This window comes from Tepidimonas fonticaldi (assembly GCF_001675355.1).
GTDB classification, from domain to species: Bacteria; Pseudomonadota; Gammaproteobacteria; order Burkholderiales; family Burkholderiaceae_C; genus Tepidimonas; species Tepidimonas fonticaldi.
On the sequence record NZ_LZDH01000065.1, the window covers coordinates 167,880 to 224,853 of the forward strand.

At 69.8% G+C, this 56,974-nt stretch carries 45 protein-coding genes, 5 pseudogenes and 1 riboswitch (2 of these 51 only partly in view); of the genes and pseudogenes, 19 read left to right on the forward strand and 31 right to left on the reverse strand.

What is annotated here, in order from left to right:
- Nucleotides 1-305: pseudogene (gene thiC, locus A9O67_RS11020) on the reverse strand (phosphomethylpyrimidine synthase ThiC) (its annotated part extends 1,522 nt beyond the left edge of the window); the annotation flags it as partial.
- Between the two features lie 107 nt (nt 306-412).
- Nucleotides 413-517: riboswitch (TPP riboswitch) on the reverse strand.
- Nucleotides 518-555: 38 nt separating this feature from the next.
- Entirely contained in the window at nt 556-1,359 is an 804-nt protein-coding gene (locus A9O67_RS13220; protein ID WP_197484479.1) for a TonB-dependent receptor plug domain-containing protein, read from the reverse strand.
- Nucleotides 1,360-1,932: 573 nt separating this feature from the next.
- Here A9O67_RS13220 and A9O67_RS11030 point away from each other — a divergent pair.
- The gene (locus tag A9O67_RS11030; protein WP_068610273.1) at nt 1,933-2,286 is read left to right on the forward strand and encodes an acyl-CoA thioesterase; all 354 of its coding nucleotides are present in this window, start codon (nt 1,933-1,935) and stop codon (nt 2,284-2,286) included.
- 32 nt (nt 2,287-2,318) lie between these two features.
- Here A9O67_RS11030 and katG read toward each other — a convergent pair whose 3' ends face one another.
- On the reverse strand, nt 2,319-4,496 hold the full coding sequence (katG, locus tag A9O67_RS11035) for a catalase/peroxidase HPI (protein ID WP_068610650.1): 2,178 nt from the start codon (nt 4,494-4,496) through the stop codon (nt 2,319-2,321).
- 270 nt (nt 4,497-4,766) lie between these two features.
- Here katG and A9O67_RS11040 point away from each other — a divergent pair, with 270 nt between their 5' ends.
- On the forward strand, nt 4,767-5,378 hold the full coding sequence (locus tag A9O67_RS11040; protein ID WP_068610275.1) for an NnrU family protein: 612 nt from the start codon (nt 4,767-4,769) through the stop codon (nt 5,376-5,378).
- A 49-nt stretch (nt 5,379-5,427) separates the two neighbouring features.
- On the opposite strand, the gene A9O67_RS11045 is transcribed toward A9O67_RS11040, so the two are convergent.
- The 4 genes from A9O67_RS11045 to A9O67_RS11060 are packed head-to-tail and all read right to left on the reverse strand — an operon-like array spanning nt 5,428 to nt 9,919.
- Nucleotides 5,428-6,615, reverse strand: a complete 1,188-nt coding sequence (locus A9O67_RS11045; protein WP_068610277.1) for an MFS transporter — start codon at nt 6,613-6,615, stop codon at nt 5,428-5,430.
- Complete coding sequence (gene aroC, locus A9O67_RS11050) at nt 6,612-7,727, reverse strand: chorismate synthase (protein WP_068610279.1); 1,116 nt, start codon at nt 7,725-7,727, stop codon at nt 6,612-6,614. The genes A9O67_RS11045 and aroC overlap by 4 nt, the downstream gene beginning before the upstream one ends.
- 8 nt (nt 7,728-7,735) lie before the next feature.
- Entirely contained in the window at nt 7,736-9,433 is a 1,698-nt protein-coding gene (locus A9O67_RS11055; protein WP_231960331.1) for a Na/Pi cotransporter family protein, read from the reverse strand.
- A 3-nt stretch (nt 9,434-9,436) separates the two neighbouring features.
- A complete protein-coding gene (locus A9O67_RS11060; RefSeq protein ID WP_068610280.1) occupies nt 9,437-9,919 on the reverse strand; it encodes a CBS domain-containing protein in 483 nt (160 codons plus the stop codon).
- 79 nt (nt 9,920-9,998) lie between these two features.
- On the opposite strand from A9O67_RS11060, the gene A9O67_RS11065 reads away from it, so the two are divergent.
- From A9O67_RS11065 to amt, 4 genes are all read left to right on the forward strand, one after another.
- The gene (locus A9O67_RS11065; RefSeq protein ID WP_068610282.1) at nt 9,999-11,309 is read left to right on the forward strand and encodes an O-acetylhomoserine aminocarboxypropyltransferase; all 1,311 of its coding nucleotides are present in this window, start codon (nt 9,999-10,001) and stop codon (nt 11,307-11,309) included.
- A 16-nt stretch (nt 11,310-11,325) separates the two neighbouring features.
- Nucleotides 11,326-12,162 carry an alpha/beta fold hydrolase gene (locus tag A9O67_RS11070; protein ID WP_068610283.1) on the forward strand — a complete coding sequence of 279 codons (837 nt, stop codon included), beginning with the start codon at nt 11,326-11,328 and terminating at the stop codon, nt 12,160-12,162.
- Between the two features lie 82 nt (nt 12,163-12,244).
- Nucleotides 12,245-13,507 carry a cytochrome P450 gene (locus tag A9O67_RS11075; protein ID WP_068610285.1) on the forward strand — a complete coding sequence of 421 codons (1,263 nt, stop codon included), beginning with the start codon at nt 12,245-12,247 and terminating at the stop codon, nt 13,505-13,507.
- A gap of 180 nt (nt 13,508-13,687) precedes the next feature.
- Nucleotides 13,688-17,071: an ammonium transporter gene (gene amt / locus A9O67_RS11080; protein WP_068610287.1), complete on the forward strand. Its 3,384-nt coding sequence runs from the start codon at nt 13,688-13,690 to the stop codon at nt 17,069-17,071.
- Here the strand turns inward: amt and A9O67_RS13965 are convergent.
- On the reverse strand, nt 17,068-18,363 hold the full coding sequence (locus A9O67_RS13965) for a YihY family inner membrane protein (protein WP_082955542.1): 1,296 nt from the start codon (nt 18,361-18,363) through the stop codon (nt 17,068-17,070). The genes amt and A9O67_RS13965 overlap by 4 nt on opposite strands.
- A gap of 19 nt (nt 18,364-18,382) precedes the next feature.
- Between A9O67_RS13965 and A9O67_RS11090 the strand changes: the two genes are divergently transcribed.
- From A9O67_RS11090 to A9O67_RS11105, 4 genes are read left to right on the forward strand one after another with little or no spacing between them, the layout of a single operon-like run.
- A complete protein-coding gene (locus A9O67_RS11090) occupies nt 18,383-18,844 on the forward strand; it encodes a DUF2069 domain-containing protein (RefSeq protein WP_082955543.1) in 462 nt (153 codons plus the stop codon).
- Nucleotides 18,841-20,295 (forward strand): FAD-binding oxidoreductase, encoded by a 1,455-nt coding sequence (locus A9O67_RS11095; RefSeq protein ID WP_231960332.1) that lies wholly within the window; start codon nt 18,841-18,843, stop codon nt 20,293-20,295. Before A9O67_RS11090 ends, A9O67_RS11095 begins: the two co-directional genes overlap by 4 nt.
- A 19-nt stretch (nt 20,296-20,314) precedes the next feature.
- Nucleotides 20,315-21,127 carry a thymidylate synthase gene (locus tag A9O67_RS11100; RefSeq protein WP_068610292.1) on the forward strand — a complete coding sequence of 271 codons (813 nt, stop codon included), beginning with the start codon at nt 20,315-20,317 and terminating at the stop codon, nt 21,125-21,127.
- A 16-nt stretch (nt 21,128-21,143) separates the two neighbouring features.
- The gene (locus A9O67_RS11105) at nt 21,144-21,542 is read left to right on the forward strand and encodes a DMT family transporter (RefSeq protein ID WP_068610294.1); all 399 of its coding nucleotides are present in this window, start codon (nt 21,144-21,146) and stop codon (nt 21,540-21,542) included.
- Nucleotides 21,543-21,683: 141 nt separating this feature from the next.
- On the opposite strand, the pseudogene A9O67_RS13845 reads toward A9O67_RS11105, so the two are convergent.
- Nucleotides 21,684-21,797 (reverse strand): annotated as a pseudogene (locus tag A9O67_RS13845) (calcium/sodium antiporter); the annotation flags it as partial.
- 282 nt (nt 21,798-22,079) lie between these two features.
- Between A9O67_RS13845 and A9O67_RS11115 the strand changes: the two are divergent.
- From A9O67_RS11115 to A9O67_RS13855, 5 genes and pseudogenes are all read left to right on the forward strand, one after another.
- Complete coding sequence (locus A9O67_RS11115; protein WP_082955544.1) at nt 22,080-24,083, forward strand: helix-turn-helix domain-containing protein; 2,004 nt, start codon at nt 22,080-22,082, stop codon at nt 24,081-24,083.
- Nucleotides 24,080-24,787 (forward strand): AzlC family ABC transporter permease, encoded by a 708-nt coding sequence (locus tag A9O67_RS11120; RefSeq protein ID WP_043701320.1) that lies wholly within the window; start codon nt 24,080-24,082, stop codon nt 24,785-24,787. Before A9O67_RS11115 ends, A9O67_RS11120 begins: the two co-directional genes overlap by 4 nt.
- Nucleotides 24,780-25,121, forward strand: a complete 342-nt coding sequence (locus A9O67_RS11125; protein ID WP_068610301.1) for an AzlD domain-containing protein — start codon at nt 24,780-24,782, stop codon at nt 25,119-25,121. The genes A9O67_RS11120 and A9O67_RS11125 overlap by 8 nt, the downstream gene beginning before the upstream one ends.
- A 291-nt stretch (nt 25,122-25,412) precedes the next feature.
- Nucleotides 25,413-25,664 (forward strand): transposase, encoded by a 252-nt coding sequence (locus tag A9O67_RS14055; protein ID WP_268807361.1) that lies wholly within the window; start codon nt 25,413-25,415, stop codon nt 25,662-25,664.
- Nucleotides 25,580-25,801 (forward strand): annotated as a pseudogene (locus A9O67_RS13855) (IS5/IS1182 family transposase); the annotation flags it as partial. The gene A9O67_RS14055 and the pseudogene A9O67_RS13855, both read left to right, overlap by 85 nt.
- A gap of 397 nt (nt 25,802-26,198) precedes the next feature.
- Here A9O67_RS13855 and dcd read toward each other — a convergent pair.
- From dcd to A9O67_RS11165, 8 genes are all read right to left on the reverse strand, one after another.
- The gene (gene dcd / locus A9O67_RS11130) at nt 26,199-26,765 is read right to left on the reverse strand and encodes a dCTP deaminase (RefSeq protein WP_068610303.1); all 567 of its coding nucleotides are present in this window, start codon (nt 26,763-26,765) and stop codon (nt 26,199-26,201) included.
- Nucleotides 26,766-26,899: 134 nt separating this feature from the next.
- Complete coding sequence (locus tag A9O67_RS11135; protein WP_068610305.1) at nt 26,900-27,964, reverse strand: adenosine deaminase; 1,065 nt, start codon at nt 27,962-27,964, stop codon at nt 26,900-26,902.
- 13 nt (nt 27,965-27,977) lie between these two features.
- Complete coding sequence (locus A9O67_RS11140; protein ID WP_058616445.1) at nt 27,978-28,934, reverse strand: aromatic ring-hydroxylating oxygenase subunit alpha; 957 nt, start codon at nt 28,932-28,934, stop codon at nt 27,978-27,980.
- Nucleotides 28,934-30,094, reverse strand: a complete 1,161-nt coding sequence (locus tag A9O67_RS11145; RefSeq protein WP_068610306.1) for a BMP family ABC transporter substrate-binding protein — start codon at nt 30,092-30,094, stop codon at nt 28,934-28,936. The genes A9O67_RS11140 and A9O67_RS11145 overlap by 1 nt, the downstream gene beginning before the upstream one ends.
- Before the next feature lie 30 nt (nt 30,095-30,124).
- Nucleotides 30,125-31,045 (reverse strand): ABC transporter permease, encoded by a 921-nt coding sequence (locus tag A9O67_RS11150; RefSeq protein ID WP_068610308.1) that lies wholly within the window; start codon nt 31,043-31,045, stop codon nt 30,125-30,127.
- Nucleotides 31,045-32,100, reverse strand: coding sequence for an ABC transporter permease (locus A9O67_RS11155; protein ID WP_068610310.1), 1,056 nt, complete (start codon nt 32,098-32,100; stop codon nt 31,045-31,047). The genes A9O67_RS11150 and A9O67_RS11155 overlap by 1 nt, the downstream gene beginning before the upstream one ends.
- A complete protein-coding gene (locus tag A9O67_RS11160; RefSeq protein WP_068610312.1) occupies nt 32,087-33,616 on the reverse strand; it encodes an ABC transporter ATP-binding protein in 1,530 nt (509 codons plus the stop codon). The genes A9O67_RS11155 and A9O67_RS11160 overlap by 14 nt, the downstream gene beginning before the upstream one ends.
- Entirely contained in the window at nt 33,613-34,635 is a 1,023-nt protein-coding gene (locus A9O67_RS11165; RefSeq protein ID WP_068610314.1) for a LysR family transcriptional regulator, read from the reverse strand. The genes A9O67_RS11160 and A9O67_RS11165 overlap by 4 nt, the downstream gene beginning before the upstream one ends.
- Nucleotides 34,636-34,706: 71 nt before the next feature.
- On the opposite strand from A9O67_RS11165, the gene xdhA reads away from it, so the two are divergent.
- Both xdhA and xdhB read left to right on the forward strand, forming a co-directional pair.
- A complete protein-coding gene (gene xdhA / locus A9O67_RS11170) occupies nt 34,707-36,317 on the forward strand; it encodes a xanthine dehydrogenase small subunit (protein ID WP_068610315.1) in 1,611 nt (536 codons plus the stop codon).
- The gene (gene xdhB, locus A9O67_RS11175; RefSeq protein ID WP_068610317.1) at nt 36,314-38,692 is read left to right on the forward strand and encodes a xanthine dehydrogenase molybdopterin binding subunit; all 2,379 of its coding nucleotides are present in this window, start codon (nt 36,314-36,316) and stop codon (nt 38,690-38,692) included. The genes xdhA and xdhB overlap by 4 nt, the downstream gene beginning before the upstream one ends.
- A 49-nt stretch (nt 38,693-38,741) precedes the next feature.
- Here xdhB and A9O67_RS11180 read toward each other — a convergent pair whose 3' ends face one another.
- The 10 genes and pseudogenes from A9O67_RS11180 to A9O67_RS11220 all read right to left on the reverse strand — a co-directional run bounded on the left by A9O67_RS11180 (nt 38,742) and on the right by A9O67_RS11220 (nt 49,381).
- Nucleotides 38,742-40,055, reverse strand: a complete 1,314-nt coding sequence (locus tag A9O67_RS11180; RefSeq protein ID WP_068610319.1) for a glycerate kinase type-2 family protein — start codon at nt 40,053-40,055, stop codon at nt 38,742-38,744.
- Nucleotides 40,056-40,262: 207 nt separating this feature from the next.
- Nucleotides 40,263-40,789: pseudogene (locus tag A9O67_RS13235) on the reverse strand (transposase); the annotation flags it as partial.
- A 154-nt stretch (nt 40,790-40,943) separates the two neighbouring features.
- Nucleotides 40,944-41,903: a D-2-hydroxyacid dehydrogenase gene (locus A9O67_RS11185; protein ID WP_068610321.1), complete on the reverse strand. Its 960-nt coding sequence runs from the start codon at nt 41,901-41,903 to the stop codon at nt 40,944-40,946.
- On the reverse strand, nt 41,903-43,912 hold the full coding sequence (locus A9O67_RS11190; protein WP_068610323.1) for a transketolase family protein: 2,010 nt from the start codon (nt 43,910-43,912) through the stop codon (nt 41,903-41,905). The genes A9O67_RS11185 and A9O67_RS11190 overlap by 1 nt, the downstream gene beginning before the upstream one ends.
- Before the next feature lie 9 nt (nt 43,913-43,921).
- Nucleotides 43,922-44,926 (reverse strand): transketolase family protein, encoded by a 1,005-nt coding sequence (locus A9O67_RS11195; protein WP_068610325.1) that lies wholly within the window; start codon nt 44,924-44,926, stop codon nt 43,922-43,924.
- A complete protein-coding gene (locus A9O67_RS11200; protein WP_068610327.1) occupies nt 44,923-45,777 on the reverse strand; it encodes a transketolase in 855 nt (284 codons plus the stop codon). The genes A9O67_RS11195 and A9O67_RS11200 overlap by 4 nt, the downstream gene beginning before the upstream one ends.
- A gap of 21 nt (nt 45,778-45,798) precedes the next feature.
- Entirely contained in the window at nt 45,799-47,058 is a 1,260-nt protein-coding gene (locus tag A9O67_RS11205) for a TRAP transporter large permease (RefSeq protein ID WP_068610329.1), read from the reverse strand.
- A complete protein-coding gene (locus A9O67_RS11210) occupies nt 47,055-47,573 on the reverse strand; it encodes a TRAP transporter small permease (RefSeq protein ID WP_068610331.1) in 519 nt (172 codons plus the stop codon). The genes A9O67_RS11205 and A9O67_RS11210 overlap by 4 nt, the downstream gene beginning before the upstream one ends.
- Before the next feature lie 24 nt (nt 47,574-47,597).
- A complete protein-coding gene (locus tag A9O67_RS11215) occupies nt 47,598-48,584 on the reverse strand; it encodes a TRAP transporter substrate-binding protein (protein WP_068610332.1) in 987 nt (328 codons plus the stop codon).
- Between the two features lie 47 nt (nt 48,585-48,631).
- Nucleotides 48,632-49,381: an SDR family NAD(P)-dependent oxidoreductase gene (locus tag A9O67_RS11220; RefSeq protein WP_068610334.1), complete on the reverse strand. Its 750-nt coding sequence runs from the start codon at nt 49,379-49,381 to the stop codon at nt 48,632-48,634.
- Nucleotides 49,382-49,554: 173 nt separating this feature from the next.
- On the opposite strand from A9O67_RS11220, the gene A9O67_RS11225 reads away from it, so the two are divergent.
- Nucleotides 49,555-50,451 (forward strand): LysR substrate-binding domain-containing protein, encoded by an 897-nt coding sequence (locus A9O67_RS11225; protein WP_068610336.1) that lies wholly within the window; start codon nt 49,555-49,557, stop codon nt 50,449-50,451.
- Between the two features lie 116 nt (nt 50,452-50,567).
- Here A9O67_RS11225 and A9O67_RS11230 read toward each other — a convergent pair whose 3' ends face one another.
- The 3 genes and pseudogenes from A9O67_RS11230 to dinG form a co-directional block, all read right to left on the reverse strand.
- On the reverse strand, nt 50,568-50,837 hold the full coding sequence (locus tag A9O67_RS11230) for a helix-turn-helix domain-containing protein (RefSeq protein ID WP_068610337.1): 270 nt from the start codon (nt 50,835-50,837) through the stop codon (nt 50,568-50,570).
- 53 nt (nt 50,838-50,890) lie between these two features.
- Nucleotides 50,891-51,082, reverse strand: a pseudogene (locus A9O67_RS13240) (transposase); the annotation flags it as partial.
- Between the two features lie 157 nt (nt 51,083-51,239).
- Nucleotides 51,240-53,396 carry an ATP-dependent DNA helicase DinG gene (gene dinG / locus A9O67_RS11235; RefSeq protein WP_068610339.1) on the reverse strand — a complete coding sequence of 719 codons (2,157 nt, stop codon included), beginning with the start codon at nt 53,394-53,396 and terminating at the stop codon, nt 51,240-51,242.
- A 117-nt stretch (nt 53,397-53,513) separates the two neighbouring features.
- On the opposite strand from dinG, the gene A9O67_RS11240 reads away from it, so the two are divergent.
- The gene (locus tag A9O67_RS11240; protein ID WP_068610341.1) at nt 53,514-56,516 is read left to right on the forward strand and encodes an EAL domain-containing protein; all 3,003 of its coding nucleotides are present in this window, start codon (nt 53,514-53,516) and stop codon (nt 56,514-56,516) included.
- Here A9O67_RS11240 and A9O67_RS11245 read toward each other — a convergent pair.
- A protein-coding gene (locus A9O67_RS11245; protein WP_156682310.1) for an N-acyl amino acid synthase FeeM domain-containing protein crosses the window boundary here: on the reverse strand, nt 56,492-56,974 show its 3' portion. The gene runs 249 nt beyond the window's last position; the window shows 483 of its 732 coding nt (coding positions 250-732); the start codon falls outside the window, past its right edge; the stop codon is at nt 56,492-56,494. The two genes, A9O67_RS11240 and A9O67_RS11245, sit on opposite strands and share 25 nt — an antisense overlap.

The following is a 56,974-nucleotide window of genomic DNA, read 5'->3' on the forward strand; positions in this document are numbered from 1 at the left end:
GGCAGGACCTCGGTGTCCTGGCGCGCCTCGATCCAGCGCCGGCGCAATGCCGGCAGCCCGTGGCGAATGTCGATGCGGGCGGCCGGGTCGGTGTACGGCCCCGAGGTGTCGTACACGAAGACGGGGGGATTGGGCTCGGCGCCAAACGCGGCGGGCGTGTCGCTTTGCTGGATTTCGCGCATGGGCACGCGGATGTCCGGGCGCGAGCCCTCGACATAGATCTTGCGCGATCGGGGCAGCGGCTGGATGGCGGCTTGGTCCACCTGGGCCTGGGTGGCCAGGAAGCGGTCGGCAGGGGCGTTCACGGGGTGGTCTCCTTCGGAGGGTGGATGAACATGCTCCGAAGGGCGTCCGCCTGGGCGGCAGACCGGGCCCGAAGGAACGGGCGGCCAGGGTGTTCACCCCAACCGCCCGCCGGGCCAGCAGCTCTTCTTTCGCCGGTATGAACCGGATCAAGTTCGCGGGTTCGGCTCTTGCCATCTCAGCCCACATCACGTGGACACCCCGGAGCATGCACCCCATTCTATCGCAGCGTAGGTATCGACCCGGCCGCGGTCAGAACGTCTGTTGATAGGTGACCCACACCGTGCGGCCCGGCCCGGGCACCGCCGTGCCCCACTGCGGCACATTCGGCGGGGTGGGGTTGGTCATCGTGGTGCCCTGCCCCACATACGCCCCGCCGGTGGGCAGGTAGTACAGGTGGTCGAACAGGTTGTCGCTGCCCAGTTCCAGCTTGCCACGGCCCAGGCGGTATGCCGTGCGCACGTTCAGCAGGGCAAAGCCCGGGGTACGGACCTCGTTACGCACTTGGGACACGTCGGTCTTGGCCCGGACCGCGACCAGTTCCACCGCGCTGTCCCAGGCGCCGGCGCGGTGCGTCAGGCTGACGCGGGCGTTGAGCGGCAAAATCTGGTAGAGCCCATCGCCGGTGCTGCGGTTGCGGCCCTTGAGGTAGCTCAACTGCCCGCGCACGCCCCACTGGCCCCAAGCATGGCCGTTGCTGCGGGCGCTCACACCGACTTCGCCACGCGTGCCGGTCTGGCCCGGCGCGGCAAAGGTGGGGGCCGGGGTTTCGGCCGCCACCACGCCGCCGATGGCATCCCCGCCAGCCGACACCGGCGCGATGCCGGCCCAGACCCGCACGCGCTCGACCTGGCCGGGGTCCAGGTACGACAGCGGCGTATTCATGTGGTTGGGACAGGCCGCATACAGGTCCATGCCGTCGATCTGCAGACGCAAACGCTCATCCGCCAGTCCGCGGATGACCGGCAGGCGCGACACACCGCCCGCCTCGTAGGTGTAGGCGCCGGACTGGGCAGCACGGTCTCGCGGTCGGCGCGGACCTGGACATCGGGCCATGCGGGCACCGCTGCCGATGTCTGAGCCCATGCGGCGGGCGCTTGCGTGGCCAGCACCGCAGCGGCTGCCACGGCATGGCGGCGCCAGCGACCGGGTTGAATCGTCAAAGAATGGGAGGAATAAGCCATGATACGAATCGTTCGGGAACGGCGGGACGCTCCCAACGCCCCCATGGCCACGATCCGATGTCCCACGCAATCCCCAAAACGGTGGGGGACGGGGGCAGCAGCGGCGTATCCACCGCGTGGCATGGCAATGCCCAATGACCATCCAGGCGGCATCAATCGCACTGGGGCGATGCGGCCGCGGCCGGATTGGAATTGGAGGGGGCATCGCCCCATTACTGGGAAGGCTGCTGTCCGACGTTGACCCGAGAGCCAGGAGACCTGCCGCCCAGCGAACGAGGATGTGCCGGGGCGGGGTGTCCCCAGCAAGCCCGGCGCGACGCCGTCTTGCGGTCGCGCCCGCCGTCCGCGACCGCGTGGGCGAGGGGGTGCGTTTGCCGGCGTCCGGTTGGCTTGCCCCGACATCGGGACGACAACCGTAGCACGCAAGATGTCCAATGGATCTGAGATGGCACACGCCAATGCCCACCACGCCCTGACGGTGGTGGACATGGCCTGGCCCGATCAATGCAATCACCACGGCACGCTGTTTGGCGGCGCGGCCCTGTCATGGCTGGACCGCACGGCTTTCATCCTCGCTTCTCGCGAATTGGGTGGCGCGGTCGTGACCGCGGCGCTGGAGCGGGTGCAATTCAGCGCCCCCTTGCCCAGCGGTCATCTGGGGGAGTGTCTAGCCCGCATCGTCCGCCGGGGCCGGCGCTCGGGCGCCGTGCGGGCGTTGATGGACGCGAGCGACGCCCGAGGCGCCTGCCCGAGCCGCTGCTGCGATGTGCTGCTGACCTATGTGGCCCTGCCCGATTGATGTGCGCATGCTGCCGGGCACATGTCCCCGCGTCAGGGCCGCAGGTCGTAGCGGTCGGCGTTCATGACCTTGACCCACGCGGCCACGAAGTCGCGCACGAACTTCTCGCGCCCGTCGTCCTGGGCGTAGACCTCGGCGTAGGCGCGCAACACGGCGTTGGAGCCAAACACCAGGTCCACCCGCGTGGCGGTCCAGCGGGTCGCCCCCGTGGCACGGTCCACGATGGCGTAGCTGTTGCGTCCCGTAGGCTTCCAGCTATAGGCCATGTCGGTCAGGTGCACGAAGAAGTCGTTGCTCAGCACGCCGACACGGTCGGTGAACACCCCGTGCGCCGATCCCCCGTGGTTGGCACCGAGCACGCGCAGGCCGCCGACGAGCACCGTCATCTCGGCCGCGGTCAGGCCCATGAGCTGCGCGCGGTCGAGCAGCAGCTCCTCCGGCTGTACCGCATAGTGCTGTTTGAGCCAGTTGCGGAACCCATCGGCCACCGGCTCCAACACGGCAAACGACTGAACGTCGGTCTGCGCCTGCGTGGCGTCACCGCGCCCCGGCGCGAACGGGACCTCGACCGGGTAACCGGCGGCGCGGGCGGCCTCTTCCACCGCCATGCTGCCGGCCAGGACGATCACGTCGGCGATGCTGGCGCCGGTTTCCGCGGCGATGCGCTCATAGACGGGCAGCACGCGCGCCAGCCGCTCCGGCTCGTTGCCGGCCCAGTCCTTTTGCGGAGCCAGCCGGATGCGCGCCCCGTTGGCACCGCCGCGGAAGTCCGATCCGCGGAAGGTGCGGGCGCTGTCCCAGGCCGTGGCCACCCGCTCGGCGATCCCCAATCCCGCGGCGGCGATCCGGGCGCGCACGTCGGCCACGTCGTAATCGGTGCGGCCCGCGGGAATGGGGTCTTGCCAAATCAGGTCTTCGGTGGGTGCCTCGGGGCCAATGTAGCGCGTGCGCGGCCCCATGTCGCGGTGCGTGAGCTTGAACCAGGCGCGGGCAAACACCTCCGAGAAATACGCCTGGTCGGCCGCAAACCGCTCCGAAATCCGGCGGTACACGGGGTCCACCTTCATCGCCATGTCGGCATCGGTCATGATGATGCGGTGGTTGCGCAGGGTGGGGTCTTCCGCGTCGGGCGGCACGTCCTCGGGCCGCAGGCCGATCGGCTCCCACTGCCAGGCGCCGGCGGGGCTCTTTTTGAGCTCCCATTCGTAGCCGAGCAGCAGCTTGAAGTAGCCGTTGTCCCACTGGGTGGGGTTCGTGGTCCACGCCCCTTCCAGACCGCTGGTCACGGTGTCGCGACCGATGCCGCGGGTGGTGTGGTTGTTCCAGCCCAGGCCCTGCTCTTCGATCGGCGCGCCTTCGGGCGCAGGGCCCAGGTTGGCCGCGCTGCCGTTGCCGTGCGCCTTGCCGACCGTGTGCCCGCCGGCGGTGAGGGCCACGGTTTCCTCGTCGTTCATGCCCATGCGGGCGAAGGTTTCACGCACCTGGGCGGCGGTGCGCAGGGGGTCCGGCTGGCCGTTGACGCCCTCGGGGTTCACATAGATCAGGCCCATCTGCACGGCGGCCAGCGGGTTGGCCAAGGTGCTGGCGTCGTCCAGGCTGCCGTAGCGGGCGTCGCTGGGCGCCAGCCACTCCTTCTCATCGCCCCAGTAGACGTCCTTTTCCGGGTGCCAAATGTCCTCGCGCCCGAAGGCAAAGCCATAGGTCTTCAGGCCCATGGACTCGTAGGCGACGTTGCCGGCCAGGATCATCAGATCGGCCCAGCTGATCTGGTTGCCATACTTTTTCTTGATCGGCCACAGCAGCCGGCGCGCCTTGTCCAGATTGGCGTTGTCCGGCCAGGAGTTGAGCGGCGCGAAGCGCTGGTTGCCGGTGTTGGCGCCGCCGCGACCGTCCGCGATGCGGTACGACCCCGCTGCGTGCCAGGCCATGCGGATCATCAACCCGCCGTAGTGGCCCCAATCGGCGGGCCACCAGGGCTGGCTGTCGGTCATCAAGGCGGTCAGATCGCGCTTGATCGCATCCACGTCGAGTTGACGCACCGCCTGCCGGTAGTTGAAGCCGGGCAGCGGATTGGTCTTGGTGTCGTGCTGGTGCAGGATGTCCAGGTTCAGGGCATTCGGCCACCAGGCCGTGTTGGAGGTTGCGGCGGTGGTGTGGGCGCCGTGCATCACGGGGCATTGGCCGACGGCTTCGCGGGTGGGGGCATTCATGGTCATCTCCTTGCAGGCGGGTTGGCCGACATCGGGGCCGCAAGCCATGCATGCCCTGCCGAGCGAGGCATGGTGTGGCGGCATCCGATAGACATCAGCAATCAGCTAATGATCACTGATTGGGCCTCAGTGTATCGGGTCTGCCACCGTGCGGCGGTCATTCTTCCCAATCGCCGCGATAGGGCCAGACCGGGCCGCGCCACCGCCTCCCCGGGCTTGGGGCTATGATGGGCGCCACCCGTGTGAACCACAACCAACCGGAGGCGTGCGATGCAGTGGCTGGTGCTGGGCTTGATCCTGTTTTTGGGCGTGCACTCGGTGCGCATCGTGGCCGACGACTGGCGCAACCAGACCATCGACCGCATCGGGCTGGGCGCATGGAAGGCGGTGTACTCCCTGGTGTCGGCCGTCGGGCTGGGGCTGATCATCTGGGGCTATGGTTTGGCCCGCCAGTCCCCGGACGTGCTGTGGACCCCGCCGCTGGGGATGCGCCACGCCGCCTCGCTGCTGACGCTGGTGGCTTTCGTGCTGTTGGTGGCGGCCTATGTCCCGGGCAATGCGATCAAGGCTCGGCTGGGCCACCCGATGGTGCTGTCCGTCAAGCTGTGGGCCTTTGCCCACCTGCTGTCCAACGGCACGCTGGCCGACGTGTTGCTGTTTGGCGGCTTTTTGGCATGGGCCGTGCTCAATTACCGCGCGGCGCGGCGCCGCACGCCCGCCGGTCGCGACGATATCGACGACGAGGATGACGCCATGGTCACCGCCACCCGCGGGTCGTCGATGACAGCCACGGTGGCCACCGTGGTCGTCGGGCTGGGGGCGTGGGCGGTGTTCGCGTTCTGGGCGCACGGCGTGCTGATCGGCGTGCGCCCCTTCGGCTGATCGGGCACCCACGGCTGCGGGGGCGGCGTCAACGCCGTCTGACCCGCCGTCAATCCCCCAAGCGGCGCACCACGACGGCCGCCCCCGTGGCCGCCGCAGCGGCGACCATGCCGGCCACGAAGACGGCGCTCAGCCCATGGTGGGTGCTGATCCACCCGCCCAGCGCCCCGGCGGTCACCCCGGAGCAGCCATAACCGATCAACGAATACAAGGCCTGCCCCCGCGCGCGCAGCCGCCCCGGAAAGTGGCGGTTGATGAGGGCGATGCAGACCGTGTGGTGAGCGGCAAAACCGATGGCATGCACCGCTTGCGCCAGCAGCAGCACGCCCAGCCAGTGCGCGCCCCAGGCCGTCGCCGCCATGCGTGCCACCGTCAGGGCCGATGCCAGCATCAGCCACTGCCCCAGCGCCAGCCGCGGCAGCCAGCGCCCCTGGGTAAAGAACCAGGCGATCTCCACCACCACGGCGGTGGCCCACAGCGCGCCGATCACGCCCTTGCCATACCCCAGGCGGTCCAGATAGAGCGAGAAGAAGATGTAGATGAAGACGTGCGCCAGCACATGCAAAAACATGGAGGCAAAAAACCACGCCACGACGGGCTGGCGCAACACCGGCCAGACGCGCCCGCCCGCGGCATCGTGCGCATGCGGGGGGTCGCGCCAGCGCGGCATGGCCCACACCGCGCCCACCACCAGCACCAGCGTCGCATTCGCCCAGAACGGAAAACTCGACAGCCCGTGGCGTTGGAACCAGGCGCCCGCCGCCAGCACCGTCACCAGAAAGCCCAGCGATCCCCACAGGCGCACGCGGCCATAGCGGCGCGCGTCGAATCCGCCCGAGGCACTGACGGCGTGCGCCAGTGCCGTCTCGGACAGCGGCATCATGGCGCTGGTGTGCGTGAACAGCAGCAGCAACACCAGCGGCAACCAGGCGGGCGCGGGCTGCCACCACAGCCCCAGGGACAGCACCAGCGACACGCCCGCGCACACCCGCAGCCAGCGCACCGGCTCGCCGCTGCGGTCGCTGAGCCACCCCCACAGGTAGGGGGCGAACAGCCGCGTCGCCGACTGCAGCGCCGTCAGCAGCCCGATGGCCCACAGGCCGTAGCCCAGTTCCTGCAACCACAGCGGCAGGTACGGATTGAAAAAGCCGATGTGCGCAAAATAGCCCGCCGAGAGGGCCGCAAAGGGCCACAGCCCGCGCACACGCCGGGCATCGGCGGGCGGGCCGCCGCTCATGAGCGGGAGACGCCGCCCGGGGCCTCGGCCGCGACCGGCCCGGGGGTGACGCGCACATCCCCGCACTGCGCGCGGTGGCGCAGCGCATGGTCCATCAGGACGATCGCGAGCAGCGCCTCCACGATGGGCACGGCCCGAATGCCGACGCAGGGGTCGTGCCGGCCCTTGGTGATGACTTCCGTCGGCTCGCCCGCGGTATCGATGGACGGCCGCGGCACGAGGATGGAGCTGGTGGGCTTGATGGCCAGCGTGACGACGATGTCCTGCCCCGTGCTGATGCCCCCCAGCACGCCACCCGCGTGGTTGGACAGAAAGCCCTGCGGGGTGATGCCGTCGCCGTGCTCGCTGCCCCGCTGCGCGACGCTGGCAAAGCCGTCGCCGATTTCCACGCCCTTGACCGCGTTGAGACCCATCATGGCGTGCGCGATGTCTGCGTCCAGGCGGTCGTAGATCGGCTCGCCCAGCCCGGCGGGCACCCCCTGCGCGACGACGCGCAGCCGCGCCCCCACCGAGTCACCGGCCTTGCGGATCTCGGTCAGATACGCCTCCAGCGCCGACACATCGGCCACTGGCGCAAAAAACGGGTTGCCATCGACATGGTCCCACGATTCGAACGGCACGCTCACCGTGCCCATCTGGAGCAGGGCGCCCCGAACCACCGTGCCAAACTGCTCGCGCAGCCATTTGCGCGCGACCGCCCCCGCCGCCACGGTGGGCGCGGTCAGGCGCGCGGACGAGCGCCCTCCCCCGCGCGGATCGCGGATGCCATATTTGTGCCAGTAGGTGTAATCCGCATGCCCGGGGCGGAAGGTCTGGGCGATATCGCCGTAATCCTTGCTGCGCTGGTCGGTGTTGGCAATCAGCAAGGCGATGGGCGTGCCTGTGGTGCGCCCCTGGTACACCCCGCTGAGGATCTGCACCTGGTCCGCCTCCTGCCGCTGGGTGACGAACTTGCTGCTGCCCGGCCGGCGCCGATCGAGCTCCGGCTGAATGTCGGCCTCGGCAAGCGGCAACCCGGGCGGACAGCCGTCGATGACGCAGCCGATGGCCGGTCCGTGCGATTCGCCAAAGTTGGTGACGCGAAACAGGGTGCCCAGGGTGTTGCCGCTCATGCACGGGATTATCCCGCAGCCGCCTGCGCCCGGCCGTCGTCACCGGTGGGGGCGTCGGCGGCACGCTGCAACACCACGGCGGCCTTGACCAGTTGCTGCAGGCTGCGGCGCAGCTCGCTGCTGGCGCGCAACCAGGCCTCCATCGCCTCGATGGGCAGCCGCCCCTCGGCCCCGGCGCGCAGCAAGGCGGCCTTGAGCACGGCATAGGCATCCTCGGCCTCGCGCAGCGCGGCCTCGCTCGCGGCGGGCGACGGGGCGGGCGCGGCGTCGTCCAGCAGCGCCAGCAATGCGACCGACCGGCGCCGAAAGGCCGCCAGCTCCAGCGCCGGCACGCCGACGGGCGGCGTGGGCCAGGGGGCCAGCGCCTCGGCCGCCTCGTCGGCCAGCTCCACCGCGACTTCGGCATAACGGGCCACGCGCAGCATGTCCGGCAGCCGCGCCGCGCTGTCGGCGGACATCTCGGCGCGCTGCAGGCGCACGACGAAGTCCGCCACCGCGCGCTGCAGGGCCAGGGCCACCGCCCGCGCCCGCGCCAGCCGGGCCCGCACGGCGGCATCGTCGCCGCCGGCGCGCTCCGCCACCGCGTCGCCAGCCAGCGTGGGCAGGTCGAACACCGTCCCCAACGAGCGCGCCGCCAGTCCGCGGAAGCGCCCCAACTCCCGGTGCAGCGCGTCCAACGCCAGCACGGGCACGGCCAGCACGGTCGCGTCCAGGAAGCGGGGGCGCGACTCGTCCTCCTCGGCGGTGCGAAAGCGCGCCTGCAGCCAGCGCGTCAGCCGTCCTGCCAGCGGCCACATCAGCACCACGCCCAGCACATTGAAAACCGTGTGGAAGAGCGCCACCGTCAAGGCCGGCGAATCGTCCAGCCCCAAGGCGTGCATGGCCTGCAGCAACCATTGCACCAACCAGGGCAACAGGGCCAGCGCCACCAGCCCCGTCAACAGGTTGAACAACACATGCGCGCTGGCGGCGCGGCGGGCGTTGGGGGTGGCCCCCAGGGCGGCCAGCACCGCCTTGACCGACGTACCGATGTTGGCCCCGATGACCACGGCCGCCGCCCCGTGGGCCGAGAGCAGCCCGGCCCCCGCGGCGCTGAGCGCGAGCGTGAGCGCCGCGCTGGAGCTTTGCATCAGCACCGTCAGGACCAGGCCCGCCAGCAGTTGGGTCAGCACGACACGCCAGTCGCTGCCGGCCGGCAGCGAAATCTGTTGGGCCACGTCGCCAAAGGCGCCGCGCAGCACGTCGATGCCCAGGAACAACAGGCCAAACCCCGCGCATGCCGTGCCCAGCGCCCCGCGGCGCGTGCCATGGCCGGTGACGCGCAGCCCCACCCCCAACCCGATCAGGGGCAGTGCCAGCAGGTCGATCTTCAGCCCAAAGCCCAGCACCGCGACGATCCAGCCCGTCATGGTGGTGCCGACGTTGGCGCCAAACAGCACCCAAAGCGCCTGGCCCAGATTGAGCAGCCCCGCGTTGACGAAGCCGATCGTGGCCACCGTGACGGCGCTGGAGGACTGCACCACCGCCGTGACCAGGGCACCGGCCGCCAGCCCGCGCCAGCGGGTGCGGGTGGAGGCGGTCAGAATGCGCTCCAGCGCGGGCCCGGCGGCCAGCCGCAGGCCGTCCGTCATGAGCTCCATGCCCATGATGAACAGGCCCACGCCGCCGAGCAGGCCGGCGAGCAAACCGCCCAGACCGTCGATCACGGATCAGCGCGCGGCCGGCTGCTGTTCCGGCCCGCCGGGGGCGGTGTCTTCCTCCTCCGGCCAGTCGCGGATGTAGGCCTTGAGCATCTTGTTCTCGAAGCTCTGCGTCTCGACCACGGCCTTGGCCACGTCGTAAAAGCTGATCACACCCATCAGCATGCGGTTGTCCATCACCGGCATATAGCGGGTGTGGCGCTCCAGCATCATGGGGCGCACCTGGTCCAGCTCGGTCTCGGGGGTGCAGGTCATGGGGTGGTCGTCCATGATGCTGCGCACCGTCACCGTGCCCACCGAGCCGCCATTGCGCGCGATGGTGTCGATCACCTCGCGAAAGGTGAGCATGCCCACCAGTTCGCCGTGCTCCATGACGGCCAGCGAGCCGATGTCGTACTGCGCCATCGTCTCGACCGCGCGGGCCAGCGACTCGTCCGGCGATACCGTGTAGAGCGTGCCGCCTTTGACGCGCAAAATGTCACGGACTTTCATGGTGGGGCTCCTGTTGTCTCGAAAGCGCGGCTAGGGGCCGCTGTGCGAGCTAATATAGTCCACAACACGAGGAGACACCATGCCCGGTTACGCCGATCCCGGCTTCGACACGCTGGCGCTGCACGCCGGCGCCGCCCCCGACCCCGCCACCGGCGCGCGCGCGGTGCCGATCCACCTGACGACCTCGTTCGTCTTCGAGTCGGCCGACCACGCCGCGGCGCTGTTCAACCTGGAGCGCGCCGGCCACGTCTACAGCCGCATCAGCAACCCGACTACCGCGGTGCTGGAGCAGCGTATGGCCGCACTGGAGGGCGGCATCGCCGGCCTGGCCACCGCCAGCGGGCAGGCGGCGCTGCACCTGGCCATCGTCACGCTGATGGGCGCGGGCGGCCACATCGTCGCCTCCGGCGCGCTGTACGGCGGCAGCCACAACCTGCTGCACGACACGCTGCCGCGCTTCGGCATCCAGACCACCTTCGTGGCGCCGGGCGACCTGGATGCCTGGCGCGCCGCGGTGCGGCCCAACACCCGCCTGTTCTTCGGCGAGACGGTCGGCAACCCGGGGCTGGACGTGCTGGACATCCCCGCGGTGGCCGAGATCGCGCACGCCGCCGGCGTGCCGCTGCTGGTGGACTCGACGCTCACGACGCCGTGGCTGATCCAGCCGCTGTCGCTCGGCGCGGATCTGGTCTACCACTCGGCGACCAAGTTCCTCAGCGGCCACGGCACCGTGATCGGCGGCGTGCTGGTCGACGGCGGCTCGTTCGACTGGGACGCCGCGCACGCGCGCGACGGGCGCTTTGCGGAGCTGACCGAGCCGTACGCGGGCTTTCACGGCATGGTGTTCAGCGAGGAATCGACGGTGGGGGCGTTCGCGCTGCGCGCGCGCCGCGAGGGCCTGCGCGACTTTGGCGCCTGCATGAGCCCGCACACCGCATGGCTGATCCTGCAGGGCATCGAGACGCTGCCGTTGCGCATGGCGCGCCACATGGCCAACACCGAGCGGGTGGTGGACTTTCTGGCGGCGCACCCGCTGGTGGCGCGCGTGCGCCACCCGCTGCGGCCGGATCACCCAAGCCACGCGCTGGCACAGCGGCTGCTGCCGCGCGGCGCCGGCAGCGTGTTCAGCTTCGAACTGAAGGGCGGCCGCGCGCAGGGCCGCGCCTTCATCGAGGCGCTCAGGCTGTTCAGCCACCTGGCCAACGTCGGCGACTGCCGCAGCCTCGTCATCCACCCGGCCAGCACCACGCACTTCCGCATGAGCGACGAGGCGCTGGCCGCCGCCGGCATCGGGCCGGGCACCATCCGCCTGTCGATCGGGCTGGAAGACGCCGACGACCTGATCGACGACCTCAAGCGCGCCTTCAAGGCCGCCGAAAAAGCCGCCTGACCCGGGAGAGCGCACCATGATGATCGACGTGCACGGCGCCCCGCTGTACGCCTACACCGGCGGCAAAGCGTTTGACCCCGCGCAGCCCACCGTGGTGATGATCCACGGCGTGCTCAACGACCACAGCGTGTGGATTTTGCAAAGCCGCTACCTCGCGCACCACGGCTTCAACGTGCTGGCCATCGACCTGCCCGGCCATGGCCGCAGTGGCGGTCAGGCCCCGGCCAGCGTCGCCGACGGCGCGCGCGCGGTGCTGGGCCTGCTGGATGGGCTGGGCGTCGAGCGCGCGGCGCTGGCGGGCCACAGCTTCGGCTCGCTGATCGCGCTGCAGGCCGCGGCCGACGCGCCGCAGCGGGTCGCGCAGCTGGCGCTGGTCGGCACCGCCTGGCCGATGCGGGTGTCGCCCGCGCTGCTGGACGCGTCGCTGAATACGCCCGAGAAGGCCATCGCGATGGTCAACGTGTTCAGCCACTCGACGCTGGCGCCGCCGCCGTCGGCGCTCGGCCCCGGCACGTGGCTCTACGGCGGCTCGCGCGCGCTGATGCGCCGCGTGCTGGCCAGCAATCCGCGCGTCAACGTGTTCCACCGCGGCTTCGTCGCCTGTGACACCTACCAGGACGGCGAGGCCGCCGCACGGCGGCTGGCCTGCCCGGTGCAGTTCATCCTTGGCACGCGCGACCAGATGACGCCGCCCAAGGCTGCGCAGCCACTGATCGACGGCGCGCGCGCCGCCGGCGTGCCGGTGGAAGTGGTGCGGCTGCCCGCGGGCCACGCCCTGATGACCGAGGCACCCGACGGCGTGCTGGATGCGCTGCGCGCCTTCCTGGGACGGATGCAGGCGCAGTCGGCCTGACGCTCCGCTCATGGCTACCCCAGCGTTCCCGCACACCACGGCCGCGCGGCAGTCCGTACCGCCGCAGGCGATCACGCCGCCGATGACGCGCGAGCGCGCCGAGGCCATCGCCGCCGGCTTCGACCTGCGCCGGCTGCCGCCGGACTTCCTGGCCAACCCGTACCCGGTCTACGCCGCCCTGCGCGCGCGCGAGCCGGTGCGCGCCATGCCGGATGGCAGCTGGTTCCTGACCCGGCACGCGGACCTGGTCGCGGTCTACCGCGACGCGGCCACCTTCAGCTCCGACAAGCACGTCGAGTTCGGGCCCAAGTACGGCGCCGGCTCCCCGCTGTACGAGCACCACACCACCAGCCTCGTCTTCAACGACCCGCCGCTGCACACGCGCGTGCGCAAGCTGATCATGGGGGCGCTGACGCGCCGCGCCATCGCCGACCTGGAGCCGGGGCTGATGCGGCTGGTCGACGGACTGCTGGACCGGCTGCAGGCGCGCGGCGGCGGGGACCTGATCGAGGACTACGCCGCCGCGATCCCGGTGGAGATCATCGGCAACCTGCTGGGCGTTCCGCACGACGAGCGCGGCCCGCTGCGCGGCTGGTCGCTGGCCATCCTGGGCGCGCTGGAGCCGGTGCTGACCCCGGCACAGCAGGACGCCGGCGAGCGCGCCGTGCGCGAGATGCTGGACTACCTGCGCGTGCTGGTCGCGCAGCGCCGGCGCCATCCGCTCGATCCGCAGCGCGACGTGCTGACGCGCCTGATCCAGGGCGAGGCCGACGGCGAGTGCCTGAGCGAGACCGAGCTGCTGCACAACTGCATCTTCCTGCTCAACGCCGGGCACGAGACGACCACCAACCTGATCGGCAACGCGCTGGTGAGCCTGCACGAGTGGCCGCAGGAGAAGACCCGGCTGCTGGCGCGGCTGCACGAGGCGCGCGACCAGCCCGATGCGCAGGAGGCGATCCTGAACGCGGCGGTGGACGAGTTCCTGCGCTTCGAGTCGTCCAACCAGCTGGGCAACCGGCGCGCGCTGCGCGACGCCGAGGTGGGCGGCGTGCGCCTGCCGGCCGGTGCGCTGGTGACGCTGTGCATCGGCGCGGCCAACCGCGACCCAGCCGTGTTCGCCGACCCGGAGCGGCTGGACCTCGCCCGCGCGGACAACCGGCATCTGGCCTTCGGCTTTGGCGTGCACCAGTGCGCGGGGCTGAGCCTGGCGCGGCTGGAGGGCCGCATCGCGATCGGGCGCTTCCTCGCGCGCTTTCCGCGCTATGCGTTGAGCGAGCCGCCGGTGCGCGGCGGGCGGGCGCGCTTCCGGGGCTTCCTGCGCGCGCCGTTCGTGATCGAGGGCTGACCGCCCGGCGGTGACCACCGACGGGCGCGCACCAAAGCGGTGCGCCGACGCCGGCGGTCGACCGGCGAATCCGTTGCGATCACCCGCTCCCAGCCCGGCCCCGCCGGGCGCCCAGGCCAGGCACGCCTTTTGCTGATGCACCCGCATCGGGGTGCGTCGCCCCCGCCCAAGGGAACACCGATGTCGGCCACCGTCGATCTGCTGTGGGTGCTGCTGTGCGCGGGCCTGGTCTTCGTGATGCAGGCCGGCTTCCTGTGCCTGGAGTCGGGGCTGACGCGCACGAAGAACTCGATCAACGTCGCGGCGAAGAACCTGTCGGACTTCGCGGTGGCGGCACTGCTGTTCTGGGCGGTGGGCTTCGGCCTGATGTTCGGCCCCAGCCTGGCCGGCTGGATCGGCACCGGGCTGTTCGGCCTCGCCGGCCAACTGCCCGAGGAACCGCGGTTGCTGGCCTTCGTGCTGTTCCAGGTCATGTTCTGCGCCACGGCGGCCACCATCGTCTCCGGCGCGGTGGCCGAGCGCATGCGCTTTGGCGCCTACCTGGCCCTGTCGGCCTGGGTGTCACTGGTGGTGTACCCGGTGTTTGGCCACTGGGCCTGGGGCGGCGCCTGGGAGCCGGGCGCGCGCGGCTGGCTGGCGGAGCTGGGCTTCGTGGACTTTGCCGGCTCCACCGTCGTGCACAGCGTCGGCGGCTGGGTGGCGCTGCTGGTGGTGATGCGCATGGGGCCGAGGGCCGGACGCTTCCCCGCCGAGGGGCCGCCGCCGGTGATCCCGGCCGGCAATCTGCCGCTGGCGATGCTGGGGGCGCTGCTGCTGTTCTTCGGCTGGCTCGGCTTCAACGGCGGCAGCACGCTGGCGTTCGACGCGCGCGTGCCGGGCGTGCTGCTGCACACCACGCTGGCCGCCGCGGCCGGCGCGGCGGCCGGGCTGTGGGTCGGACGCTGGCTGCACGGCTACTTCGAGGTGCTGTACCTGATCAACGGCCTGATCGCGGGGCTGGTCGCGGTCACGGCCGGGGCGCACGCGCTGTCGGCGCCGGCGGCGCTGCTGGTCGGCGCGGTGGGGGCGCTGGCGATGGCGGCGGCCAACGAGTGGCTGCTGCGCCGGCGCATCGACGACGCGGTCGGCGCGATCCCGGCGCACCTGGCCGCCGGCGCCTGGGGGACGCTGGCGGTGGGGCTGCTGGGCGACCCGGTGGCGCTCGGCACCGGGCTGGACCGCGGCGCGCAGGTGCTGGTGCAGCTGCTCGGCATCGTCGTCTGCGGGCTGTGGTGCGCGCTGGCCACGGCGCTGTTTCTGTGGCTGGTGCGCGACCGCGACCTGCGCGTCACGCCCGAGGAGGAGCGCGGTGGCCTGAACGTCGCCGAACATGGCGCGCGCACCGAGCTGATCGAGCTGCTCGACGCGATGGAGGCGCAGCGCCGCAGCGGTGACCTCTCCCGCCGCGTACCGGAGGAGGACTTCACCGAGGTCGGCCAGATCGCGCGCGCCTACAACCGGGTCATCGCCGCGCTGCAGGCCGCCACGCAGCGCACGCTGGCGCTGGTGCGCGAGATGCGCGACGGGCTGCTGACCTTCGAGCCGGACGGCACGCTGCTGAGCCTCAACCCGGGCGCCGAGCAGCTGCTGGGCGTGCCGGCCGGCGAGGCGCTGGGCCGGCCGCTGCCGGAGGTGCTGCGCCGCGCCGGCCACGCCAGCCCGCCGCCGCTGGAGCGGCTGACGCGCCCCGGCACGACGCTGGAGCTGCGCATGGCGCGCGGCGGCGCGCGCACGTTCTACGAGCTGTCGATCGACGACTTCCACCAGGACGATCGCACGCTTTATTCGGCGGTGCTGCGCGACATCTCCGACCGCAAGCACGTCGAGCTGCAGCTGCAGCGCGAGCGCGACCTGGCGCAGGTGACGCTGGCTTCGATCGGCGACGGCGTCATCACCACCGACGAGGCCGGACTGATCCAGTACCTGAACCCGGTGGCCGCGCGGCTGACCGGCTGGCCGGCGCACCAGGCGCGCGGGCAGCCGGTCACCACCGTCTACCGCCTGCTGGACGAGGCCGGCGGCGAGCCGCTGCCGAACCCGGTGCGCGAGGTGCTGCAGGGCAAGACGCCGGCGCCGCGGCGCGAGCACGCGCTGCTGCAGCGCCGCGACGGCGAGCGCATCCCGGTGCTGGACACCGCCGCGCCGATCCGCAGCCGCGACGGCTTCCTGCTCGGCGCGGTGCTGGTGTTCCACGACGTCACGGTGACGCTGAACCTGGCGCGCGAGCTCAGCCACCAGGCCACGCACGACGCGCTGACCGGCGTGCCGAACCGGCGCGAGTTCGAGCGCCGTCTGACCGAGCTGCTGTCGCGCCCGGACCAGGCGCGGCACGTGCTGTGCTACCTGGACCTGGACCAGTTCAAGGTCGTCAACGACACCTGCGGGCATGTGGCCGGCGACGAGCTGCTGCGCCAGGTGACGCAGCTGATCCGCAACCTGCTGCGCAGCGCCGACACGCTGGCGCGCCTGGGCGGCGACGAGTTCGGCCTGATCTTGCAGGGCTGCGACGCCGAGCACGCGCTGCCGGTGGTGCAGCGCATCCGCGAGGCGATCGCCGACTTCCGCTTCGCCTGGGGCGAGCGGTCGTTCGCCATCGGGGTGTCGATCGGCATGGTGCCGATCGGCCCGCTGGAGCGCGAACCCGGCCCGCTGCTGGCCGCGGCCGACGCGGCCTGCTACGCCGCCAAGGAGGCCGGGCGCAACCGCATCCACGTCTATCAGCCCGACGACCGCCAGCTGCTGGAGCGCCAGGGCCAGATGCAGTGGGTGGCGCGGCTGCAGACGGCGCTGGACGAGGACCGCCTGCGCCTCTACGCGCAGCCGATCGTGCCGCTGCACGGCGACGGCGGCGCGCCGCACGTCGAGATCCTGGTGCGGCTGGAGGAAGACGGCAAGCTGATCCAGCCCGGCGCCTTCCTGCCGGCGGCGGAGCGCTACGGCCTGATGCCGCGCATCGACCAATGGGTGGTGCGCAACACGCTGGCGTGGCTGGGCGACCGGCTGCGCCAGCACGGGCGGCTGGAGGGCCTCTACGCCATCAACCTGTCGGGCGCGTCGCTGTCGGACGAGCGCTTTCGCCAGGACCTGCAGGCGCTGCTGCAGTCGATGCAACTGCCGCCCGGCACGGTGTGCTTCGAGATCACCGAGACCGCGGCGATGGCGAGCCTCTCCACCGTCGCGCACTTCATCGGCGAGGTCAAGCGCCTGGGCTGCCTGTTCGCGCTGGACGACTTCGGCAGCGGGCTGTCGTCGTTCGCCTACCTGAAGAACCTGCCGGTGGATTTCCTCAAAATCGACGGCAGCTTCGTCAAGGACATCGAGAGCGACCCGATCGACCTGGCGATGGTGCAGGCGATCAACGCCATCGGCCACGTCATGGGGCTGCGCACGGTGGCGGAGTACGTGTCGTCGGAGGCGATCCTGCAGCGCGTGCGCGAGCTGGGCGTGGACTTCGCGCAGGGCTACCACGTCGGCCTGCCGCAGCTGCTGGACGCGCTGGCGCCGGTGCGGCGCATGCCGCGCTAGGGCGCCCCCGGCGCGCGCCGCGGCGGCGGCAGCACCGCGGCGACGGTGGTGGCCTCCAGCGGCAACGCGCGCCAGACGCCGGCGGTGGCCTCGTCCTGCGCCAGCCACAGCACGCGCGCCAGCTCCGCCAGCCGGCGCTGGTGCAGATCGACCAGCAGCACCCAGCGGCCCTCCTCGTCGCTCAGGCGCCCCACCCAGCCCAGCGCCTGCAGCGCGCGCAGCGGCTGCTGCAGGTGCAGCGGATCGACGCGCAGCCGCCGCGCCAGCGCCTCCAGCGCCAGCCCGGGGCGCTCGCCGGTGCGGCTGGCCTGCAGCTCCGCCAGCAGCTCCAGCGCCAGCTGGAACGGCCAGCCCGGCGTGCCGCCGCGGCGCGCCACCCCCGCCAGCAGGAACGGCAGGTAGGCCACGATCACCGCCCCCAGCAGCACGATCAGCCACACCAGGTACAGCCACACCAGCAGGATCGGCACGGTGGCAAAGGTGCCGTAGACCGCCGAATAGGTCGGCACCGTGCGCAGGTACCAGGCCAGCGCCTGCTGCGCCAGCTCGAACGCCAGCGCGACGAACACCCCGCCGGCCAGCGCATGGCGCAGCCGCACTTGGGCATTCGGCACGTAACGATAGAGCGCCGCCATGCCCAGCGCCAGCGCCACAAAGCCCGCCGCATCCAGCGCCCAGCGCACGCCTTGGTGCGCCGCCGGCAGCCAGCCGCGCGACACCGACAGCGCGTAGGAGCTGGCGCTCAGCATCAGCGCCAGCACCAGCGGCGCCAGCGTCAGCACCGCCCAGTACACCAGCACCCGCTGCGCCAGCGGCCGCAGCCGCGGCACGCGCCAGATGTCGTTGAGCTGGCGGTCGATCGTCAGCACCAGCGCCAGCGCCGTGACCAGCAGCACCACCGCCCCGCCCAGGCCGATCTGGCCGGCCTGGCTGGCGAACTGCCACAGGTAGCGCCCGACCTGGCGCGCGATGTGGTCCGGCACCAGCGCCTCCACCATCCAGCGCTGCACGCGCTGCTCCATCGCGCCGAAGGCCGGAAACAGCGCGAACACGGCCAGCGCCACCGTCACCAGCGGCACCAGCGAGATGGTGGTCGTGAACGTCAGGCTGCCGGCGGCCACCGCCAGCCGGTCCTGCGCGAAGCGCTCGCGCAGCGTCAGCCACGTGGTGCGCCACGGAAAGTCGCGGGCCTCTTGCCAGCCGCGCTGCCAGCCGCGCTGCCAAACGGGCCGCGGAGCGGCCTCGGCAACCGGGGCAGGCGTCGCCCGCGCGGACGGTTCGGATGCGGTCATGCCGCTATCATGCCAGCCGATGTCCGCGCCGTCCCCCTCCCCGTCCGCCCCCCTTGCCGGGCCCACTGCGCCCACTGCATCCGCCGTGCCCGCCGGCCTGGCGCAGGCGCGCTGGACGCGGGCGCTGGCCGTGGCCTGTGCGCTGGGCCTGATCGTCCTGGGGCTGGCGTGGGAGCTGTGGCTGGCGCCGCTGCGCCCGGGCGGGTCGTGGTGGGCGCTCAAGGTCTTGCCGCTGGCCTTGCCCTTGCCCGGCCTGCTGCGCCACCGCATGTACACCTACCGCTGGCTCAGCCTACTGGTGTGGCTGTACTTCACCGAAGGCATCGTGCGCGCCACCAGCGAAAGCGGGCTGTCGGCCGCACTGGCCTGGGGGCAGGTCGTGTTGTGCATGGGGCTGTTTGCGGCCTGTGCCCTGCATGTGCGGCTGCGGTTGCGCGCCGCCCGCGCCCCGCAACCTGCGGACAGCGACCGTCCCGAATGATGAACCTGCCAACCGCTCCTTTCGATCCCCCCGCGCGGGCCGCCCTGCTGCGGGATCTGCGCGCCGCTGTCGGCCCGGCGCACGTGCTCACCGCCGCCGACGCCGACCTGGAACCGTGGGAGCGCGACTGGCGCCGCCGCCACCGGGGCCGGGCTCTCGCGGTGGTGCGCCCCGGCAGCACGGAGGAAGTGGCCGCCGTGGTGCGCGCCTGCGCCGCGCACGGCGCGCCGATCGTGCCGCAGGGCGGCAACACCGGGCTGGTGCTGGGTGGCGTGCCGGACGGCAGCGGCACCCAGGTGGTGCTGAGCACCGCGCGGCTCAACCGCATCCGCGCGCTGGACGAGAAAAACCTCACGCTGACGGTGGAGGCCGGCTGCGTGCTGCAGGCCGCGCAGCAGGCTGCCGAGGCCGCCGGGCTGTGGCTGCCGCTGAGCCTGGCGGCCGAGGGCAGCTGCACCGTCGGCGGCAACCTGGCCACCAACGCCGGCGGCACGCAGGTGCTGCGCTTCGGCAACGCGCGCGACCTGTGCCTGGGGCTGGAGGTCGTCACCGCCGACGGCCGCGTCTGGAACGGTCTGCGCGGCCTGCGCAAGGACAACACCGGCTACGACCTGCGCCACCTGTTCATCGGCAGCGAGGGGACGCTCGGCATCATCACCGCGGCGGTGCTCAAGCTCGTGCCGCGCCCGGCCGCGCAGCTGACCGCCTGGGCCGCGGTGCCGGACTTGGCCGCCGCAGTGGCGCTGCTGGGGGTGGCGCAGCGCGGGCTCGGGCCGGCGCTGACCGGCTTCGAGGTCATGAACCGCTTTGCGCTGGAGCTGGTGCGGCGCCACTTTCCGCAGCTGTCGGTGCCGCTGGCGGACGTGGCCCCCTACGCGGTGCTGCTGGAGACCAGCGACGCCGAGGGCGAGGCGCACGCGCGCGCGCGGCTGGAGGCCGTGCTGGGGCAAGCACTGGAGGACGGCTGCGCGGTGGACGCGGTGGTGGCCGAAAGTCTGGCGCAGGCGCGCACGCTGTGGCACATCCGCGAGAGCATCCCGCTGGCGCAGGCCGAGGAGGGGCTCAACGTCAAGCACGACATCAGCCTGCCGGTCTCGCGCATCCCGGCCTTCTGCGCCGAGGCGGAAAAGGCACTGGCGAACGCCGTGCCCGGCGTGCGGCTGGTCAACTTCGGCCACCTGGGCGACGGCAACCTGCACTTCAACGTGCAGTGCCCTGAGGGCGCGGATGCCGCCGCCTTCCTGCACGAACAGGAGGCGCGCATCCACACGGTGGTCTACGACGCGGTGCAGCGCCACGGCGGCTCGATCAGCGCCGAGCACGGCATCGGGGCGCTGAAGGCCGCCATCCTGCCGCGCTACCAGGACCCGGTGGCGCTGGACCTGATGCGCGCCGTCAAGCGCGCGCTGGACCCCGCCAACCGGCTCAACCCGGGCAAGCTGCTGGTCTGACGGCGGCGATAATCCGCCCATGACGCCGCGCCCCATCCGCCACCAGTACGAAGACTTCATGCGCCATGTGTATGAGCATGGCGTGGTCAAGACCGACCGCACCGGGGTGGGCACGCGCAGCGTATTCGGCTACCAAATGCGCTTCGACCTGTCGGAGGGCTTTCCGCTCGTCACGACCAAGAAGCTGCACGTCAAATCCATCATCTACGAGCTGCTGTGGTTTTTGCGCGGCGAACGCAATGTGCGTTGGCTGCAAGAGCGCGGCGTGACCATCTGGGACGAGTGGGCGCGCGCCGACGGCGACCTGGGCCCCATCTACGGCGTGCAATGGCGCTCGTGGCCCACGCCTGACGGCGGACACATCGACCAGATCAGCGAGGTGTTGCATACCCTGCGTACCAACCCCGACTCGCGACGCATCATCGTCAGCGCCTGGAACGTCGCCGACCTGCCCCAGATGGCGCTGGCGCCGTGCCATGCGTTGTTTCAGTTCTACGTGGCCGACGGCCGACTGTCGTGCCAGCTCTATCAGCGCAGCGCCGACGTCTTTCTGGGCGTGCCGTTCAACATCGCCAGCTATGCGCTGCTGACGCACATGGTGGCGCAGCAGTGCGACCTAGGCGTCGGCGACTTCATCTGGACCGGTGGCGATTGCCACATCTACCACAACCACGTGGAGCAGGTGCAGCTGCAACTGTCGCGCTCGCCCTACCCCTACCCAACGCTGCGCATCCGCCGCCGCCCGCCGACCCTGTTCGACTACGAATTCGACGACTTCGAATTCCTGGACTACCAGCACCACCCGGCCATCAAGGCGCCCGTGGCGGTGTGAGCCGCCCCTACCCGTGATGCTGTCGCGCGCCCAAGCCCTGGGACTGGTGGCCTTGACGCTGATGTGGGGCGTCAACTGGCCGGTCATGAAACTGTCGCTGCAGGAGCTCTCGCCCCTGTTCTTCCGCGCCGTGACAATGACCGGCGGCGCGCTGTGGCTGTTCGCGTTCTATCACTGGCGCGGTGTGCGCCTGCAGCCCCGGCGCAGCGAGTGGCGCAGCATCGTCACGCTGGCACTGCCCAACATGCTGGGCTGGCACACGCTGGCCATCTTTGGCGTGGCCGCCCTGGCGTCCGGGCGGGCGGCCATCCTGGGCTTTACCATGCCGGTGTGGACGGTGCTGCTGGGGGCACTGTTCTTCGGCCAGCCGCTGACGCGGCGCACCTCCGTGGCGGCGCTGGCGGTGGTGCGGTAGGCCAGCAGCACGCCGTCTTCCCAGCGCGCGATCTCCCGGCCGCTCATGAAGATGGGCAGGCAGGCCAGCAGCGTGGCCACCCACCATCACCCACAGATCGAAGTTCAGGACAGCTTCGGAAATGGGCAGGCCACGGGGCGCCACCACGCCGGCCAGGCCCAGGCAGACAAGGATGTTGAAGATGTTGCTGCCCACCACGTTGTCCACGGCCAGATCGGTGGTGCCGTTGGCGGCTGCGCCTACCGACACCGCCATCTCCGGCGCACTGGTGCCGAGGGCCACGATGGTCAAGCCTACCACCAGGGGCGAGATCCCCTAGGACAGCGACAACCGCGCGGCGCCGCGCAAGAGTCCCTCAGCCCTGCCATCAGGGCGACCAGGCCAACGATGAGCAAAACGATGGACATAGCGTGGACCTCCTTCCCCGGATGCAATGTGGCGCCATCGTGCCATAGAGGCACACCTGGCCGCAGACCGACAGAACGAATCGTTTGTTTGTTATAATGAACTCACACCGATATTTCTCAGGAAAACCTCGTGAGCACCGTCTCAGCCATCGGCAGGAATCTGCTGCGATTTCGGGAACAGCGAGGGCTCACGCTGGCGGGCTTGTCCGAGCGCAGCGGGGTGGCGAAATCGACCTTGTCGCAGCTGGAAAACGGCGAGGGCAACCCCACGATCGAGACCCTGTGGGCTGTGGCTAACGCCCTGGGAGTGCCCTTCGGCCAGCTGGTCAACGAGGAACTGAGCGACGGCGGCGAGCTGTTGGACAAGGGGGTGATTGTTCGATTAATCGAAAAATCGACCGACGACCCCGAGATCGAGGTCTATCTGATCGAACTGCGGCCAGGCTGCCGCAAGGACTCCGCCCCGCATCCGGAAGGGGTGAAGGAACGCATCACGGTGCTGTCCGGGGCCATGCTGGTGGGGCAGGCCGACCGGCCGCGCATGGTGAGGGCTGGCGACACTCACACCTTCGACGCCGATGTGCCGCATGTGTACGCGGCCACCGAGCAAGGCGGCCGGGCCATGGTGGTGATCGTGTATCCGCCCAAGACCTATTCGGCCAGTGCCTCCACGCTCTACCTAGAGTGGCCCCAGGCCCCGAGCGCCTGGGAGGGGGTGCGCAGCGTGATGGAGCGCGCCCTGCTGGAGGTGTCCAACGGCCTGGGCGCGCGCATCCTGCGACTGCGCGGCGAGCCGCTCAATAGGCGTGACGGCCTGCTCAAGCTGCGCCAGATGCAGCACGAGGCCACCGCCGGTCCCTGGCGCTGGCCGGTGCTGTCGCTGGTGGAAGACGACGCCCAGGGGCCGTATGTCGCCGTGGTGCCCATGCCCCTGACCGGAGCCTTTGCCCAACCCGACCAGGCACCGCCCGCCTGGGCCAACGCCGACCTGCCGGCTGCCGCCATCCGCCTAGCCCGGCTGGCGGAGTCGCCCTTCATCGAGCTGGGCGCGCCCGAAACGGCCGCAATCCAGGCTCATTTGGAGGGCCGCAGCTGGGTGCTCAACAGCCTGGCCGCTGAGGTGCTGCTGCAGCGGGGGCGCATGTGCATGCCGCGGCAGCTGCATCACGTGCGCCCGGCGCCCGCGGCGGCGCAGCGCGGCGGCCGGGACGGGCCGTTCTCCAGCCGCATCGACGTGGAGCAATACGATGCCTTCGAGCTGCTGCACCCCGCCTATGCCCGCCAAGTAGTGGCCGCCGCCCAGGATATCGCAAGCTTCGCCGGACCGCAGCCCGCCTTGCAGGCCATCGACGTGGGCACAGGGCCGGGTCTGCCGTTGCTAATGCTGCACGAGCTGCATCCGGGTTGCCGTTTCCTGGCCGTCGAACCCGATGAGGCGGCGTTTGTGTGCTTGCAGCGCAATGCCCACGGGGTTGAGGGCATCGAGCTGCATCACGGCGGCTTCCTGGAGCTCGACCTGCCGAGCGGCGAGACACCGCTCATCACCTCTTTCGGCGCCTCGCACCACTTCAACACGGCCTTCATGCTGCAAAAGGCCATGCGGCTGCTGCAGCCCGGCGGGCTGCTTGTGGTGGCCGACGAGTTCCTGCCCGAATTCGCCAGCGTGGATGAACGCAACCTCGCTCTGGTGCGCCACCACAGCGCCTACCTGCTGGCCAGCATGGCCTGGGTGGGTGAGCCGCCGGCCTCCGAAGGGGGGCTGGACCTCAGGCTCTACCGCGACTTGCGCCGCTCCATCATCATGGCCATGGTCGCGGCCACCGAGGGCAAATCGACCCAGGCGGTGAGCCTGTGCCGTAACCTGTATGCGCGCCTGTGCGAGTCCGGTTTGCGCGAGCGCCCTGCACATGAGATCGGGGCCTTCGTGCGCTTCTACTGGCTGGAGCTGCAGGCCATGGTAGCCGGCTTCGACTACGAGGTCGAGCGCAAGACCTTCCCGCGCCGCTTTGCCGGGCTGGCCGCGCTGGCCGGGCTGGAGTTGCGCCGCCATCGCCGGGTGTTTGCCACCACCGGCAGCGACGACTGGGGTGGGGGCACCCATGTCTTCACCTTTAGCAAGCCGGAGGGCGCATGACGCGGCAGGTGCTGCGCGGCCTGGGCGACAGTCTGGCCATTGCAGCGGGCTACGTGCCCGTGGCTTTTTCTTTCGGGCTGACCGCCGTTCAGATGGGTTTGGGGGCTCCATGGGCCGTGGCCATCTCAGCCATCGTTTTTGCAGGGGCCAGCCAGTTCGTGCTGGTGTCCCTGCTCGCCGCCGGCGGCGGGCCGCTGACGGTGGTGCCCACCATCTGGCTGCTCAATGCCCGCCATCTGCTCTACGGTCGGGTGGTGGCCGAACAGCTCGCGCAGGCGCGCCCGGCCCGCGTGCGCCCGGCCCTGGCCTTTGGCCTGACCGACGAAGTCTTCGCCTGCGCGGCCGCGCGTTTGCCCACCCTGGCCCCGGCCCAGCGCGCGGGCTGGCTGGCTGGCCTGCAGGCCGGGGCTTATGGCGCGTGGATCGCTGGCACCTGGCTGGGGGCCGAGACCGGCGCCCAGCTGGTCGACCGGATCCCCCTGCTGCAGGAGGCTTTGCAGTTCGTGCTGCCGGCGCTCTTCCTGTCGCTGCTGCTGCAGATGGGGGTGCACGGACGTGGCCGGGCGCTGTGGGGGGCGGCGGGTGTCACGCTGCTGGGCCTGGCCCTGGGCCCGGCCCATGTGGCCATCCCGGCCGGCATGCTGGCCGGTGCGGCCCTCCAGTTGCTGCAGGCACACGTGGACGAGGACGGCGACGATGAGTGAAGCCGGCTGGATACAGCTGCTGACCGTGCTGGCCTGTGGGCTGGGCACCTTCCTGCTGCGCTCCTTGCCCTTCTGGTGGGGGCTGCGTCAAAGTACCGAGCGTTCGAACCTTATCCGCCGCTGGTCCTCGGCCATCGGCCCGGCCGCCATCGCCGCCCTGCTGGTGGCCTCGCTCTTCCCCCTGCTGTGGCCAGCCGCCGGCCCCACCCGCGCCCTGCCCACGGCCGTTGCCCTGGCCGCCGTGATCCTCCTCCAGCGCCTGCGCGGGGGGCTGGCGGCCTCCACGCTGCTGGGCACGGGGGTGTATGCGTTGATGTTGTGGGTGATCGGGTGACGCGTTGTACCCAACCACCCCCTGATTTACTCATAACTATTTGATTTAGCTCTGGATTTCACGCTTTCTCGGCAAAAATATCTCCCACTTTCACATCCTCGTGTGCGCGATTTGCGGGAGTTTTCTGTGAAGTTTGCCCGCCCTGCCACAGACGATTTCTTCCGCTCGCGCATCGATCACATGATCGATCTGCGCCACCCGCTGGCGGTGCTGGCCTCTCGCATGCCCTGACAGCAAATCGGAGGATCGGTGGCGCATCTGTTGTCGCGCAAGGCGCGCTCGGGCATCGCCATGCCCGATCTCGATCTGTTTGGTGAACAGGTGCAGCGCCGCGAACGCTTGAGCCACGCGGGGCGCCCGCGCGTGCCGCTGCGCATCATGATCAGCCTCCTGTATCTCAAGCACGCCTTCAACGAGTCGGACGAAGGGGTGGTCGAGCGCTGGCGCAATGCTGGCGCGACTGTATCAGCAAGGGCAAGGCCCGAACACCCTACGAATTCGGCGTCAAGGCGGGCATTGCCAGCACGCTCAAGGGCAACCTGATCGTGGGTGCGCGGGCCTTCCATGGCCATCCGTATGACGGACACACCCTGCGCGAACAGCTCGAGCAGGCCACGATCCTGATGCAAGACTGTGCGGTCGAGCCCGCGACGGTGTTCGTCGATCGGGGCTACCGGGGGTGGATGCCGACAACCCGGACGTGCGCATCGTGCACCGAGGCAAGACCCAACGGATCAGCAAGCAGAAGAGCAAGCTGCTCAGGCCATGCAAACATCGAGCCCATCCCTTCTTTTGCGCCTGTTGCGGCAGGCCGAGGCGGGGGTGGGGGCGATATCGCTCAGGCCAGGCTCGATGCACGCAAAACTGGGGCTCGGGTGAAAATTTCAGGGGCGACTGAGTGTACCTGGCTTATAACCTAGGCTCACAGCATCGGCGTAACTCTGCACCCGTGTACCGAGTCAACGAAAGCAGAGTTTTCAGACCCCTTCCTGTTTGCGGCTGATAACCGCCGTCTCGCGAGGGATTCGACCGAGAAATTCGTATCCGCGACCTGCCCGCCCCTGAACCGCGCGTTCCTCACGCCCGCGGCAGCGTCACGCCCCGCTGCCCCTGGTACTTGCCGCCGCGGTCGCGGTACGAGACGTCACAGACCTCGTCGCTCTCGAAAAACAGCACCTGCGCGCAGCCTTCGCCGGCGTAGATTTTCGCCGGCAGCGGAGTGGTGTTGGAAAACTCCAGCGTCACATAGCCTTCCCACTCGGGCTCGAACGGCGTGACGTTGACGATGATGCCGCAGCGCGCGTAGGTGCTCTTGCCCAGGCAGATGGTCAGCACGTTGCGCGGGATGCGGAAGTACTCCACCGTGCGCGCCAGCGCGAAGCTGTTGGGCGGGATGATGCAGTGGTCGCCGTGGAAATCGACGAAGCTCTTTTCGTCGAAGTTCTTCGGGTCAACCACCGTGCTGTGGATGTTGGTGAAGACCTTGAATTCGGGCGCGCAGCGGATGTCATAGCCGTAGCTGCTGGTGCCGTAGCTGATGACCTTGCGGCCCTCGACCTCGCGGATCTGGCCTGGCTCGAACGGCTCGATCATGCCGTGTTCCTCCGCCATGCGGCGGATCCATTTGTCGCTCTTGAGGGTCATGGTGCGCAGGGGTGCCTGTGGGTGATCGGCGCATTGTACGAAGGCCGCTTCGCCCCCAGGCCTTGGCGCTCGGTCACGACAAGGCCGCTGGGGTCCAGGCCCTGGCTGACCACGAAGGGCCCGCCAGCGCGCCGTCAGGTCTGCGCCGCCGCGTCGGCGAACGCGCGCTCCAGGGCCGCCAGGTGCCTCGCGCGGGTGGCGTCGTCGAGAAACGCCGCTTCGAAGCCGTTGGCCAGCAGCCGCCACGCCGCGCGCGCGTCCAGCCCCAGCGCCTGCACCGTCTGCACCAGGTTGTCGGCGACGTAGCCGCCGAAGTAGGCCGGATCGTCGGAGTTGACGGTGACGCACAGGCCGGCATCCAGCAACGTGCGCAGGTTGTGCGACGCCAGGTCCGGAAACACGCACAGCCGCACGTTGGACAGCGGGCACACCGTCAGCGGCACGCGCTCGCGCGCCAGCCGCTGCAGCAGCGCCGCGTCGTGCACCGCCTGCACGCCGTGGTCGATGCGCTGCACCTGCAGCAGGTCCAGCGCCTGGCGGATGTAGTCGGGCGGCCCCTCCTCGCCGGCGTGCGCCACCACGTGCAGCCCGAGCGCGCGGGCGCGCGCGAACACCCGCTGGAACTTGGACGGGGGGTGGCCCAGCTCGCTGGAGTCCAGCCCCAGGCCGATGAAGTGCTCCCGCCACGGCAGCGCGGCCTCCAGCGTCGCCAGCGCCTCGTCCTCGCTCAGGTGACGCAGCACGCACAGGATCCAGCGCGCCGTCAAGCCCAGCTCCGTCTCGGCGCGCCGCTGCGCCGCCACCAGCCCCTCGAACACCGCCGCCAGCGGCACGCCGCGCGCGGTGTGCGTCTGCGGGTCGAAGAAGCACTCCGCGTGCACGACGCCGTCGGCCGCGGCGCGCTGGAAGTACGCCCACGCGAGGTCGTGGAAGTCCTGCGCGTCGCGCAGCACGCCGGCGCCGGCGTAGTACAGATCCAGAAAGCTCTGCAGGCTGGTGAAGGCGTAAGCCGCGCGCACCGCCTCGACGTCGGCGTACGGCAGCGCTACGCCATGGCGGCGCGCCAGGGCCAGCATCATCTCCGGCTCCAGCGTGCCCTCGATGTGCAGGTGCAGCTCGGCCTTTGGCGCGCGCTTCAGCAGCTCGACGAGCCGCCCGGGGCCGATGCGCTCGAAAGCCAGGTCGGGTTCAGGGATCATCGCGCGCCCCTGTTCAGCAGACGCCGAAGGTGATGCCGGCCGCGCGCAGGTAGCGCCGGTAGGCGGCGCTCAGGCGGTCGGCGGCGCACATCGCCTCGCCGCCGAAGAGCGGCAGGCGCTTCGGGGTCTGGGACTCGAGGATCGGGCGGTCCTGCGCGAAGATGGCGCTCTGGAACTCGCGCAGCGCCGCGTCCGGGGTGGTGGTGTCGGTGGTGTGCTGCACGAACCAGACGCGGCAGGTTTCCGGCGTCGTCGGGCAGGCCCACATGACGTAGGCGTCGGCCGGGGCGTCGCCCTCGGGCTGCTTCTGCAGCAGCGCGGCGTAGGGACTGAGCACCTCGTAGCGGTAGCGCACCCAGGCGCCGCCCTGCGCGCGGGCAGTGGCGCGCGGCTGCCAGGCCGGGTAGTCCGGCACGACCGGGCGGCCGTCGGCGGTCAGCGTCACCTCGTACGGCGGCACCTCGGCGTGCGTCGGCGCGCCGAGCCAGCCTTCGTGCACGTAGGCAAAGTGCGCGGTGTCGAGGAAATTCTCGATCGCGCGCGGGGCGCTGGTGGCCACGTCGAACGGCCCGTGCACGACGCGCCGCGGCGGCAGAGGGGGCAGCGACGGCGGCGCGGGCGCGACGGGGGTGCCCAAGCACACCCACAGCAGCCCGTGCGCCTGCGCCACCGCATGGCGGCAGGCGGCGTGACCGTCCGGTGGCGCAAAGCCCGGCAGCGCCGGGATCGCGCGGCAGCGGCCGTCGCCGTCGAAGCGCCAGCCGTGGTACGGGCACCGCAGCTGCCCCTCCACCACCGCGCCGAGGGACAGGCGCGCGCCGCGGTGCGGGCAGCGGTCGGCGAACGCCTGCACCGCACCCGCGCCGTCGCGCCACAGCACGAGCGGCTCGTCCAGCAGCGTAACCGGCACCGGCGCCGCGCCGACGTCATCGGCCAGCGCCACCGGCCACCAGTGGTCGCGCTCGACCATCACTTGCCAGCCGGGATCTTGCCTTCCACGCCCTTGACGAAGAAGTTGACCTTGTCCTTCCAGTCCTGGTCGGCCTTGACGCCCTTGGCCAGCACTTCCTTGCCGGTGTTGTCGACGATCGGGCCGGTGAAGACCTCGAACTCGCCGCTCTTGAGGCCCGCTTTGACCTCTTCGACCTTCTTCTTGGCCTCTTCCGGCACCACGTCGGCGATCTTGATCAGGTCGTTGAGGCCTTCCTTGACGCCCCAGACGGTGCGCTTGGTCTGCCACGTGCCGTCCAGCACCTCCTGCACGGCCTGGACGTAGTACGGACCCCAGTTGACGACCGCCGAGGCCAGGTGCGCCTTCGGGCCGAAGCTGCTCATGTCGCTGTCCCAGCCGAAGGCGTACTTGCCGTTCTTCTCGGCGGTCTGCAGCACGGCGGTGGAGTCGGTGTTTTGCAGCAGCACGTCGGCGCCCTGGTTGATCAGGCTTTGTGCGGCCTCGGTCTCTTTCGGAGGATCGAACCAGCTGTTGACCCACACGACCTTGACTTTGATATTGGGCTTGACGGTCTGCGCGCCCAAGGCATACGCGTTGATGTTGCGCAAAACCTCGGGAATCGGGAAGGAGCCCACGAAGCCGAGCGTGTTGGTCTTGGTCATGTGCCCGGCGATGATGCCCGCCATGTACGCATCCTGGTAGAAACTGGCGTCGTAGATGCGCATATTGGGCGCGGTCTTGTAGCCGGTGGCGTGCTCGAATTTCACATCCGGAAACTCTTGCGCCACCTTCAGCATCGGCTCCATGTAGCCGAACGACGTCGCGAAGATGATCTTGTTGCCCTGCGCGGCCAGGTCGCGGATCACGCGCTCGGCGTCGGCGCCTTCCGGCACGCTCTCGACGAAGGTGGTCTGCACCTTGTCACCAAAGTGCGCCTCCACCGCCTTGCGGCCGAGGTCGTGCGCAAACGACCAGCCGGCATCGCCCACCGGACCGACGTAGACCCAGGCGGCCTTCAACGGCTCGGGCTTGGGCGCCTGCGTGGCCGGGGCGGGGGCCGCGGCGGGGGCGGCCTCCTCTTTCTTGCCGCAGCCCACGAGGGCGCTGCCCGCCACCAGCCCCAGCGCCGCGGCCTTGGCCGCGGTCTTGAGCCATTCGCGCTTGTTCGCATCGATCATGGAAGTACTCCTGTGTGAAAAAGGGGGATGTTACGACCCGGGATAAAACGGCTTGCCCAGGGACTGGGGCATGTGGGTGCGGATCCACAGCGGGCTGCGGGAAATCAGCACCAGCACCACGATGGTGGCCAGGTAGGGCATCATGGTCAGGAACTGGCTGGGCACCTGAACCCCCATGCCTTGCAGGTGAAACTGCAGCATCGTCACGCCGCCAAACAGATACGCACCAAGCAAAACCCGTGCCGGCCGCCAGGTGGCAAAAGTGGTCAGCGCCAGCGCGATCCAGCCCTTGCCGGCGATCATGCCTTCGACCCACAGCGGCGTGTAGACGGTGGACACATAGGCCCCGGCCAACCCGCACAGCGCGCCCCCGACCACCACCGCCAGCAGCCGAATGCGGCGCACCGGGTAGCCCAGGGCGTGGGCGGACTCCGGGTTCTCGCCCACGCTGCGCAGCACCAGTCCGGTGCGTGTGCGGTCAAAAAACCACACCAACCCTATCGCCAGCGCAACCGCCGCATACACCAGCGCATGCTGGCGAAACAGCGCGGCGCCCAGAAAGGGCAGATCCCCCAGCAGGGGTACATGGGGCGCGACCAGCTCCGGCAGCTTGTACTGGGTGTAGGGCTGCCCCCCGAAAGCGGACAGCCCGGCGCCAAACAGGCTGAGCGCCAGCCCGGTGGCGTACTGGTTGGTGTTGAGGTAGATGACCAGCCAACCGAAGACCAGCGACAGCAGCGCCGCCACCCCCATGCCGGCCAGAAAGCCCAGCGGATGCGCCCCAAAGTGCACCACCGCCGCAAAACCGGCCAGCGCGCCGCACAGCATCAGCCCCTCGGCGCCCAGGTTGACGACGCCCACCTTCTCGTTGATCAGCAGCCCCAGCGCCGCGATGGCCAGCACCGTGCCGGCGTTGAGCGAGGCCGCAATCAGCAGGGCAACGGACTCCATCAGCCCTTCCTCCAGCGCAGACGATAGTGGATGAGCGTGTCACAGGCCAGCAGCGCAAACAGCAACAGGCCCTGGAACACCCCAGTGATGGACTTGGGCAGCCCCAGGCGGGACTGGGCCAGTTCGCCACCGATGTAGAACATGCTCATGAGGAGGGCCGAGCCGACGATGCCCACGGGGTGCAAGCGCCCGACGAAGGCCACGATGATGGCCGCAAACCCGTAGCCCACCGGCACGTGGGGCGTGAGCTGGCCCACCGGACCGGCCACCTCCAACGCCCCGGCCAGACCCGCCAGCGCCCCGGTGACGCCCATGGCCACCCACAGCGCCGTGCGCGACGAAAACCCCGCATAGCGGGCGGCCGCCGGCGCCAGCCCGCCGACCTGCTGCGCAAAACCCGCGCGCGTGCGGAACAAAAAGAGCCAGACCGCCACCACCGCCCCCAGGCCCAGCAGCAATCCCAGGTGGACGCGCAGCCCCTCGAACAGCCGGGGCACCTGTGCCGTGACGTCGAAGCGCTGCGTCTGCGGGAAGTTGAAGCCCATCGGATCCTTCCACGGGCCGTAGACCAGGTAGTTGAGCACCTGCACGGCCACATAGACCAGCATCAGGCTGACCAGGATCTCGTTGGCGTTGAAGCGGTCGCGCAGCAGCGCCGTGAGGCTGGCCCACGTCAGCCCGCCCGCCACGCCCGCCAGCAGCACCAGGGGCCAGACCGCAAAACCCGCCCCCTGCAAGGCCAGGGCCGTGCCGCTGGCGCACACCGCGCCGATGACGAACTGCCCCTCGGCCCCGATGTTCCACACATTGGAGCGAAAACCGATCGCCAGGCCCAGGCCGATCAGCAGCAGGGGCGTGGCCTTGAGCAGCAGCTCGCTCCAGGCGCGGGCGTTGCGCACCGGCTCCCAGAAAAAGACGCGCAGACCGGCCACCGGGTCCTTGCCCAGCGCGGCAAACAGGGCCATGCCAATCAGCACGGTCAACGCAATGGCCAGCAGCGGCGAGGCGTAGCTCCACGCCGCCGAGGGCTGGGGGCGCATCTCAAGCCGCAGCATGGCGCGCCTCCTCGGCCTGGGGCCACAAGCCGGACATCCACTCGCCGATGCGCTCCACGCTGGCCTCGGCCACCGGCACCGAGGGCGAGAGCCGGCCGCGGGCGATCACATACAGCCGGTCGCACAGCTCGAACAGCTCGTCCAGCTCCTCGCTGACGACCAGGACCGCGCAGCCCGCCTCGCGCAGGGCGACGATTTCGCCGCGAATCTGCGCGGCCGCCCCCACGTCCACCCCCCAGGTGGGCTGCGAGACGATGAGCACCGAGGGGCGGGCCTCGATCTCGCGCCCGACGATGAACTTTTGCAGATTGCCCCCCGACAGCGACTTGGCCGCGGCATCCGGCCCCGCGGCCTTGACCCCGTAACGCGCGATGATGTCGTTGGCCTGGGCCCGCAGCGCCCCCAGGCGCAGCCAGCCGCCGCGCCCCACGGCGTCGCGGCGCGTCAGCAGCAGGTTGTGCGCCAGCCCCAGCGTGGGGACGGCCCCGCGGCCCAGGCGCTCCTCCGGCACGAAGTGCAGGCCCTGCCGGCGCCGCCGCCCCGGACCGGCGCGGGCGATGTCGCGCCCCGCCAGCCGGACCGAGCCCGCGGGGGCCGACGTCGTTTCGCCCGACAGCGCATAGAGCAGCTCGCGCTGGCCGTTGCCCGACACCCCCGCGATACCGACGATCTCGCCCGCGCGCACCTGCAGGGCGATGTCGTGCAAATCGGTGCCGAACGGCTCGCCGCTGGGCAGCGTCAGGCCGCGCACGTCCAGCACCACATCCCCGCTGGGCGCGCGGTGGGGCGGCAGGGTGGGCGGCTCGCTGCCGATCATCAGGCGCGACAGGTCCGCGTTGCTGGCCTGCCGCGGATCGCACACGCCGGTCACGCGCCCGCCGCGCATCACCGTGCAGGTGTCGCACAGGGCGCGAATCTCGTGCAGCTTGTGGCTGATGTAGAGGATGCTGCAGCCCTCGGCGGCCAGTTGGCGCAGCACGACGAACAGGCGCTCGACCGCCTGCGGCGTGAGCACCGAGGTCGGCTCGTCCAGGATCAACAGTTGCGGCTGGGTCAGCAGCGCGCGCACGATCTCCACCCGCTGGCGCTCGCCCACGGACAGTGTGTGCACGGGCCGGCGCGGATCGATCTCCAGACCGTACTCGTGGGCCTTGATCTCGATCGATTCGGTCACCTCGCGCAGCGACAGCGTGGCGTCCAGGCCGAGCCAGACGTTCTCGGCCACGGTCAGCGTCTCGAACAGGCTGAAGTGCTGGAACACCATGCTGATGCCCAGCGCACGCGCCTCCTGCGGATTGCGCACATGCACCGGACGGCCGTTGAAGAGCATCGCGCCGTCGTCGGGTTTGACGGCCCCGTAGATGATCTTCATCAGGGTGGATTTGCCGGCGCCGTTTTCGCCCAGCACGGCGTGGATGCTGCCCGGCAGCACCTCCAGCGAGACGCCGTCGTTGGCCACCACGCCGGGGTAGCGCTTGGTGATGTGGTGCAGTTGCAATCGGGGCGGAGGGCTCATGGCGCGGGGTCGGTGCCGATCATGGGCGCGCGGGCCGGATCGCGGCGGCGCGAAGGTGCGGATGGTAACGGGGTTTGGCCGTCGGGCGGCGGATCAGCCAAGCCCGCGGCCACTTCGCGGATGGTCTGGCGCAGCCACTGGGCGGCGGGCGAACCGTGCGTGCAGTCGTGCCAGAGCTGGTAGTACAGCAGGCGCGGAAAGGCCAGCGGGGGCTCGACGATGGCCACCGGCAGCGCCTGCAAAAACCGCTGGCAGTACTGCCGCCCGGTGGTCAGCACCAGCAGACTCTGGCTGACCATGGCCGGAATCAGTCCGAAGTGCGGGCAGCGCACGACGATGTTGCGCGTCAGCCCCTGCCGGGCCAGGTGCTCGTCGATGGCGCCGCGCGCGCCAGGGGCCAGCGGCGTGGGGGCCACGTGGTCGGCCTGGAGCCAGTCTTCCAAGGTCCAGCCCCGGCGCAGGGCGGGATGGCGGGTGGACACCAGGCAAACCACCTCGTCCCCAAACAAACGCCCCTGGTGCAGATCGTCCGGCACCGCGGGCCAGTTGCCGATCACCACGTCAACCTCGCCCAGCGCGAGGCGCTGCCGGTAGTCGGTGCTGCCGGCCAGGGGCTGGATGTCCAGCCGGGCCAGCGGCGCCGCGGCCTTGACGCGCGCGACCAGCCGCGGCAAAAACCAGGGGTCCAGATAGTCGCTCGCCGCCACCGCGAAGGTGTGCGGGCTGCTGGCCGGATCGAAGGCGCGCGCGCCGCCGAGCATGGTTTCCGCCTGGCGCAGGATCTCGGCGGCGGGGGCGATCATGCGCTGGGCGACCGCCGTGGGCACCATGGCCGCACCGGTGCGCACGAGCAGCGGGTCGCCAGTGAGTCGCCGCAGGCGGCGCAGCGCGGCGCTGACCGCCGGCTGGTGCATCCCCAGCCGGACGGCGGCCCGCGTGACACTGCGTTCGGTCAACACCGTGTGCAACACCCGTATCAAATGGATGTCGATGCTGTCCCAGGGAACCGGTCGTGACATACCGCATCGATTATGCCTCGCATAATCCCGGCGACATGACAGCGCTCGCCCGTGCGCGTACCCTGTCGCCCATGAGCACCGACACCGCCGCTCCCGCGAACGCCCACGGGGCGCCGCCCAGTCCCCCGCCACCCCTGCGCCTGGTGCACCGCGGACGGGTCCGCCAGCTCGACGCCGTGCCGGCCGACCGCACGCTGCTGGCCCTGCTGCGCGAGGACCTGGGGCTGACCAGCGTCAAAGAAGGCTGCGCCAGCGGCGACTGCGGAGCCTGCACCGTGGCCGTGGCCGACCACGGACCGGACGGCGCACTGCGCTGGCGCGCGCTCAACAGTTGCATTCGGCTGGCCCATGCGGCCAACGGCTGTGCCGTCTGGACCGCCGAGGATCTGACGCAGGATCCGCTGATCGCGCGCACCGGCCCCCTGCACCCCGTGCAGCAGGCACTGGCGGACGCCCACGGCTCGCAGTGCGGTTTTTGCACGCCCGGCTTCGTGATGAGCCTGTTCGTGCTGTACCAAGGACGCCCCGCGGGCACCCCGGTGACCCGCGACGAGGCGGTGGAGGCCCTGTCGGGCAACCTGTGCCGTTGCACCGGCTACCGGCCCATCCTGGACGCCGCCCAAGCCATGACCGCGCTGCCCCCCGCCACCGTGGACACGGCCGCGCTGCACACCCTGCTGGCGGCCGCGCAGCCGGCGGCGCAGCCCCCCGCCCCCCTGCCCGACACGGCGGCCCCGGCCTACCTGGCACCGCGCGATCTGGACAGCTTGCTGGCCGCGCGGGCACGCTGGCCCCACGTCCCCGTGGTGGCCGGCGGCACCGATGCCGGCCTGTGGATCACCAAGCAGCACCGCCGTCTGACCCAGGTGCTGGATGTGTCGCGCTGCGCCGCGCTGCAACGCATCGATACGCAGGACGGCCCGCATGGGCGCACGCTGCGCATCGGCGCGGCGGCGACGCTGCACGACGCCTTTGCCGCCCTGCAGGCCCACTGGCCGAGCCTGCGCGACTTTTTCGGCCGCTTTGCGGGCCAACCCATCCGCCACGGGGGCACCCTGGGGGGCAATGTCGCCAACGGCTCGCCCATTGGGGATTCGATGCCGCTGCTGATCGCCCTAGGCGCCTCCGTGGTGCTGCTGCGCCACGGAGCGCGCGGCCCGGAAGAACGCCGGCTGCCGCTGGAGGATTTCTACCGCGGTTACCGGCAAACCGCGCTGGCCGCGGACGAGCTGGTGGGCTACCTGGACATCCCGCTCGGCAACGGCACCGCGTGGCCCGAGGTGCATGCGCACAAGGTGTCCAAGCGTTTCGAGGACGACATCTCCGCCGTCTGTTTGGCGCTGGCGCTCTGGCGCGATACGGAGGGCCGGGTGGTGCAGGCCCGCATCGGCGCCGGCGGCGTGGCCCCCGTGCCGACGCGCGCACGCGCTGCCGAAGCCGCGCTGCGCGGCCAGCTCTGGCAGGCCGACACCGTGCGCGCCGCGATGGACGCGCTGCAATCGGAGTTTGCACCGCTGAGCGACGGGCGGGCCAGCGCGGCGTACCGTCGCGCCGTGCTCGGCAACCTGCTGTGGCGCACCTGGCTGGCCACGGCGGCGGCGCCGGATGCGCCCCCGGTGCGGCTGGATGAACACGCCCCGTGGCAGGCACTGCTGCAGACCACGGCGGAGGAGCGCGCATGAACGCCGCCCTGCCCCTCGATACCGGGACCGGGCCCGCCTGCGGGTCCCCCATCGCCCACGAGAGCGCCCACGCCCAAGTGGCCGGCCGCGCGCCCTATGTGGACGACCTGCCCGAGCCGCGCGGCACCCTCCACGCGGCCCCCATCCTGTCGCCAGTGGCACATGGGCGGCTGCGCGGGCTGGACGTGTCGGCCGCCCTCGCCCTGCCCGGGGTGCGCGCCGTGGTGACGGCCCAGGACATTCCGGGCGATCCGGTGCTCGCGGCCTTCGCGCACGACGAGCCGGTCTTGGCCCGCGACACGGTGCAGCACGTGGGCCAGGTGATCGGGCTGGTGGTGGCGGACGATGTGCGCACGGCCCGCGCGGCAGCCCGCGCGGTGCGAGCGGACATCGAGCCGCTGCCCGCGGTGCTGGACCCGCGCACCGCCCATGCGCAAGGGGCGTATGTGCTGCCGCCGGTGCATGTGCGGCGCGGGGACGCGGCCGCCGCCATCGCACAGGCGCCGCACCGGCTGCAGGGGGCCTTTGCGGTCGGTGGGCAGGAACACTACTACCTGGAGGGCCAGATCGCGCTGGCCATCCCGCAGGAGCAGGACCAGTGGACCGTGCTGTCAAGCACCCAGCACCCGGGCGAAGTGCAGCACTGGGTGGCGCATGCGCTGGGCCTGGCCACCCACCGTGTGCGGGTGGAGTGCCGGCGCATGGGCGGGGGCTTTGGCGGCAAGGAAACGCAGGCGGGCCATGTCGCGGTCTGGGCGGCGCTCGCGGCGCACAAGGTCGGCGCCCCCGTCAAACTGCGGCTGGACCGAGACGACGACATGCTGATCACCGGCAAACGCCACCCCTTTGCCTACGACTACGCAGTGGGCTTCGACGACGGTGGCCGCATCCTGGGGTTGGAGCTGTCGATGTACGTGGACTGCGGCTTCTCGGCCGACCTGTCCGGACCGGTGGCCGACCGGGCCGTCTTTCACAGCGACAACGCCTACTTCGTCCCGCATGTGGCGCTGCACAGCTACCGCTGCCGCACCCACAAGCAAAGCGCCACGGCCTTTCGCGGATTTGGCGGCCCGCAGGGCATGATCGCCATCGAGACGCTGATCGGTGACATCGCGCGCCACCTGGGCCTGGACCCCCTAGAGGTGCGCCACCGCAACCTGTACGACGACGCCCCCGCGCCGACGTGGACCGTGCCGCTTCCGGCCGGCAGCACCCCCCTGCCCCCGCGGCGCGACACCACGCCCTACCAGATGCGGGTGGAGGACAACATCCTGCGGCCGCTGATCGACACGCTGGCCGAGCGCTGCCGCTACGCCCAGCGGCGCGCCGCCATCGCCGAGTGGAACGCGCGCAGCCCCGTGCTGCAGCGGGGCCTGGCGCTCACGCCGGTCAAGTTTGGGATCAGCTTCACGGCGACGCTGTTCAATCAGGCCGGCGCGCTGGTGCATGTGTACACGGACGGCAGCGTGCTGGTCAACCACGGCGGCACCGAGATGGGCCAAGGCCTGCACACCAAGGTGGCCCAGATCGTGGCGGACGAACTGGGGGTGCCGGTGGCACGCGTGCAGGTCAGCGCCAGCGACACCGCGCGCGTGCCCAACGCCAGCGCCACCGCGGCCTCCAGCGGCACCGACCTCAACGGCCGCGCGGCGCAATACGCCGCCGCCAGCGTGCGCCAGAATCTGGCCGCCTTCGTCTGCGGGCTGGACGGCTGCGGCGCGGGGGAGATCCGCTTCGAAGGCGGCTGGGTCCTCTCGCCCAAGGCGCGCCGGCGCTTCGACGATGTGGTGCGCGAGGCCTACGCCAACCGCATCCAGCTCTGGAGCGACGGCTTTTACCGCACGCCCAAGATCCACTACGACAAGACCACGCTGACGGGGCGGCCCTTTTATTACTTCGCCTACGGGGCGGCGTGCACCGAGGTGGCCATCGACCCCCTGACCGGCGAGCTGCGGGTGCTGGCCGTGGATGTGTTGCACGACGTGGGCCGCAGCATCAACCCGGCGATCGACGTCGGGCAGATCGAAGGGGGCTTTGTGCAGGGCATGGGTTGGCTGACCACCGAAGAGCTGGTCTGGCGCGACGACGGGCGCCTGTGGACCACCGGGGCCAGCACCTACAAAATCCCCGCCGCCGGCGACCTGCCGCCGCACTGGCGCATCGACCTCTGGCCCGAGCCGAACCGCGAAGACAACGTGTTTGGCAGCAAGGCGGTGGGCGAGCCGCCGTTCATGCTGGCCATCAGCGTGTGGGAGGCGGTGCGCGACGCGGTGGCCAGCGCGCGGCGCCGCGCCGGCCTGCCGGCCGATGGCCCGCTGCCGCTGGACGCCCCCGCCACGCCGGAGCGGATCTGGCGCGCCTGCCAGGCAGGGTAGCGAGCGGCCAGTCGGGCGGGCGTTCGGCGGCGTCACGGCGGGCGCCCCATCAGCGCAGCCACAGCGCGCGAAAGTCGTTGACGTTGGTGTGCGTGGGCCCGGTGACGAGCAGGTCATCCAGCGCGGCAAAAAAACCGTAGCTGTCGTGCCGGTCCAGGTGATCGCGCGCCGACAGACCCAGCGCCCGGGCGCGCGCCAGCGTGTCCGGGGTGACGAAGGCGCCAGCGTTGTCTTCGGTGCCGTCGATGCCGTCCGTGTCTGCCGCCAGCGCCCATACCCCCGGGGCGCCGTCCAGCGCCAACGCCAGGCCAAGGGCGAATTCCGCCGCCCGCCCGCCGCGCGGGCGCTGGCCCGGTGCTTGTGCCGGGGCGCGCACCGTCACCGTGGTTTCGCCGCCCGACAGAATCACGCACGGGGGGCGCAACGGCCCGCGCCCTTGCAGGGCATAGCGGGCCAGCCCGGCGTGCACCCGGGCGACCTCGCGCGATTCGCCCTCCAGGGCATCGCCCAGCACATAGGCACGCAGCCCCAGGCGCTCGACCTCGGCGGCGGCCGCCTGCAGGGCAGCGTGCGGCGTGGCGATCAGGCGCACCGTGCACATGGCCCAGCGCGGATGGTCGGGCTTGGGTGTCTCGTGCCGCCCCGCGGCCAGATCCGCCCGCACGGCGGGCGGCAGCGCGATGCCGTAGCGGTCCAGCACCGCCAGCGCGTCGGCGTCGGTGCTGGCATCGGCCACCGTCGGGCCGCTTGCGATCACGGCGGGGTCGTCCCCCGGCACATCGCTGATGGCCAGCGTCCAGACGGGGGCCGGCGCCGCGGCCAGCGCCAGCCGCCCGCCCTGGATGCGGGAGAGGTGCTTGCGCACGACGTTCATCTCGTGGATCGACGCGCCACTGGCCAGCAGCGCCCGGGTGATGGCCTGTAACCCGGGCAGATCCAGGCCCGGCACCGGCAGGCCCAGCAGGGCCGAGCCCCCGCCGGAGATGAGCGCGATCACGAGGTCGTCGGGCCCCAGCCCCTGGACGGAAGCCAGCAGCCGTTGCGCCGCGTGCACCCCGGCCGCGTCGGGCACGGGGTGCGCAGCCTCCAGCACGTCGATGCGCGGCGGCACGCCCGGGGGCCGCGGAGGCGTGTGGCCGTAGCGCGTGACCACGCAGCCGCTCAACGGGGCCTGCGCGGGCCAGGCCGCCTCCAGGGCGTGGGCCATGGCGCCCGCGGCCTTGCCGGCCCCGACGACGACCGTGCGCCCGCGCGGCGGAGGTGGCAGGTGGGCGGCCAGTTGGCGGGCAGGCTGGGCGCGCTCGACGGCCGTGCGGTACAGGTGGGTCAGCCACTCACGGGGGGTGTCGGGGGTGGGGGTCATGGCGCCTCCAGTCGGCGGGTGAAGGGGGGCAGCCCCTGGAGGATGAGGCGGCCATAACCGGCCGTTGAAAAAAACTCATCGAAGCGACGATGTATCCGTTTGCGCGAGCCAGAAGCCGGCGCAAGGCGTTTTTCTCGGCTCCGATGGCCGCTTGGGCGGGCACCCCCTTTGGGGGCTGTTCGCCCCTGGGCGCACTGAGGCCGTGATTCACACATGATGCGCATCCAACCAGCCGGCAATGGAGCCCATGCGCAAAAGGTTGTACGCGGCAAAGCAAAGCAGCGCCTGCCCCGCCAGCGTGGCATGCCCGATGAGTTTGGTCTTGGCCAGCCCCCCGCGGTCTTGATCCAGTCATAGGCATCCTCAATGCGCTTGCGCGCCTTGAGGATCGCCTTGTAGACTTCTTGCCGCCGGGTGCAGCCGTCCATGGCAGAGTGCCTGGCCTTGGCCACCACTTGCGGGGTCATGCCGAGCTCACGGCAGCCCTGCACAAAGGCACGGCAGTCATAATAGCCCTCGTCCACCCCCACGGTGCGTCGGCGGGCTTTGTCGCCTGCGTCCTTCTTGTACTGTCGCGCACCGGCATCTGTCGTGCTGGCGTAGGTGTCGTTGCGGCGCCGCCCGTCTTGGAAGTCGACCTCGGCGTTGCGCCCCGCTGTGGGCGGGTGGTCATCGTTTTTGCGCTTGATGCTCATGTGCGAAGCCCAGGCTTCGATCAGAGTGCCGTCGACGCTGGCCGGTACCCGCTCTTCCAGGCTGATGTGGCTGAACATCTCCACCTGAAAGTTCTGTGTGCCTCTCATCTTTGCCGCCTGATATATGGTCGTCGCCGTGGCTCTCATGGTATCGGCAGCACGGGCGGCCGCGGGGGAGATCTTCAACGGCCTGTTAGTGCGACGCTTGGTTCATCGGCCGGCCGGCAACAAAAGCCTCCAGCACTTGAATCAACTGGTCCGCCAGGCGTTGCTGGGCTTGCCGGGAGGCCCAGGCCACGTGCGGCGTCAGGATCACGTTGGGTCGCTGCGCCAAGCGCATCGCGACATGCTCGGGCGGCGGCGGCTCGGTGCTGGCAACGTCGAGCGCAGCACCGCTGACAAGCCCTTCGTCCAGCGCACGTTCCAAAGCCACTTCATCGATGAGGGCACCGCGAGCGGTGTTGATGATGAGGGGGCGGCGCGGCATGGCGCGGAACTCGGCCTCAGCCAGCAGGTGGCGCGTCTCGGGGGTAAGGGGGCAGTGCAGGCTGAGCACGTCACAGCGTGACAGCACCTCGTCCCACGGCGTGTAGGGCGGTTCGACCCGCGTGAGCCCTTTGCGGCCGGCCCACAGCACCTGCATGCCGAAAGCCTGGGCCAATGCAGCCACGCGCCGGCCCAATTCGCCCCGCCCGACCAGGCCCAAGGTGGACCCGGCCAAATCGGCGATGGGGTGGTCGAAGTAGCAGAACTGCCCGCTGTCCCACCAGCGGCCCGCCCGCACCGAGTCGCGATAGGCGAACAGCTGCCGCTGCAAGGCCAGCATCAGCGCCATCGTGTGCTCGGGCACGGTGTGCACGGCGTAGCTGCGGATGTTGCACACCATGACCCCCTGGCGCGCGCAAGCGGCTTTGTCCACACAGTCGGTGCCGGTGGCCGCCACCGCCACCAGACGCAGTTGCGGCAGCTGGGTCAAGGCCTGTGCGGTCAAAGGCACTTTGTTGGTAATGGCGATGGTGGCCTGGCGCAACCGGTCCACCACCTGCTCGGGTGTGGTGCGCTCGTGTTCGGTCCAGTGGTGGGCAAACGCCGGGCGTTGCAGGCGCACTTCGGGGGCCAGGGTGGCGCGGTCCAAAAAGACGATGTGGTGCATCAAACGTGCTCCTGCGCAGACTCACCCAAGGCTTGCAGGGCTTGCTGCACGATTTGTTGGGGCGTGATCCCGAAGTGCTCGTACAGCTGGGGCCCCGGACCGCTGACGCCAAAGCCACGCATGCCGACGAAACGCCCCCGCGGTCCCAGCCACCGGCACCAGCCCCAATCGACCGCCGCCTCGCAGGCCACGCGCACGCCCTCCTCCGGGCCCAGCACGGCCTGCTGGTAGGTGCTGTCTTGGTGGGCGAACAGCTCCCAGCACGGCATGGATACCACAGCGGTGCCGATGCCCCGTTCTTGCAGCAGCTGGCGCGCTTGCACGGCCAACACCACCTCGGAGCCGGTGGCCAGCAGCGTGACCCGCCGCGTACCGGCGGCTTCGTGCAGCACGTACGCACCGCGGGCGCAGCGGTTGGCCGCACTGTCGTCGTGCTGACGCAGGTGCGGCAAACTCTGCCGCGGAAAGATCAGACTGACCGGCCCGTCGCGCCTTTGCAGGGCCAGCTCCCAGCACTCGGACGCTTCCACCGCGTCGGCGGGGCGCATCACCCACATGTGGGGCATGGCCCGCAGGCTGGCCAGGGTTTCCACAGGCTGATGCGTCGGGCCATTGCGGCCCACCCCAATGGAGTCGTGGCTGAACACGAAGTACACCGGCAAGCGCATCAACGCCGCCATGCGCATCGCGGGGCGCTCGTAATCGCTGAAGGCCAAGTAGGTCAGTGCCAGCGGCACCACCCCGCCGTGGGCCGCCATCCCAACGGCCATGGCACCCATGGCGTGTTCTCGCACACCGCAGTGCAAATAGGTGCCGCCACGGTCTTGCGCGGTGAAGGCGCGTATATCGCGTTTGTGGCCCATCGGTGCTTCCAGGTCGGCGCAGGCGATCAATCGCTCAGGCCACACGGCGTTGAGGCGCTGGTGGATTTCCGCCGAAATGAAGATGCCGCTGCTGGCGGGTTCGCGGCGCACGGCCTCGCGGCGGTATTGGTGCAGCACCTCGCACCAGCCCTCGGGAGGGTCGCCACGCATCACACGCTCCAGCGCCTGACGTTGCGCGGCGGGCAAGGCCTGCACACGGGCCTGCCAGGCCTGCCGCTCGGCCCGGCCTCGCGCTGCACAGGCGCGCCAGGCCGCCAGCACATCAAGCGGCAGCTCGAACGGCGGATGGGGCCAGTCCAGATCGCGCCGCGCCTGCTCGGCATCTTCGGGGTAGAGCTTGGCGCTGTGCCCACCGCGCTGGCCTTGCAGGCGGGCCAAGCCCCGCGCAATCACCGTTTTGCAGGCGATCAGCGACGGACGGGGGTCGTCGTACACCGCAGCCATCGCAGCGTCCAGGGCTTGCAGGTCGTGACCGTCCACCTCTTGCACGTGCCAGCCAGCCACACGAAAGCGCTCGGCCACGTCTTCGCTGATGGACCACGCCGTGCTGCCATCATCGGTGATGGCGTTGTCGTCCCACAGCAAGGTGAGCTTGCCCAGCCGCCAGTGGGCGGCCATCTGGATCATCTCCTGCCCGATGCCCTCCTGCAAGCAGCCGTCGCCGACGAACGCCCAGGTGCGGTGATCGACCAGCTCGTCGCCAAAACGTGCGTTCAGATACGCCTCGGCCACGGCCATGCCCAGCGCGTTGGCAATGCCCTGCCCCAGCGGACCCGTGGTCACTTCGATGCCGTGGGCCACGCAGCGCTCGGGATGACCTTCGCAGTGCGAGCCCAACTCGCGAAAGGTCTTGAGCTGCTCGATGCCAAACGCTTCGTAGCCGCACAAATGCAGCAGCGCGTACAGCAGCATCGAGCCATGGCCATTGGACAGCACCACGCGGTCGCGATCGGGCCAGTCGGGCGCGTCCGGGTCGAATTTCAGGTGCCGGCGGTACAAGGCAGTGGCCACCTCGGCCATGCCCAAGGGCACACCTTGGTGGCCCTCACCGGCGCGCACGATGGCATCGATGGCCAGCAACCGGATCGCGTGGGCCATGCGATGCTGGAAAGCAAGCTCGCTCATGGCCTGCCCTTACGCCAACCAGCGCTTGATGCGCGCAGCCAAGGCCTGGCGGCTGATGCCGTAGCGCTCGTGCAGCGTGGGCAACGCCCCGGCATCGAGGAAAGCGTCGGGCAACCCGGCCAACTCGAAGCGCGCCGGCTGCACACGATGGCGCAGCAAGGCACTGGCCACGGCCTCGCCCAAGCCTCCGACGACGCTGTGGTTTTCGGCCACGACCACTAGGCGGTGCTTGTAGCGCACCTGCGCCAAAATGGTTGCTTCGTCCAGCGGCTTGATCGTCGGACTGTGCAGCACGGCCACGCCGATGCGATCGCGAGCCAGGTCGTCGGCCACCTCCAACGCTCGCATCGTCAACAAGCCGCTGCTGATTATGAGTACGTCATCGCCGTCACGCAGCAGCTTGGCGCGGCCCAGCTCGAAGCGGTAACCTTCGATCTCGTCGAGCACCATCGGCACGTTGCCGCGCAGCAGCCGCATGTACACCGGCCCGGGATGGGCAGCGATCTGCGGCACCGCCTGCTCGATGTCCAGCGCGTCGCACGGATCCACCAATGTCAGCCCAGGCACGGCACGCATCATGGCCAGGTCTTCGGTGGCCTGATGGCTGGGGCCATACCCGGTGGTCAAACCCGGCAGCGCGCAGCAGATTTTGACGTTGAGGTTTTCTTCGGCGATGACTTGATGGATGAAGTCATAGGCCCTGCGCGTGGCAAACACCGCGTAGGTGGTGGCAAAGGGCAGCAAGCCTTCCTTGGCCATGCCGCCGGCGGCGGCCAGCAGCAGCTGCTCGGCCATGCCCATCTGAAAGTAGCGCTCGGGGTAGGCCTGGGCAAACAGGTGTAAGTCGGTATATTTGGCCAAGTCGGCGGTCAGCCCGACGATTTCGGGCCGCTGCTGGGCCAGGGCCACCAATGCCTTGCCAAACGGCGCAGCCCGCACGCGCTGGCCTTCGGCGGCGATGGAGGCAATCATCGCCGAGGTTTTCAGACGCGGCGTGGACGCAGTCGTGCTCATGCCAACGCTCCTTCGGGGCGGTTGCGGTCCAGGATGTCCAGCGCTTGCTGCCACTCGGGCGGGTCAACGCGGATGAAGTGGTTTTTCTCGCGCTGCTCCAGAAACGGCACGCCTTTGCCCATGAGGGTGTCGCACAGGATCACCCGCGGTTGCGCCTGCGGCCAAGCGCGCGCGCTGTCGAAGGCCTGCAGCACTTGCGCCAGGTCGTTGCCGTCGATGCGTTGAACGTGCCAACCAAAGGCCCGCCATTTGTCGGCCAAAGGCTCAAAGCCCAGCACCTGGCTGGACGGGCCATCGGCTTGCTGGTTGTTGATGTCCACCATCACGATCAGGTTGGCCAGCTTCCAGTGACTGGCACTGAGCGCGGCTTCCCACACGGCACCCTCGTCGAGTTCGCCATCACTCATGGACACATACACGAAAGCCGGGTTGGCCTTGTGCCGCAACGCCAGCGCCATGCCCACACCGATGGCCAGCCCCTGCCCGAGCGAGCCACCGGAGATTTCCATGCCGGGGGTATAAGTCGCCATGCCCGACATCGGCAGGCGGCTGTCGTCGCTGCCGTAGGTCTCCAGCTCACTTTCCGGCACGATGCCCGCCTCGATCAGGGCCGCATAGTGGGCGATGGCATAGTGGCCGTGGGAAAGCAAAAAGCGGTCGCGCCCCTCCCATTGCGGGTCTTCGGGCCGCAGCCGCAGCGCATGGCCATAGGCCACCGCCAAAACATCGGCCCAGCCCAGGGCCTGCCCCACATAGCCCTGACCTTGCACTTCGCCCATGCGCACGGCATAGCGCCGGATGCGCCAGGCCACGGCGGACAATTCGCGCAAGCGCGCGTCATCGGTGGTCATGTTCGTTTCTCCAAAGAGAGCTCACTTCAGGATGGATGCCGGCACGTAAGACACCAGCAGCAACACCAACAACGCCACCAAGTAAAACGGCCCGAGCTCGCGCACCGTATGCGCAATGCCCGCGCGTGCCAGGGCGCTGGTGATGAAAAGGGTGGTACCCATCGGCGGCGTGTACAGCCCGATGGCCAGATTGACAACCATCATCACGCCCAGCTGGATCGGGTCCATGCCGATGCCCTGCGCCAGAGGCAGGAACACCGGCGTTAGCAGCAGCACCGCCGCAGGCAGATCGATGAACATGCCCAAAAACAGCATTAGCACATTCATAAGCGCAATCACCGCCCAGCGCGCATCGACGTTGTCGTGCACCCACTGGGCGAAGTGCTGCGGCATTTGGTCGAAGGTCAGCAGCCAGCCAATGGCAGCCGAGGCCATGATGACGAACAACACCACCCCAGTCGTCACGCCGGCCTCGATAACGGCATCGAGCAAGCGACGCAGACTCAAGTCGCGGTAGATGAGGGCCGACACCAGCGCCGAGTACAAGGTGGACAACACTGCCACTTCGGTGGGGGTGGCAAATCCAAAGCGCAGCAACACCACGATCAGCACCGGCAGCAGCAACGCCGGCGTGGCATACAAGGCATGGTGTTTGAGCGTGCCGCGCTGCGCCGCCTCGCCGCTGCGGGGCAACCCGCGGCGCTTGCCGACCCACCAGCACACGCCCATGAACCCGGCAGCCAGCAGCAGCCCCGGCAGCACCCCGGCCAGAAACAAGGTGGCGATGGAGGCATTGGCCGTGACGGCGTACAGAATCAGCGGGATGGACGGCGGAATCAGGATGCTGATGGTGGCCGACGAGGCCAGGGCCGCCGCCGAAAACGCCGGCGGATAGCCCAGCCGCCGCTGCCAGGGAAACAACAACGCCCCGATGGCCGTGGCATCGGCCACGGCCGAGCCCGACACCCCGCCGAAAACGGTGGACGACAGCACACTGACCTGCGCCGGACCGCCTTGCCAGCGCCCCACCAGCGCCGACAGCATGCCCACCAAGGCCTCACCGAGCTTGCCGCCCATCATCAGTGAGCCCGTGAGCATAAAAAACGGGATCGCGATGAGCGGGAAGCTTTGCACTTGCGCCACCATCTGCTGCACCAACAGGTCCAGCGGCACGCGCTCGTTGCTGGCTGCCGCCACAAGCGCTGCGGCCAGCAGCGCGTGGCCGATCGGCATGGCCAGCACCAACGCCCCCAAGAACACCAGCAAGATTAATGCGCTCATGAGGCCTCCTGCGCGTGTTGGGGGTTCGTGCGCGCCGATGTCCCGAACGACTGCCACGCCGACTGCAACGCCAAAACGGCCAGCAACGACAACCCGACCATGACGCAGCCATAGGTCCACGAACCCGGCACGCGCAGAATCGGCGAGCGTTCGTCATGCACGATGGGCAGCAACTGCAAGGTGGCCACCGCCAGCGTCAGATGCAGTCCCGCCACGGCCAGCCACACCACCACCCGCACGGCGCGCAACGCTCGCGCTGGCAAGATGAGCACCATGAAGTCGGTGGCGATGTGCGCACCGCGACGCGCCGCCAGCACGATGCCAGCCATCACCAACCACGGAAACAACAGCTCCGGTACTTCGTTTCCCCAAGACAGGCTGCTGCCCGTGAGGTAACGCAATATCGTGTTGGCGCACAGGATCACGAAGATGGCGGCGGTGGCCGCAGCCAACACGGCCACGCACACCACCTCCACCACGCGGTCCAGCCAGGTCGTCTGGGCTGTCTGCGTCATCGCCACATACTCCGGCGGATCGCTTCAATGACCGCGCGCGGCGGCCACCACCTTCTTGACGAACGGCCCGATCGGTCCGGCACCCCACTGTTCAGACACGATAGCCGTGGCGCGTTGGAAAGCGGCCACATCCGGTTGCGTGACGTGCACCCCTTTGGCTTTCAAGTCGTCCAACAGCTTGGCATCGGCCTCGGCCGACAAGCGCCGCTGCAAAGCCGTGGCCTCCGCCGCAGCCTCGCGCAGCGCGGCGCGGTCGGCCTGCGACAGGCGGTCCCAGCTGCGCTTGCTCATCAGAAACGGGGTCATCTCGTACTTGTGTCCCGTCAGCGCCAGATGCTTTTGCACCTCGTAGATCTTGCTGGCGTGGATGTTCATCAAGGGGTTTTCCTGGCCATCGACCACGCCTTGTTGCAAGGCCACGTACAGCTCGCTGAACTTGATTTGCTGCGGCTCGGCGCCCAACGCCTTCATGATGTCCACCGTCACCGCATCGGGCGGCGTGCGCATCTTCAAGCCTTTGAGGTCCTCCGGCTTCGTCAGCGGCCTTTTACTGTTGGTCATGTGGCGAATGCCGTTGTCCCAGTAGCCCAGCACGATCAAGCCCTTTTCCTCGCTCTTGTCGGCCAGCTCTTTGCCCAGCGGCCCGTCCAGCAGCTTCCATGCGGCAGGCAGGTCGGCAAACAAAAATGGCATGCCAAAAGCGGCGTACTCCGGCACCACATTGGCCACCGCGCCTTGCGAGTTGGCGCTCAGATCCAGCGCTCCGCTGCGCAAGGCCGTCACCATGGCCGCGTCGTCGCCCAGTTGCGCCGATGGGGCCACTTGCACCTCGATGCGCCCACCGGACTTGGCCTTGACCACCTCGGCGAATTTCACGGCGGCCTCGTGGCGAGGGTTGCCCGGGGCCGCCCCATGGCCCAGCGTCAGTTTGATGCTTTGCGCCTGGGCCCAGCCGCAGCCCAGCAGCACCGCGGCAGCCAGGGTTGTTTTCAAGAATGTTTTGCGTTGCATGGTGTGTCTCCTCGTTGCAAAGGGTGCGCTGCGTCGCAGCGTGGTCTTCAGTGGATCAGCATGCCGCCGTTGACATCCAGCGTCACGCCGGTGAGGTATTTGGCCAAGTCGCTGGCCAGGAACAACACGCTGCCGGCCACGTCATTGGGCTCGCCGATACGGTTGAGGGGGATTTGCTCCAGGATGCTCTTCATGCGGTCCTCGGGGATGAGGCCCTTGTTGATGTCGGTGGCGATCAGACCCGGGGTGACGCTGTTGACGCGGATGCCGTCCACGCCGTATTCGCGCGCCATGGCCCGCGCCAAGCCCAACACACCGGCTTTAGCCGCCGAATAATGCGGCCCGCCCAAGATACCGCCGCCGCGCTGCGCGCTGACCGACGAGATACACACGATGGCGCCGCTGCGCTGCGCGCGCATGGTGGGCAGCACCGCCTGCGACATGTACAGCGTGCCGCGCAAATTCACATCCAGCACCGCGTCGTAGTCGGCCGGGGTGATGTCCAAGGTCTTGCGCGGCTGGGTGATGCCGGCGTTGTTCACCAAAATGTCGATGCGGCCATAGCGCTCGAGCACCGCCTGCACCGCCGCCTGGCAAGCCGCCTGATCGGTCACATCGGCCACCACGCCGAGGTGTTGCGGCCCCAAGCGGGCAGCCGCAGCCTGAGGCTCGGCGTGCGCCAGGTCTTGAATCACCACCTGCGCCCCATGGTCGGCCATCAGTCTGGCCGTGGCAAAACCCAAGCCGTTGGGACCGGCTGCGCCGGTGACAAGGGCCACTTTGTCTTTCAACAACATGCTGCATCACTCCTGATCACGAGAAGAACGCTACCACCCCACAGCCCGTCCCACCCACGGCCGCAGCGGGCTTTGAGGTCTGAGTCGAATGGTGGACGTCTTTTTGAATAATCACAAGCGATGTTTTTTCAACGTAAGATGAACGTCTGTCATGCAATACCCGGGAGGACCCTATGGCTCACCTGCCCCCGATCGCGGCCTTACAAGCCTTCGAGGCCGTGGCCCGGCGTCGCAGCTTCGCGTTGGCGGCCATGGAGCTGCATCTGACGTCATCGGCCATCAGCCATCAGATCGCGCGACTGGAGGCGCAGCTGGGCGTGCGCTTGCTGGAGCGCAGTGCGCATGGCGTGCGGCTCAGTGCCGCCGGCGAGGCCTACCTGTCGCGCATTGCCGGCGCGCTTGCGGCCATCCATGCCGCCACCGATGACGTGCAGCACGGGGTATCCAACAGCCTGTACGTGCACAGCACGCCAAGCCTCGCCATGCTGTGGCTGATGCCACGGCTGCCAACCTTTGCACAAGCCCACCCCGAGGTGTCGCTGAACTTATCGGCCGCCCACACCCACAGCGATTTCGCCTTGGGCCAGGCCGATCTGGACATCCGCTACGGCGTGCCCAACTGGGGCGATCTGGTCGTCGAACCCCTGTTCGAAGAGCCGATCACGCCCCTGGCCAGTCCGGCCTTTATCCGCGCGCACCGCCTCAAACGCATCGAACAACTGCTGCACATACCGCTCATTCAAAGCAATGTCAACGTTGTGCAATGGAGTGATTGGTTTGCCGCACACAGCGCTTTGCATGCCCCGCAGCGCTATGCCTTGCGCTTCGATCGCGCGCAAATGGCCATGGAGGCGGCCATCCTCGGTTTGGGCGTCGCCTTGGAAAGTACGGTGCTGGCCCAGCGCCACATTAGCGAGGGCCGTTTGCGCCCAGTGTTCGGCATCGAGCGAAGCCTGCGGGTTAAAGCCCATTTCCTCGTCTACCCGGCCCGCCACGCACGACGCGCGCCGGTAGAGGCCTTTCTCACTTGGATCCATCAGGAAGCGGCTCGCAGCATGCAGGCTGCCTAAAATCTGGGCCACGCTTAACAGTCCGTTGAAAAGGTGAACTGAACCGCCCCGGCAATCTGAGCAGGCGACCAGCCCTCCAGCAGAAAGTGGTGCACCACCCCAAAGAGCACCCCATCCTAGTGCAGCTTGGGGCAGCACCTTCGCTTGCGCCGCATCACATGGGCGCGCGCGCCGGTTGCCCGCGCATCGTAGGTGCAGCTGCTGCTGCCTGCCGGCACGGAGCCCACGCGCTGCGGCCATTGCAGCACACGCTCAATCTCGCGCGTGATTGTCGAAGGCGAGCGTTGCAGCGTGCGGGCGATACCGCGTTCCGAGCAACCTTGCTGCAGCAGGATCATGATGGTGGCGCGCTCCTCGGCGCTCAGGTGCTGGTAGTGCGTTCCCATGGGACGGTGGCAGGCTCGAGTGCAAGGCAGATCAGGGGCGTTGCACTTGATTATTGACTCCGCCCGCTGAAGGTGGGGTGATCCCAGACCTTGTCCTCCAGGTTCAGGCCCACGTACCAGCGGTACAGCAGGTTGTCGTCGATGGCCTCCACCAGAAACCGCTCGCCGTGGATGGAGAACAGGATTTGCAGCAGCAGCGCCTTGAGCAGCATTTCGGGCGACACCGAGGGACGGCCGCGTCGGGCACGGGGTGCGCGGCCTCCAGCACGTCGATGCGCGGCGGCACCCCCGGGGGCCGTGGTGGGGGCAGGTGGGCGGCCAATTGGCGGGCAGGCTGGGCGCGCTCGACGGCCGTGCGGTACAGGTGGGTCAGCCACTCACGGGGGGTGTCGGGGGTGGGGGTCATGGCGCCTCCAGTCGGCGGGTGAAGGGTGGCAGCCCCTGGAGGATGAGGCGGCCATACCCGGTGGACAGCAGCCGGGGGTCGTAGCACACGATGCGGGCCCGATCGTCCTCGGTGCGGATGGCGCGCCCCACCCACTGCAGCAGCCGTGTGGCGGTGGCGGGCACGACCAGATCCAGAAACGGGTCGCGCCCCCGGCCGCGCAGCCACTCGGCGCGGGCCTCGCCCACCGGATCATCCGGCGGCGCAAAGGGCAGCTTGGTGATGAACAGGTCCTCGCACAGGCGGCCCGGCAGGTCCAACCCCTCGCCAAAGGACTGCAGGCCGAACAGGATGGACGGCTCGCCCGCGGCCACCCGCTCGCGGTGGCGCGCCAGCAGACGGGACCGCGGCAGCGTGCCCTGCACCAGCACGCGATCGCGCCACTCGGCGGGCAGCGCCGCAGCCAACCGTTGCATGTGTGCGCGGGCGGTGAACAGCACCAGCGCCCCATGCCGCACGGACGGCAGATCGCGCAGCAGCGCGGCCTGCACGGCCTCCTGGTAGGCGGCCGCATCGCGGGGGTCCACCGACACGCCGCCCAGCACCAGCGCCCCCTGCTCGGCATAGTCGAAGGGGCTGGCCACGGCCAGGGTCTCGACGTCGGGATCGTCCGCCAGCCCGGCCTCGCGCAGAAAAAAGTCGAACTGCCCGCACGGGGTCAGCGTGGCCGAGGTCAGCACCGCGCCGCGCACCCCGCTCCACAGCCGGGTCCGCAGCAGCCCGCCCGGCTGGATGGGGCTGGCATGGGCCTGCACCCGCACCGTGTCGCCGGCCGCTCCGGCCCCGAGGGCCGACAGTGTGAACCACTTGGCCAGGGGCGCTTCACCCTCGGGGGGCTCGTGCAGCAACCAGCGCACGGTGTCGTGGGCGGCCTCGAGCCTCGGGGCCAAGGTGCCGAGCTGCGCGTACAACTGGGAGAGCCGCCGCGCCTCGTCCGGCCGCTCGCGCAGCGCCGCACGCAGCGCGGCACTGACGGCGCGCAACGCATCCAAAAAGGCCGCGCTGGCCTGGGCCGCCTCCTGCAGCGGGACATCGAAGCCGTCGGGCAGGCGGCCACGCGGCAAGCGCACGCACAGGGGCTGTCCGTCGCCGACCACCTCGCGCAACCGCGCGCCCCAGGTCTGCACCGCCAGCCGGGCCACCTCCTGCAGCGCCTGGCGCAGCCGCGCGGCGGCGGGCGGCACATCCGCCAGGGCATTCAGCTCCACCTCCTGCCCCGCCTTGAGCGCCCGGCTGGCGAGCTGATCGATCCATGCCAGCCGCGTCAAACCCGCCCGGCAACCAAACTGCTCCAGCGCGATGGCCGGCAGGTGGTGCGCCTCGTCCAGCACCAGCAGGCACTGATCCAGCTCCGGCAACTGGCGCGAGCCCAGCGTGGACAACAGCAGATCGTGGTTGACGACGATGACCTGCGCGCCCACCAGCGCCTTGCGCTGCTCGAAATAGACGCACCCCCCGTACAGCGGACAATGGCGCGCCGTGCACGACGCCGCCTCGGCCGCGATGGCCGACCACCAGGCGGGCTCCGGCGGCTCCGGCAGGCTGTCCCGATCGCCATCCCAGCGGCCGTGGGCCAGATCGTGCGCCCGGGCACGCAGCCACGCCAGCCGCTCACCGCTGGGGGCGCCCGCCGCGGGGACTTCGTCATCGTCCGCCAGGTCGGGCTCGGCGTGCGGATCGGCCAGCCAGCGCTCGAGCTTGAGCCGGCACACATAGCGGCCGCGCCCCTTGGCCAGCGCGTAGCGAAAACCCACCGGCAGCCGCTGCGCCAAGGCCGGCAGGTCCTGGTGCACGAGCTGCTCCTGCAAGGCCACAGTGGCCGTGGACACCACGAGCCGCGTTTGCTTGGCCACGGCCGCCACGATGGCCGGTGCCAGATACGCCAGCGATTTGCCGACCCCGGTGCCGGCCTGGATCACCGCCACGCGGCGCGTGACGGGGGCCGCCTCATCGTCCGGCTTGCCCAGGGTCACGGGGGCCAATGTGCAGGCCACATGCCGCGCCATCTCCCGCTGCCCCGGACGCGGCCGCAAACCGTCTTGGCCCGCGATCAGGTCGTCGAACGCTTCCAGCGCCTGGGCGGCCAGGTCCTCCGTTGCCTCCGTCGTGTTCATGGAGGCCGAGTGTGACACACGCACCGGGTTTCACCCCCATAATCCGCGTCATCGGAGAGGGCGACGCCCCACGGATCAGGGAGAACACTTCACACACTGCCGCTCCCCCGCCTGTCCATGACCTCTGGCCCGTCGTCGCCCGCTGCCCCGTCCGGCGCCACCGCGCGGATCGAGCACGGCCTGCAGTTTCTGGCCGCCTACCTGGTCCCCGTGCTGGCCGCGCTGCTGTCGGTGTGGGCATTGTGGTCCTGGCCCGACGAATACCCCGTGGGCGACGGTCGCCCGCTGGCGTTTACGGCCATGGCGGTGGACACGCCCCGATCCCCCGCCGAGGTTCTGGACGGCCTGGCCCGCCACACCCCACGCACCGAGTGGGACACCCACCTGTCCGAACACCCGTTGTGGGTGAGCCTGCGGCTGGCGCCACCGGACCGCGCGCCGGGGCGTGTGATCGACTTTCCGTCCCGCCACGCGACTGCCATGCGGTGCTGGGACGGCGATGGGCTGCAACCGCTGGGCCAGATCGACCGCAGCGCGGGCCCGGGCGGCGACGGGGCCCTGCGCCCCTCGCGCACCGGCTTCGTCCTGACCATGCCGCAACTGCCGGCCCATGTGCTGTGCGAGGCCCGCTTCACCGGCCCCGCCCGCTTCAGCGCGATCGGCCGCAGCACGGCGGATCTGGCCGTCCTGGAGCGACAGTTCCACCGGGATGCAGGCTGGCTCGACGGGGGGCTGCTGCTGCTGGCGCTGTTCACGCTCGTCGCCGGCATCATCAACCGGGAACGCAACTACCTGATCTTTGCCGCATGGCTGGTCATCAACCAGCGCATGGCAGCCCTGTCGGGCGGATGGGACTACCAGTGGCTCGGGTATCTGGTACCGGCGGATTGGCTGACGCCGCTGCGACAGATGACCGTCGCCCTGTATTCCACCGTGACGGTCGTGTTGTTCCGCTTCTTGTTCGGCACCGATCTCGAGCGGACCGGCACGCTGGCGTGGGTGCGCGGAGTATTGTGGGCGTGCCTGCCCGTGCTGGTCGGCGGACTCGTTCTGCCATTCGCCCTGTTTTTGCCGTTCATTTGGGTGGCAACCGCGCTCGGGGTGTGTGTGCTGGGCTACGCGCTGGCCGTCATCCTCGTGCGGACTCGATCGCCGGTGGCCATGTGGTATGCGGCCTCCATGGCCATCGCGCTGGGCGCGAGCCTGTACGAGGTGATCGCCGCGGCGCTCGGCCTCAAGGGCCTGATCGGCGCCGTCAACAGCATGACGGCGGCGTTGGCGTCCAGCCTGCTGGCGTCCCTGGCGATCGCCGAGCAGTTTCGGCAGGAGCATCTGCAACGGCTGGCCCTGCAGGCCGAGTTGCAGCACACCTTCGACTTTTTGCCCATCGGACTGTTCACCCTGGACACGCAGGGCCAGTTCATCAGCGCCAACCCGGCGGCACACGCCCTTGTCGGCCCGGGCCTGGACGTGGGCCGCACCCGCTGGGACAATCTGTTCCCCGCCCACGACTGGGCGCAGCTCCAGCACGGCGATGGCGCGGAGCCCTGCGTGGAGTTCGAAACCAGTCTGGCGCGCGAAGACGGCATGACGCGCCGCTTTCTGGTCCGTGCCGCGCGCGCCGGCGACAAGATCGAAGGCACGCTGCAAGACATCACCGACAAAGTGCGGGCGCACGAGCATCTGCAGTTCCTGGCCGATCACGACCCGCTGACCAAGGTGATGAACCGGCGGGGGGTGGAAGCCTGCCTCAGCCGGGGCCTGCAGCGGCTGCGGCGCGGCAAGCCCCTGGCCGTCGCCTATCTGGACCTCGATCGCTTCAAACTGATCAACGACCTGTACGGCCACGTAGCGGGCGACGCCGTGCTGCAACAGGTGTGCGAGCGCGTGCAGGAGCCGCTGTCGCCCCATATGTACCTGGGCCGCATCGGCGGCGACGAGTTTTTGCTGGTGATGCTGGACACCCCCTTGCACCGCGCCGAAACCGTCTGCCGCGACGTTCTCCTGCGCCTGATGCACGAGCCGTTCACCGTCGGTGACCGCGCCTTTCAGGTGCGCGGATCGATCGGCCTGATCGAGGTCTCACCCGGCGCCTCCCCCAAGGACGTGGTGGCCACGGCCGACCGCGCCTGCCGCGAGGCCAAACGCGCCCACGCCAGCGGGCTGGTGGTGTACGAGCACGGCTCGCGCGCCTTTCGCGACCACGAGGCCGAAATGCAACTGGTCGAGCGCCTGGCGGCCGGACAGAACATCGAGGGCCTGTTCCTCGAGATGCAACCCATCGTCTCGCTGCGCCACCCGCACCAGTCGCTCAACTTCGAGGTGCTGCTGCGCATGCACGACGAACACGGCAGCCGCGTGCCCACCGAGCGGCTGATCCGCGCCGGCGAGAACGCCGGCCGCATGAGCGTCATCGACCGCTGGGTCGTGGAATCCACGCTGCGCTGGCTGACGGAGCACGAGGCCCGGCTGCCGCAGAACCAGTTCGTCTGCCTCAACCTCAGTGGCGCGTCGCTCAACGACGAGCGCTTCATCGAGGACATGTACGACACGCTGGAGCGCCACCGCGGCGTCGCGCACCGGCTGTGCTTCGAGGTGACCGAGAGCGTCGCGCTCAACGACATCGCCAACACGCGCCGCTTCATCGACCGCGTGCGCAGCCACGGCGCCAAGGTGGCGCTGGACGACTTTGGCGCGGGCTACACCTCGTTCTCGTACCTGAAGGATCTGCCGGCCGACATCCTCAAAATCGACGGCAGCTTCATCGTCAACATGAACCGCCACCCCGCCAACGTCGCGATCGTCGAGGCGATCGTGAGTCTGGCGCAAAACCTGGGCATGAAGACCATCGCCGAATGGGCCGAGGACTTCGAGACGGTCGAAACCCTGGCCGAAATCGGGGTGGACTTCGTGCAGGGCTACGCGCTGTCGCGCCCCGTGGCGGCGCAGCAGATTCTGGCGGCCCAGTCGGGGGCGGACTTCATCGCCGACGCCCGCCTGGGCGACTACCTCAACAGCCTGCCGCCGGACGACGACCTGGCCAACGTCGATTGGGTGCTGGGGCACCCCGAACCGGACACGACGCGCCAGCCCGGTCAATCGAGGTCGATGTCCGGGTGATCGGTGTTGAACCAGAAGTCGTACAGCGGATGCTCGGCGCCGTCGTCGCGCGCCGTCGCGATCTGGCAGTACATGACGCGATGGGGCAGGTTGAACGCGTACGCCAAAGGAACGAAACCCTGGCCAGGATAAATATCTCGGAACATCAGGCGAGCATATTGTCTGTCCAGCGGCGTGCGCGCCGCCACAAGCACGAAGCGCACCCCTTCGCGCAGGCACCAGAAGTAGGCGGCCTTGAGCATCACCGTCTTGACCACCCGGCTGTGCACGGCCTGGGCGACCGCCAAGCGGGTGACCTCGGCACAGGGGGCGCCGGCCATCCAGTCGGGCAAGTCGAACGACTGCTCCAGCGCCAGCGGCTGGTAGCGATTGGTCTGGATGCGCAGGGTCCCCAGCGCCGAGCCGTCCACCTTGGACTCGGCGAGCAGCACCGCCACACCCGGGGCATGGTCCATGGG

Coding starts and splice junctions, on each gene's coding strand:
- A9O67_RS13220 (WP_197484479.1), bottom strand. CDS start 1,359: ATGGCCCGATGTCCAGGTCCGCGCCGACCGCGAGACCGTGCTGCCCAG.
- A9O67_RS11030 (WP_068610273.1), top strand. CDS start 1,933: ATGGCACACGCCAATGCCCACCACGCCCTGACGGTGGTGGACATGGCC.
- katG (WP_068610650.1), bottom strand. CDS start 4,496: ATGAATGCCCCCACCCGCGAAGCCGTCGGCCAATGCCCCGTGATGCAC.
- A9O67_RS11040 (WP_068610275.1), top strand. CDS start 4,767: ATGCAGTGGCTGGTGCTGGGCTTGATCCTGTTTTTGGGCGTGCACTCG.
- A9O67_RS11045 (WP_068610277.1), bottom strand. CDS start 6,615: ATGAGCGGCGGCCCGCCCGCCGATGCCCGGCGTGTGCGCGGGCTGTGG.
- aroC (WP_068610279.1), bottom strand. CDS start 7,727: ATGAGCGGCAACACCCTGGGCACCCTGTTTCGCGTCACCAACTTTGGC.
- A9O67_RS11060 (WP_068610280.1), bottom strand. CDS start 9,919: ATGAAAGTCCGTGACATTTTGCGCGTCAAAGGCGGCACGCTCTACACG.
- A9O67_RS11065 (WP_068610282.1), top strand. CDS start 9,999: ATGCCCGGTTACGCCGATCCCGGCTTCGACACGCTGGCGCTGCACGCC.
- A9O67_RS11070 (WP_068610283.1), top strand. CDS start 11,326: ATGATGATCGACGTGCACGGCGCCCCGCTGTACGCCTACACCGGCGGC.
- A9O67_RS11075 (WP_068610285.1), top strand. CDS start 12,245: ATGACGCGCGAGCGCGCCGAGGCCATCGCCGCCGGCTTCGACCTGCGC.
- amt (WP_068610287.1), top strand. CDS start 13,688: ATGTCGGCCACCGTCGATCTGCTGTGGGTGCTGCTGTGCGCGGGCCTG.
- A9O67_RS13965 (WP_082955542.1), bottom strand. CDS start 18,363: ATGACCGCATCCGAACCGTCCGCGCGGGCGACGCCTGCCCCGGTTGCC.
- A9O67_RS11090 (WP_082955543.1), top strand. CDS start 18,383: ATGTCCGCGCCGTCCCCCTCCCCGTCCGCCCCCCTTGCCGGGCCCACT.
- A9O67_RS11095 (WP_231960332.1), top strand. CDS start 18,841: ATGATGAACCTGCCAACCGCTCCTTTCGATCCCCCCGCGCGGGCCGCC.
- A9O67_RS11100 (WP_068610292.1), top strand. CDS start 20,315: ATGACGCCGCGCCCCATCCGCCACCAGTACGAAGACTTCATGCGCCAT.
- A9O67_RS11105 (WP_068610294.1), top strand. CDS start 21,144: ATGCTGTCGCGCGCCCAAGCCCTGGGACTGGTGGCCTTGACGCTGATG.
- A9O67_RS11120 (WP_043701320.1), top strand. CDS start 24,080: ATGACGCGGCAGGTGCTGCGCGGCCTGGGCGACAGTCTGGCCATTGCA.
- A9O67_RS11125 (WP_068610301.1), top strand. CDS start 24,780: ATGAGTGAAGCCGGCTGGATACAGCTGCTGACCGTGCTGGCCTGTGGG.
- A9O67_RS14055 (WP_268807361.1), top strand. CDS start 25,413: ATGCCCGATCTCGATCTGTTTGGTGAACAGGTGCAGCGCCGCGAACGC.
- dcd (WP_068610303.1), bottom strand. CDS start 26,765: ATGACCCTCAAGAGCGACAAATGGATCCGCCGCATGGCGGAGGAACAC.
- A9O67_RS11135 (WP_068610305.1), bottom strand. CDS start 27,964: ATGATCCCTGAACCCGACCTGGCTTTCGAGCGCATCGGCCCCGGGCGG.
- A9O67_RS11140 (WP_058616445.1), bottom strand. CDS start 28,934: ATGGTCGAGCGCGACCACTGGTGGCCGGTGGCGCTGGCCGATGACGTC.
- A9O67_RS11145 (WP_068610306.1), bottom strand. CDS start 30,094: ATGATCGATGCGAACAAGCGCGAATGGCTCAAGACCGCGGCCAAGGCC.
- A9O67_RS11150 (WP_068610308.1), bottom strand. CDS start 31,045: ATGGAGTCCGTTGCCCTGCTGATTGCGGCCTCGCTCAACGCCGGCACG.
- A9O67_RS11155 (WP_068610310.1), bottom strand. CDS start 32,100: ATGCTGCGGCTTGAGATGCGCCCCCAGCCCTCGGCGGCGTGGAGCTAC.
- A9O67_RS11160 (WP_068610312.1), bottom strand. CDS start 33,616: ATGAGCCCTCCGCCCCGATTGCAACTGCACCACATCACCAAGCGCTAC.
- A9O67_RS11165 (WP_068610314.1), bottom strand. CDS start 34,635: ATGTCACGACCGGTTCCCTGGGACAGCATCGACATCCATTTGATACGG.
- xdhA (WP_068610315.1), top strand. CDS start 34,707: ATGAGCACCGACACCGCCGCTCCCGCGAACGCCCACGGGGCGCCGCCC.
- xdhB (WP_068610317.1), top strand. CDS start 36,314: ATGAACGCCGCCCTGCCCCTCGATACCGGGACCGGGCCCGCCTGCGGG.
- A9O67_RS11180 (WP_068610319.1), bottom strand. CDS start 40,055: ATGACCCCCACCCCCGACACCCCCCGTGAGTGGCTGACCCACCTGTAC.
- A9O67_RS11185 (WP_068610321.1), bottom strand. CDS start 41,903: ATGCACCACATCGTCTTTTTGGACCGCGCCACCCTGGCCCCCGAAGTG.
- A9O67_RS11190 (WP_068610323.1), bottom strand. CDS start 43,912: ATGAGCGAGCTTGCTTTCCAGCATCGCATGGCCCACGCGATCCGGTTG.
- A9O67_RS11195 (WP_068610325.1), bottom strand. CDS start 44,926: ATGAGCACGACTGCGTCCACGCCGCGTCTGAAAACCTCGGCGATGATT.
- A9O67_RS11200 (WP_068610327.1), bottom strand. CDS start 45,777: ATGACCACCGATGACGCGCGCTTGCGCGAATTGTCCGCCGTGGCCTGG.
- A9O67_RS11205 (WP_068610329.1), bottom strand. CDS start 47,058: ATGAGCGCATTAATCTTGCTGGTGTTCTTGGGGGCGTTGGTGCTGGCC.
- A9O67_RS11210 (WP_068610331.1), bottom strand. CDS start 47,573: ATGACGCAGACAGCCCAGACGACCTGGCTGGACCGCGTGGTGGAGGTG.
- A9O67_RS11215 (WP_068610332.1), bottom strand. CDS start 48,584: ATGCAACGCAAAACATTCTTGAAAACAACCCTGGCTGCCGCGGTGCTG.
- A9O67_RS11220 (WP_068610334.1), bottom strand. CDS start 49,381: ATGTTGTTGAAAGACAAAGTGGCCCTTGTCACCGGCGCAGCCGGTCCC.
- A9O67_RS11225 (WP_068610336.1), top strand. CDS start 49,555: ATGGCTCACCTGCCCCCGATCGCGGCCTTACAAGCCTTCGAGGCCGTG.
- A9O67_RS11230 (WP_068610337.1), bottom strand. CDS start 50,837: ATGGGAACGCACTACCAGCACCTGAGCGCCGAGGAGCGCGCCACCATC.
- dinG (WP_068610339.1), bottom strand. CDS start 53,396: ATGAACACGACGGAGGCAACGGAGGACCTGGCCGCCCAGGCGCTGGAA.
- A9O67_RS11240 (WP_068610341.1), top strand. CDS start 53,514: ATGACCTCTGGCCCGTCGTCGCCCGCTGCCCCGTCCGGCGCCACCGCG.